This window comes from Vibrio sp. 1641, assembly GCF_033339995.1.
In the GTDB taxonomy this organism is placed as follows: domain Bacteria; phylum Pseudomonadota; class Gammaproteobacteria; order Enterobacterales; family Vibrionaceae; genus Vibrio; species Vibrio alginolyticus.
On sequence record NZ_JAWOVP010000004.1, the window covers coordinates 140,657 to 198,327 of the forward strand.

Genomic DNA, 57,671 nt, shown 5'->3' on the forward strand with positions numbered 1-57,671 from the left:
CTGCGCAAACCGGAAAAATCGGCGACGGTAAAATTTTTGTTTACGATCTGAACCAAGCGGTGCGTATCCGAACTGGCGAAATGGACGCAGAAGCACTTTAAGAATTCAAAGGATTGGAGATACTTATTATGGAATTAACAACAACAGTAACCGAGTTACGTTACGCACTTGACACCTTTTTCTTCCTCATTTCCGGTGCGTTGGTAATGTGGATGGCAGCAGGCTTTGCGATGCTAGAGGCTGGCCTTGTGCGCTCTAAAAACACAACAGAAATTCTTACGAAGAACATCTGTTTGTACGCCATCGCATGTACGATGTTTCTGATCGTCGGTTATAACATCATGTATGTCGATAATGGAGAAGGAGGCTGGTTACCTTCATTTGGTACGCTAATTGGTACTCAAGGTGAAGGGGCCGACCACTCTTTAGAATCTGACTTCTTCTTCCAAGTTGTCTTCGTTGCAACTGCCATGTCCGTCGTTTCTGGTGCGGTAGCTGAGCGCATGAAGCTTTGGTCTTTCTTGATTTTCTCTGCGATTTTAACTGCGTTTATCTATCCAATGGAAGGTTACTGGACATGGGGTGGAGGCTTCCTAGCAGAAGCTGGATTTAGTGACTTTGCGGGTTCTGGTATCGTACATATGGCAGGTGCTTCTGCTGCTCTTGCTGGTGTGTTACTGCTTGGCGCGCGTAAGGGTAAGTACGGTAAAAATGGTGAAATTTATCCGATTCCAGGTTCTAACATGCCTTTGGCAACGTTGGGTACTTTTATCCTTTGGTTTGGCTGGTTTGGATTTAACGGTGGTTCTCAGTTGATGGTTTCAGATTTTGAGAATGCTACAGCGGTAGGTCAGATCTTTCTAAACACTAACGCAGCTGCGGCTGCCGGTGCAATTGCGGCGCTATTCGTTTGTAAAACTACTTGGGGTAAAGCCGATTTAACGATGATTCTCAATGGCGCGCTAGCTGGCTTGGTTGCCATCACTGCAGACCCTCTATCGCCATCACCACTGTACGCGGTTGCGATTGGTGCAGTGTCGGGTGCACTAGTTGTATTCAGTATCATTGCTCTAGATAAACTTAAAATTGACGATCCAGTAGGTGCTATCTCAGTTCACGGTGTGTGTGGTTTCTTCGGCCTAATGGTAGTGCCACTGAGCAACGGTGATGCAACGTTTGGTGCACAGCTTTTAGGTGCCGTAGTTATCTTTGCTTGGGTATTTGGTGCCAGCCTAGTTGTGTGGGCAATCTTGAAAGCAACCGTTGGGATTCGCGTTACAGAAGATGAAGAAATGGAAGGTATGGACATGCATGATTGTGGTGTTGGTGCTTACCCAGAGTTTGTTACGGTGAAATAATCATTAGCTTGTAATAAATGGTTACACACTTAACACAATAAAACCTGCTCCGATGAGCAGGTTTTTTAATATTCGTCATTGTCTTCTTATTGAACATACATATAATAACGCAACTGATAAACGTTATCATTAGCATGGTAAAGGATTAAACAATGAAAAAACTGCTAACTCTTTCAGCACTAACTTGCGCTACTCTAGCTCCAACAGCAATGGCTGCTGAAGAAGTGAACGTCTACTCTTACCGTCAACCTTTCCTAGTTGAACCTATGTTCAATGAGTTCACTAAAGAAACTGGCATCAAAGTAAACGTAAAATTTGCTAAAAAAGGCTTAGCAGAAAAGCTAGCTCAAGAAGGTGAGTACAGCCCTGCTGACGTTATTCTTACGACAGACATCAGCCGTCTAGCTGAACTGACAAACAAAGGTTTAGTTCAGAAAGTCGATAGCAAAATCATTGAAGAAAACGTACCTGCTCAATACCAAGATAAAGAGAATGAGTGGTTTGCTCTAACTCTACGTTCTCGTAGCGTTTATTCATCACGTGATCGCGTAGGTAAACTAGGCGCAGATTTCAACTACGCAGACTTAGCTAAGCCAGAGTTCAAAGGTAAAATTTGTACTCGTAGCGGTAAGCACCCGTACAACGTTTCTCTAGTTTCAGCAATGATTGCTCACAATGGCGAAGCAGAAACCAAAGAGTGGTTGGAAGGCGTGAAAGCAAACCTTGCTCGCAAACCACAAGGCAACGACCGTGCACAAGTTAAAGCGATCAAAGAAGGCCTATGTGATGTTTCTCTGGGTAACAGCTACTACCTAGGTAAAATGGTTAACGACAAAGAGCAAAAGGCTTGGGCTGATGCAGTTTACATCAACTTCCCTAACCAAGAGACTACAGGCACTCACGTGAATATCTCTGGTATGGCGATGGCGAAGTACTCTCCAAACAAAGACAATGCTGTGAAGCTAATGGAATTCCTAACGGGTGACAAAGCGCAGCAAATGTACGCAGAAGTTAACTATGAGTACCCAGTTAAAGAAGGCGTGAAGCGTTCTGAGCTTGTGGAATCTTGGGGTGACTTTAAAGCAGACAAGCTTTCTCTAGACGATATTGCAGCCAACCACGAAGCGGCAATTAAGCTATTAGACGAAGTGAAATTTGACCTTTAATTCCTTGTGGGGGTATAACAGTACCCCCATTTGATTAAAGGATATGAGATGTATTTGCAACAGCATTTGTATTTCATACAGCCTTGCAGTAATTAGGCGATGAAAGATAAACACTCTTTATGGAAAACCAGTAGTGGGGTAATAACTCTGCTACTGGTTTTGCCGATCTTAGCGATCTTCTACACCGCAATTGGTGAAACGGATGATTTGTTTGCTCATTTAATGGCAACGGTCATGCCGACTTATATTTTTAACACGGTTGCGCTAACTGTTGGCGTAATGGTGCTGTCCTTAACTCTTGGTATTCCAAGCGCTTGGATAATGGCCATGTGTAAACTGCCGACCGAAAAATGGTTGCAGTGGGCATTGGTGCTACCTCTTGCAATGCCAGGTTATATCATTGGTTATATTTTTACTGATTGGTTTGATTTTGCAGGCCCGATTCAGATCTTTTTGCGTGATGTAACCGGATGGGGACCTGGCGAGTATTGGTTCCCTGACATTCGTACGCTGCCTGGTGCGACCTTTGTGTTGGCTTTGGTGTTGTATCCTTACGTGTATTTATTGTGCCGGGCTGCGTTTATGGAGCAAAATGTCTCTTTATTGCAAAGCGCGCGTTTGCTCAAGTGCTCTCCATGGGAAAGCTTTTGGCGCATCTCGATGCCGTTAGTAAGACCCTCTATCGCAGTGGGTTTATCATTGGTCGCAATGGAGACCATCGGTGACTTTGGTACGGTAAGTTACTTCGCGGTGAATACGTTAACCACAGCGGTCTACGATACTTGGTTGGGGTACTCTAATCTTAATGCGGCAGCCAAGATTTCTGCCATGATGCTCGTCATTGTAGTACTGCTTCTTAGTGCCGAACGATACAGCCGCCGTAAACAAAAGCTTTTTCAAAGCCAATTTAACAGTCACGAAGATTTTCGTTACGAGTTGACGGGCTGGAAAAAGTGGACCGCACTAGTTTGGTGCTGGGGCTTGGTTTCGGTCGCGTTTATTTTGCCGCTACTACAGCTGATTGATTATGCGATCACTTATTTTGCGCAGAGTTGGACCTCAGAGTTTCGTGAATACGCATGGAATAGCTTAGTTGTGTCTGTTATTGCTGCGATTATTGGTGTTGCTGTCGCACTGATCGTTAACTTTACCCATCGAGTCAATGGTAAACGAGAAAGCTTGGCATTTATGCGTCTTTCTTCTATGGGCTATGCAGTACCAGGAACGGTACTAGCCATCGGTGTGATGGTCGCTGTGCTGTTTATGGATCATCGTGTCAACGACGTTGCTAAAGCCATGGAGTGGGGAAGGCCGGGACTTATCTTTTCTGGTTCCATGTTCGCACTAGTATTTGCCATGGTTGTGCGCTTTTCCGCGGTAGCGATTGGTAGTATCGAAAGTAATTTAAATAAAATTTCTCCGTCGTTAGATATGGCATCGCGCACTATGGGTTGTAAGCCCAATGCCATGCTGTGGCGCGTGCACTTTCCGCTGGTTAAGCGCGGTGCACTGATTGCGGCTTTATTAGTGTTTATCGAGTCAATGAAAGAGCTCAATGCGGCTTTGTTACTTCGTCCGTTTAACTTTGAAACACTAGCCACATACGTTTATAACTTCGCCTCGGATGAGCATTTAGAATTGGCCGCTTTACCAGCGGTCCTGTTGGTTCTTGTTGGGTTGATCCCGCTTGTTGTTGTTAACCGTTCACTGGAGCAAAATCACTGATGAGCTGTGCATTATCAATTAAAAACCTAACGTGCCAATATGATGATCAAACCGTACTTGAATCATTGTCTCTTGAGGTAGAACAAGGGCAGATTGTCTGTTTGCTAGGAGCTAGTGGCTGTGGGAAAACAACACTATTAAAGGCCGTTGCGGGATTATTGCCGTTAACGTCAGGCGAAATGAGTCTAAATTGCGTCACAATTGATGATGGGGAAAACTGGTTGCCGCCAGAACAGCGTAACATAGGGATGATTTTCCAAGATTACGCACTTTTTCCTCACTTGACGGTGGCGCAAAACATTGCCTTTGGCTTAAAGCAGAGCTCGACAAAAGAGAAAAATGCTAAAGTTCAAGAAATGTTAGAACTCGTACACCTTCAAGGTTATGGCGATCGTTATCCTCACCAATTGTCTGGCGGACAGCAGCAGCGTGTTGCGATTGCTCGCTCATTGGCTTACAGCCCAGACTTATTGTTACTGGATGAACCGTTTTCTAATATTGATACGCAAGTTCGCCATGAGTTGATAAGTGAGATCCGTAAGATTTTTAAGGCCCAAGGTGTGACTGCCATTTTTGTTACGCATAGCCGTGAAGAGGCTTTTGCTTTCGCCGATAAAATGGCAGTGATGAACAATGGAGTCATCGAGCAATATGGCACAGCATCTGAGCTTTACTACCAGCCTTCAAGTAAATTTGTCGCTGATTTCTTAGGTGGTGGCAGCTACCTTGCTGCTAAACGGGTTTCGAATTCAGAATATGAAACCCACTTGGGCGTGGTTGAAGCCACGGCTCAACAAGATATTCCAGTACAGGCGGAGTGCTCTTTACTGCTAAGACCGCAGCATGTGCAAATTCAATCCGATGAAGATAGTTCGGTAACCGTATTGGAACAGCATTTTATGGGTGATCACTGCCGTTATGTGATTAACGCGAATGGTGACCGTTTGTTAGCTACAGCTTCGCAAGCATTAAATATAGGTGAGTCCGTCGCGGTGAAAATTGAAACGCAAGGCGTCCTGGCATTTGCTTAACGCTCCTGAGTATCTTTGCTATCTCGTTTACGACTTTCCAACATACAATAAAAAAGCCCGGCAGTGGAGCCGGGCAAGTGCTCTTCTCCTGTTGATGAGCGCCTTTTCAGACAGCGTTGACTCTCATCATAGTGCTCGAAGCGGGCACAAGGTTCAGTTATAAAGACAAGAAGTCTTTAAACTGTTGAAGAACACGTTCCGCAGTGTCCTTATCTTGCATCTCTGCAAAAATTCGTAGCAGTGGCTCAGTGCCAGAGAAGCGAGCGATGATCCAACCGCCGTTTTTGAAGTAGACTTTCGCGCCATCTTCATAGCTGACTTTTTCGATTTCAAACTCAAACTCAGGCAACTGTTTTTCAACATAAATTTTGTTGAACAGAACGTCCTTTTGCGCTGGTTTGAACTTACAATCGCCTTCTGCCATGTAGGCATAGCCGTACTTGCCGTAGATTTCATCCAGCAACTCAGACAGCTTCTTGCCGGTTACTGAAATCATTTCTACCAATAGGCTTGATGCGAATACGCCGTCTTTACCTTTGATGTGGCCGCGAATGGTTAGGCCGCCAGAACTTTCGCCGCCAATCAGCGAATCGTCAGCTTCCATTTGAGAACTGATGTGCTTAAATCCTACAGGAACCTCAAAGCATTTTTCACCATGATCTTCTGCGACTTTATCTAACAGATGAGTGGTTGCGATGTTACGTACTACTGACCCTGTCCAGCCTTTGTATTCAAGTAGGTAGTAGTAAAGCAGCAGTAGTACTTCATTTGGATGAATGAAGTTACCTTTCTCGTCGATAATACCAAGGCGGTCTGCGTCGCCATCGGTACCAATACCAATGTCGTAGCCTTCTTGTTCTACAAGGTGCATCAAGCGGTAAAGCGTTGCTGCACTTGGTGATGGCATTAAGCCACCGAAATCTGGGTTTTTGCCGTCGTTGATTACGTCGACTTCACAACGACCGTTGATCAATACGGTCTGTAGCGCGTTTTTCGCAACACCAAACATTGGGTCGATCAAAACACGTAAATTCGCCTTCTTGATCGCTTCGATGTCGATAAAGTCGATGATTGAGTCAACGAATTCGTTCATCGGATTGATGATTTCAATCAGCTTATCTTCAACCGCTTGTTCAAAGTCGACGCTTTTTACATCTTGCGCAGTGAGCGCGTCTATTTGTGATTCGATTTTTTGGGTGATGATTTCATCTGCGTCACGACCGCCTTCAATGAAGACTTTAATGCCGTTGTAATCGGCAGGGTTGTGTGATGCGGTAATACATGCCGAGTATGCGCAGCCCATTTCTTTCGCTTTAAACATTACGATAGGTGTTGGGACAAATTTGTCGATAAAGCTAACCACAATGCCGTTTGCTGCTAGAACTTCAGCGAACCAACGACCTGCTTTATCGGAAAGAAAACGACGGTCATAGCCAATCACAAAGCCGCGATCAGCAACCGATTCGTTATTCGTGATGTTTGCAACTGCTTGAGCGACCAAACGTACATTATCTTTGGTGAACTCCTCACCGATAAATGCACGCCAACCGCCTGTACCAAATTTGATCATGATTCGATCCTCGATAAGAGCGGCATCCCACCGCCTCTTAAATCTTTGCTAGCGAACCGATGCACTTGTAAAACATAAATGCACCGGATAAATCAAAAGGGGAGAAGGACTCCCCCAAAAGATGATTAACCTAGAGTAACGATAACTTCGTTTACTGAACCTTCCGCTTGAACTGGGACAGAGGCACCATTCACTGCTTCACCGTTCACAGTAATCGACTTAACGCCTTTGCTTACTGAGTCTGGGTTAACGACTTTGATGTTGTACGTTGCACCTAGCCATTGACGAGTCACTTCGAAACCAGGCCAGTTCGTTGGGATACATGGATCGATAGTTAGGCCATCGAAGCCTGTACGCACACCAAGGATAAAGTTGGTAACAGCGAAGTAAGCCCAGCCTGACGTACCTGTTAACCATGGGTGGTTTGCACGACCGTGGTCTTGGTGGTCACGACCCATGATGAACTGTACGTATGAGTAAGGTTCTGCAATACGTTTTTCGATGATGTCGTTCTGGTTGTATGGGTTAAGTGCATCGTAGAACTTCATTGCACGATCACCACGACCCAGTTTCGCTTCAGCTACCCAAGCCCATGGATTTGGATGCGAGAAGATCGCACCGTTCTCTTTTACGCCTTGGTAAACACGAGTTACGAAGCCGATATCATCATTCGGTGTTGCAAAAGATGGTGAGTTTAGGTGGAGGCCGTATTCAGAGAATAGGTTCTCATCGACAGCGTCCATCGCTTTTTCGCCGCGCTCTTGAGATACCGCTCCGGAAAGTACCGCAAGCGTGTTTGACTCGAGGTGTACTCGGCCTTCCGCTTGTTGCGCAGTACCGATCTTGTCGCCATTCTTCGTCAGACCACGGATGTACCAACCGCCTTCGTCATCCCAAAGGTGGGTTTCACAAGCTTCACGCACGTTTGCTGCCATTTCCGTGTATTTCTCTACGTCGGCTTCTTTGCCTAGGTATTTCGCTAGGTCGATGAACTCCTGCAGTGCCCAGAAATGTAGGAACGACACCATTGAAGATTCGCCACCACCTAGGTTCAGACAGTCGTTCCAGTCTGCACGCAGACCTTTACAGATACCGGTTTGACCGACGTACTCCGCCGAGAAGTCTAGCGCGGCTTTCATGTGGTCATAAACCGTTGCATCGCCACCGTCGGCGTAAGGGATCACTTCGTCGAAGAAGCTGTGCTCACCGGTTTCCATCACGTACTTACAGATGGTTGGAACTAGCCATAGATGGTCATCGGAACAAGTGTCTTCGATGCCGTGAATCTTGTCTTCATCAGACGGTGTTGGAACCACGGTTGGGGATTTCGATGGTTTAACATCCGCTTTTTCTGGATCAAACCAATCTGGATCGAATAGGTGTAGACCGTAGCCCGCTTTTACTTGGCCGCGCAGTAGGTCAACGATACGTTTGCGCGTCATTGCTGGGTTAGCGTGAGGAACTGAGATTGCATCTTGCGCTGTATCGCGGTAACCAAGACCAGTACGGCCTCCCACTTCGATGAATGAAGCAAAGCGAGACCACACCACACAAGTTTCTGCTTGGTACAGTGTCCAAGCGTTGATCATGGTATCTAGACCTTCGTTTGGTGATTTCACTTGGAACTTGCCACAGCGTTCATCCCAGTGTGCTTTGATACCCGCAAATGCATTGTCGACTTCTGCAAAGTCTTGGTACTTAGCACGTAGACGGTCACCATTGCCTTTACCGATACCTAGAATGTAAGCAAAGCGAACTTCTTCACCCGGCTGGATAGTGAATTGCTTGTGCAGAGAGCCACAGTGGTTGTAACACGTTTGTGCTGTGTTGAAACACTTACCTTGTTCTACCGCTAGCGGGTTTGCTTCGTCACGGTATAGGCCAAGGAAGCTGTCACGTTGACCGTCGTATGAATCTGGATCAAATGTTGAAGCTAGGTAGTAGAAACCTTCGAAATCATTCGTGTTGTAGTACAGGTCGTACTCAATCACGCCTTCATTGTAAGCCGTACCTGCTGAATACAGAGACATCTGATGGTTTTGGTTATCAGATTGAATGTGGCTGAATGAGAACTCAACAAATGAGAATGCGCTGATCGTGCGTGGTTTGTCAGAGGTGTTTTTAATCACTACATCCCAGATTTCAGCGTCTTCGCCTTTTGGCACGAACAGAGTTTTTGTTGCGGTAATACCGCTGTATTCACATTTGAACTTAGAGTAAGACAAGCCGTGACGAACTTCGTAGTTTGCTTCGTCTAGGCTCTTCGCAACTGGTTGCCAAGAGATTGACCAGTAATCACCTGTCTCATCATCACGCAAGTAAACGTAGTGTCCTGGGCGATCGAATGTCGCATTTGGACGGAATTTAGTAACACGGTTGTATTCTGGAGAGTTGTAGAACGAGTAGCCACCCGCGTTGTGCGAGATAACCGTACAGAACTTCTCAGTACCTAGGTAGTTGGTCCATGGTGCTGGTACGTCAGGGCGAGTGATGACGTATTCGCGATTCTCGTTATCGAAATAGCCGTATTTCATTTGTGTCTTTCCTTTTTACGAAGCTGCATCAGCAGCCAAAATTTAAAAACTGTTTAAGCGTGATGTTTCGACATCAGTTTTGTATTACTTCCACGGTTTACGGTAATTCACTCCCTGCAAATCAAGCAGAGGTAGATGGCCTTTCAAGCGTGATAAATAGTCGGTCCAATCTCGGTGTTGTTTGTCTGTCCAACATGCTTCTGCCATTGCAGTTAAACGAGGGAAGATCATGTAGTCCATGCGAGGTTGGTTATTGATAATTTCGCACCATAATGCTGTTTGAATGCCCCAAATGCGCTTACGTATTGGGTCGTCAGCAGGCACTTCAGCGAGCGGCTCGTAGTTGTAAGCTTTTTCTAGTGGCAGTGGGTTTGCCCAGTCCACGCCCGGTTCTTCAGGTGCGTAGTCTTGGGTCATATCTAGGTAAGTGGTTTGTGCTGGTTGCAGCACCACATCAAAGCCTTGGCGAGCACAGTTCAATGCCGCTTCTTCGCTTAGCCATGAGTAGATCACCGTATCTTTACTGACTTTGTCGCCGTGTTGAGCTTCTTCCCAGCCCAGCATGCGTTTGCCCAATTTACGAAGTTTGTCTTCGGCATAACGCAAGAAGTGTCCTTGCAAATCTTTGTAGTCGCTGTAACACAGTTGTTCCATTAGTGCTTGGCATGCTGGGCTTTTTGACCATACGCCGTTAGGTACTTCGTCGGCACCAATATGAACGTAAGGCGCAGGAAAAAGCGCAGAGACCTCTTCTAGCACTTTGTCGATAAATTCATAACTCCCCGGCAGAGCAGGGTTAATGACGTTGTCGTTGTAATGCTGAATACTGCGGTATTCGGTGGTATCTTCCGCTTCTACCAATAGGTGTGGTAACGACTTGATGGCGGCTCGGCAATGACCAGGTACATCAATTTCAGGAATGATGGTGATGCCGCGTTGCGATGCAAATTCGATAACGTCTTTGATGTCTTCTTGTGTGTAGAAGCCGCCGTAACGTTCATCAAAGTGCGTGTACTGTGGTTCATTGATCTCATCCAATCCGCGCCAAGCACCAATATCGGTCAGTTGAGGCAGTGATTTGATTTCAATTCGCCAACCCTCATCGTCGGTAAGATGCCAATGGAACGTATTGAACTTGTAATGAGCCAGTTGGTTGATCAAGCGTTTGACTTGCTCAACGGAGTGAAAATGACGAGCACAATCCAGCATCATACCGCGGTAACGAAAACGTGGCCTGTCTTTGATTGAACAGCAAACTACTTCCATTGAGTTAGGTTGATCGCCAACTTTGATTAGTTGTAATAACGTTGCACAAGCATGGGTAAAACCAGACGAAGATCCTGCTTCAATTTTGATTGACTCTTCGGCTACTTTCAGTTTGTAAGCGCCTTCATCCAAGGTTGGGTTGCCTTTGAAGATGATCTGACTGCCATTGTCTGATGCGAACTCAAATTGGTGAATGCGCTTAAGCTCTTCAAGTAGCCATTCTTTAGCTGAATTGGCCAGGCTTGAATAAACCGCGACGCCAGCATGATGATCAAAGCTAAAATAGTGATCGCTGACCTCAATATGGTTTGGTTTTGGCAGCAAGGGCTGTGCATGGATTAAACTTGCCGGAATCTCACTGCGTTCACGGTATGGTGAAGCTAATACGATAGGCGTGACATCCACTTGTGCGCGCTGTGGGTTTCCATCAACGACAAAGTTGATCATCGCTTCGTTAAAGCCATCCGAGTAATAACGGAATGGGTTCGAACCAATACTGAATTCACAGTAATAGTGATGGTTGGCAGCCAGTACCACCCCTTCTGGTTTAAGTGTGCAAAAACTACCAATTTGAGTCAGTTGACCATTTGAAACGCTGTTTGGAAGAATGTAACGATCGAAAGCGAAAGTTAAGCTCCAGCTGTTTAGGTCTTGGTCGCTCAAGTTATGAAAGGTGAGGCCAAAGCGGCAGTTTTGTTTCTGCTCAGAAAGGACTACGAGATCAACACGATATTCCATATCTACTCCTACGCCGCACTGAGCGAGTAAAGGTTATGTTCTGGTTTGCCAGCAAACATAATTGCGCCTTCAATCGCGTCAAACTGTGGCTCAACAATCCATTGCTGAACTGGTGGTGAAAGCCAACGTACAATGCGTTCAGCTATGCTGCCCATTAAACAAATACGTGTTGCGCCGCGCTTGTTTAATGCCACGAGAAACATTTCTATATCCGCTGCGGTTTGCTTCAGCATTTCAATGGCCAGTGCATCGCCTTGTTCCGCATGTTGGAAAATAGCCGGAGAAAACTGCCCATAATCACGAGGAAGCGCCTGTTTTGACCACGCCACCACGTTGTCGACCTCATTTTCGAAATGCGTCATAACGTGTTGTGCTAGGGGCGTTTTTTCTCTGATGCCATCTTCAGCTAACAAAACTTGCTGAACTAGGCGTAGCCCCATCACTGCGCCGCCACCTTGATCCGAAATAGGGAACTCACGACCACCGACAACATGTTGCTCCAATCCGTTAAGGTAGATGCCACAAGAACCGGTTCCCGCAATCATGATTGCGCCATCTTCGCCATTGTGCGCACCAACGCACGCACCGTAAGCATCGGTATTCAGAGTCATACTGGCAAATGGATGAGGAAGAGACATGAAGGCTTGCCAAGATGCTTTGTGCTCTGCGCCAGCAAGGGCTAAGCCGACGTGCATCGACGCGAAATCTTGTTGTGTCAGACCGCCTTGCTCGGTAGCCGAAGTGATGGATTCAAGAATCGAAGCCATTGCTATTTCAGCACCTAGCATGATGTTGGCACTGCCGCTTTTGGCCTCGCCAAGAAAATTACCTTGTGAATCTTTAATCCTGGCTCGACATGACGTGCCGCCACCATCGATACCGACAAAATACATTCCCATGATTATTCTTCCTTCATATTTTTAGAGGTCGCCAACTGAGAAACATGCTGAGCTTGACTCATTATCGCGAGTAAGTACCAAGCGCCATGCGGGATCCATTGTTCGCCCCAGCGCCAGTTTTGTAACACGTCTTCTTTTTGTGCTGGTGGGTTAAATGCAATGTCTTCCTCGTCTTCAAAGCCGCCAGTGATTCCGTTACACACGCCACCTTTTGCGTTGAAGAAACCATATTGAGGGAGGTAATCAGGGTTGTTACGACCATGGCCATCTAGCATGCACATGTCGTATGGGTTTAAGCCTACAACCCAGTTCAATGCATCTTGAGCAAACACAGAAAGTTGTTGCTGTACTTCTTGCGACGCTATATGCGGTTGAGCAAGGTACGCCATGGTCGCGAGTGAGCCCAGTCGAGCATTCTCGCCTTGCCACCAATAGCCAGATTCATTGTTGTGTGCGACAAAAAATGCCTCGCGTTTTGACTCATTTACGCCTTTAACATATTGGCGAGGGTAACCGAATGGGTTGATCACTTTATTCGATATTGTGATCTCAAACTCACACGCTAGGTTGACGATACGTTTTACCGATTCCGCTCGTGCTGAGTCGTCTTCAATTAATAGATATTCGCATAGGGCAATAACTGGTAGGCCAGCTTCGGCTGCGTGAAAATATGGACGGCTGCCGTCTTGGTTTGCTGACCAAAAGTGTTGAATCTGTTCGTCGCTCATTTGGCGTGCAACTAAACGTTGCGCCCAGAAACGGCTCTCTTCCAAGTAGCGAGTTTCTTTGGTTGCTTTAAACAGTTCTACACAAGCCAGTAGCGCACAGTATTCGTCGATAATGTTTTCTTCCCCATCATTGAGGTACTGCGTATTGTGCTCTTTTAAGTGCCAGTAACCATTTTCGGCAGCGTTGCGGTATTTTTGTTGATCGTATTCACCGTGAACACTTAAACGCGACGCTGCCGCTAGCGCTGCAATGGCGACACCGCCACCTTGTCGAAAGCCTGCTTGATAGTCGTCAAATTTGTGACCAAGTTGAGTTTCGTACGCGCAAATCTCGCGTTGCGCAGTATCTTTGCTCCACTTGTCAAAGACCGTCATGTAGAAAAAGCCTTTTTCGTTTTGCATACGCACAAGAAAGTCTGCACCGAACAGGGCTTCTTCAATCAGACGTGTACGTGTGAAAGCTGCAATGTCTTCGCTTCCTTCAAGCAATGAAACCCCTTTTAGGATGTTCCAAACCACCATTGGGGTTTGTTGAGGATTCAAATAATTCGCGTATGAAAGGTGACTTAAATACTTGCTAACGTCTCCTGATGCGTCGTACCAGCCGCCGTGTACATCAACCTTTTTATTGGAGTTTAGTACTGGAAGTTGTCGATCTTGTTGATCGAAGATCCCGCCGCAACGTTGCGATTTGAAGTAGTGGATCACATCTGACAAAGTTTGATCCAACAGAATGTGTTCGCCAACGATGAAAGAGGAAGAGCGCTTATCTTCTACTTGCAAGAAATAGTCACCTGACGTTGTGAAAGAGGAAAAGTCGATGAGGTAGAAATAGCCCTGATGCCAGTTCGCCACTTTACCTTGTTCTTCAACCGCAAAAGTTGCCACGGTTTGCTCGCTAGTGGCACAAATCAATTGAGCAGTGTAAGAAGACAAGTGTGGTTGTTCGGTCTGGATAATGGCTTTCTTTGGGCCCAGACGTTCATAACCAATGTGGTTAGTCAGTAGCAGCATTCAATGTCTCCGGGAAACGATAAAAACAGGAATGGGCCAGGCTGAACCTGACCCTCGTTATGATTAATCTTCAAATAAGTAACAGCGGACAAAGTGGTTGTCGGACAGTTGAGTGACGCCCGGTAGTCGTTCGCGACATTTGTCGGTAGCGTGTACACAACGTCCAGCAAATGGACAGCCGACAGATTCTGGTGTCCAAAGTGGGATTTCCCCTTTGTTGCCTTTCAGTTTCTCGTGAATAGACTTCGATGGATCTGGAACCGCAGATACCAACAGTTGCGTATATGGGTGTTGAGGATCGTGAATGATTTCTTCAGTATCGCCCCATTCAACCATGTGACCTACGTACATGACCGCGAGATCTTCAGCAATGTAACGCGCTGTTGCGATGTCGTGAGTGATGTAAAGCAGAGACATTTGTTTCTCGAACTTCATCTCTTCCATCAAGTTCAGAACACCGGCACGGATTGATACATCGAGCATCGATGTTGGCTCATCCGCCAATACCACTTCTGCACCAACTGCGATGTTACGAGCTAGGTTTACACGTTGACGCTGACCGCCAGATAGCTGGTGCGGGAACTTTTGCGCCGTTTCTTTTGGTGGAATAAGACCAACTTGTTCAAGTAGGTCGTACACACGCTCTTCCAGTTCTTTCTTGTTGCCCGGTGCTACTTTCTTATGAATCAGCAGCGGGCGCGCAATATGGTGGAAGATATTGTGCGTTGGGTTTAGCGAGCCAAACGGGTCTTGCCACACCATTTGTACACCTTCACGGTAGGTCATTAAATCGTGACGAGAGGTGATGTCTTGGATATCACGACCTTTGTATTCAATGATGCCATCGGTTGGTGCGTACATTTTTGCAATCATTTTTGCAGTAGTAGACTTACCTGAACCAGATTCACCTACCACTGACAAGCCGCGGCTCTTGTACATTTTGAAAGAGACGTCGTTGATTGCGCGCATCTTAGATTGTTTGATTGAGTTACTGTTTAAAGGGAAGTCCTTAACGACATTTTTACCCTCAATCAGCAGTTCGCCGAATTGTTTGCTCATAATTCTCTCCAGTGTAATTTTTGTTCTTAGCTAGCGTTTTTTTGTTGTTAAACCTTAGCTTGAGCAATGGTGTCGCCGTACAAATGGCAATTTGAGAGGCGACCTGGTTCAATTTGACGTAATTGGGTTGGTACACGTGTACATGCTTCATGTACGCGATCGCAACGAGCTTGGAAGCGGCAGCCCCGTGGTACTTCTAGCAAGTTCAACGGGTTACCTGGAATACCAGTCAATTTGGTCTTTGGTCCAGTTAGTGGAGGGAAAGAGCTACCCAAACCTTTGGTGTAAGGGTGGTAAGGACTTTCCAGAATTTGCTTAGAAGGCGCGACTTCAATCAACTCACCTGAGTACATGATGCCGATACGATCCGAGAACTCGACCATCAATGACAAGTCATGTGTGATGAACAGAATTGAGAAACCAAACTCTTCTTTAAGCGCGTAAATTTTTTGTAGAATTTCACGTTGAACCACTACATCCAATGCGGTAGTCGGTTCGTCCATGATGATCATTTTTGGGTTCAGAGCCAAAGCGATTGCGATTACTAGACGTTGACGCATACCACCAGAGAACTGGTGCGGGTAATCACTCAATCGGCTAGGGTGGATATCAACGATTTCCAGCAGACCTTCAGCGCGTGTTTTTGCTTGAGCGCGAGTCATATTGGTATGACGCATGATGACGTCACAGAACTGCTCTTCCATGGTTAGAACAGGGTTCAAAGCGTTCATCGCACTCTGGAATACCATCGACATTTCACTCCAGCGGAACGCTTGCATGCGATCATCGCTGTACTGAAGGATATCTTCACCGTTGAAGATAACCTCACCACCTGTGATAAACGCTGGTGGCTTATGAAGGCGCATTAGTGAGAAGGCAACAGTGGATTTGCCACAGCCAGATTCACCAGCCAGACCGAATACTTCACCTGGTGCAATGTCGAAGCTCACGTTGTTACAGGCGCGGACATCGCCCGCGTCTGTGATGTAGTCTACGCATAGGTTACGGATGGAAATTAGTGGTGCAGTCATGATTATTTATCTCCGCTCCATAGTGCATTTTGTGGTGCCAGTTCAGGCTCACGCTCTTTCTTGTCTTTTGCTGCTAGTTTTTTCCAGCGTTTCATGCCTTTGTGAGAACGAAGTTGAGGGTTCGCAATTTCGTCAACGGCAAAGTTCAACAGAGCAAGACCAGTAACCAGTAGTGTTAGGGCAATACAAGGTGCTAGTACTTCCCACCATGCGCCAATCAGCATGGCTGATGAGGTTTGCACGTTGTAAAGCATGATGCCCCAACTGATCGTGTTGGCATCACCCAAACCTAGGAACGAAATGACCGCTTCAGTGTTGATCGCCAGCATTACTGAGCCAATGAAGCTCGCACCGACAATTGGGATAAGGTTTGGTAAAATCTCAACGAAGATGATGCGGAATGAAGACTCTCCCAATACTTCGGCAGCTTTAACGAACTCTTTCTCGCGTAGTGCCATAGTTTGAGAGCGGACAACACGTGCACCCCATGCCCAAGAAGTACCAGCGATAATCAAGGCAATGGTGAGTGGGCCTGCTTCACCGATAAAGGCCGCCAACACGAATAGCAATGGATACTGCGGGATTACTAACATGATGTTCATCGCGGCACTCAATACGTCATCCACTTTGCCGCCGAAGTAACCTGCCGATATACCAATGACTGTTGCTAAGAAGCACACGATGATGCCAGCGCCAAAGCCTACACCCAGTGATACTCGTGCACCGTAAGCCACTTGCGACCAGATATCGCGACCCATTCGGCTAGTACCTAATACGTGGTCGGCCTTTTTAGACATAATCAGCGTACGACGATCGTCTGCTAGGTTTTTAGCGACCCAACCATCAGGATTGTTTTGTGCCTGTTTTACAACAAAGCTTGGGTATTCGTGCGGGTTACCGGTTCGCTTGTCTGGCGCATGCTTTGTAAGTAAAGGAGCGGCAATCGCAACGAACACGAACAGCGTAACAATGCCAAGACCAATGCGAGCGAATGCGTTACCTAAAATAAGTTTGAATAGTTCTTTCATGATTATTTGCCTCCCGTACGTAGGCGAGGGTCTAGAATCATGTACAGCATGTCAGCCATTAAGTTGAAGCACAGCATGAACATCGTCATGATAATTAACTGACCTTGAAGTACTTGGTAGTCACGAGCGTGAATTGCGTTCAATAGAACAGTACCTAGGCCTGGGTAGTTGAAAATCATCTCGATGATTAATTGACCACCGATGGCCATACCTAGAGACATAGACAGTGCGGTAACACTTGGAAGTAGTGCGTTACGTGCGGCGTAATTAAAGACGACGCGGTTTTCACTCAGCCCTTTACCTTTAGCCATCGTGATATAGTCTTCGGCGAGAAGGTTGATCATGTTGTTACGCATGTTAACTAGGAAGCCACCAATTTGAACGATGGTTGCACAGAATAGAGGTAGTACAGCGTGGTAACCCACGTTCTTGATGAACTCCCAGCTTGTCCAATCAGGAATAGTACCTGGCGTGTAAGCATAGCCAGATGGGAACCATTTCAGGCCAATCGCAAAGGTAAACAGCGCTAACATTGCGATAACCATTTGTGGAATAGCTTGAATGATCAATGTGCCAGGCGTTACGAATGCATCGTACTTACTACCGCGCTTCCAGGCGGCAAAAATACCAAGGACAGAAGCGATGGAGAAAGAAAGTACAACCGCAGTACCAGCTAGAAATAGTGACCAGCCAAATGCACTACCTAGTAAAGAATTAACTGAAAGTGGGTAGAACTGGATTGAGGTGCCCAATTCCCAACTTAGAATGTTTTTAATGTACGAGAAGTACTGAATGTAAATTGGCCCATCAACGAAACCGAGCAGTTCTTTCATTGCTGCGATTCGTTCTGGAGTCACCTGTACTGAAGCATTAGCAAACATCATGGTAACTGGGTCACCAGGCATTGCTCGCGGAATAATAAAGTTTAACGTCGCTGCAACTAAGAGCGCGACAAGATAGAACGACAAACGTCTTAAAAAATAACCCATAACTCACACCTTACTCACCCAGATTTTTTCCCTGTTTCTGGTTTCAGGTCGCTCCTAGCGAAATTTAGAGCGAAAAATCCCCTGACGACGAGCGCCACATATTGGTTTCGTTAACAAGGGATTTTTATAGGCGGCACACGGGATGTATGCCGCTTGAAATGAACTTCTACTTATTTAACTGGTTTTAGGTCCAGTACGTGAAGTAGACGCTCTGGGATACCTGCCCAAATGTTTGGACGGCCCTTAGGGTTTTCTTCGTTCCACCAACCAGTGAAGCGAGTTGTGTTGTATTGGTACATGTACGCGCCAGATAGCACAGGAATAGTTACTTGGTCCTGAGCAATGATCTTCTGAATGCCATGAGCGATCTCTAGTTGTTCTTGCTTATCTGCTGTCTTGTAGAAGCTGTTAAGAAGACCGTCTAGCTTATCGTTCTTGTAGAAGTGCATTGCAAAGCGAGGCATGCCGTCACCAGCTTGTAGCTTCGAGTTGTAGCCACTATCCCAGTACAAGTGTGGATCTGCACCGTGGAAGTAGTTGGTGTAAGCAACGTCGTAAGTACCTTCTAGCATAGCTTGGTTGTATACCGAGAAGTCCGGTGTACGAGCACGAGCTTTAATGCCCACTTCTGCTAGTTGCTCAACGGCTAGCTGTACCGTGTTGTTGAAGTCAGTCCAACCGTTTGGTGATTGAATTAGAAGCTCGAAAGACTTGCCAGATGGTGTATCCACAAAGCCATCTTTGTTTACATCTTTGAAGCCAGCTTTAGCTAGAAGCTTTTTCGCACCTTCCGCGTTGTATGTGTTGTAGCCTTTGTACTTGTTGTGCGTCTCTTCATCAGACCAAGCTTCGAATGCGTAGCCAAGACCAGATGCGAAGTCGTTCACTGTACCGCCGCCGTAGAAAGCGATATCAATGATAGTTTGACGGTCTAGCGCCATAGAGAACGCACGACGGAAGTCAACGTTAGTTAGTGCTTCGTTTTTCGCAGCGTCTGGGTTTTTGAAGTTCACTACAAATGCTTGAGTACCCGCTGGTGGGTACCAGTAGTGGTGATTCGGACTTGCTGCAGCGTACGTACGGTCGATGTCTGGTACGAATGAAGACGTCCAGTCCATTTCGCCGTTAACGATTTTGCCCAAGAATTGGTCGTTGTTCGCGATTTGTGGCACACGCAGACAATCTACATCTAGGTTGTCAGCATCCCAATAATTCGGGTTCTCACACTGGATATATAGCTGCGGTGTGAAAGTGTCGATTTCAGTAAATGGACCACTGCCTACTGGATTTTCGTTTGTGAATGTTGCTGGATCTTTTACTTTGCTCCATACGTGCTTAGGTACGACGGGTACTTTCGCAATTTCGTAAGGAACGTTTGAGTTTGCTTCGCTTAGACGGAATTTAACTTGGTAGTCGTTAACTTTTTCTACGCCAGTCACCCAAGAGTTGATACCAGATTGGTCTAGCTCTGGCTTCTCTTTAACTAGGTTGAAAGAGTAAACAACATCATCAGCGGTAAACGCTTTGCCATCAGACCATTTTACGCCCTTACGGATATCGAAGGTTACGCTCATCAGGTCATCAGCCATGGTAAAGTTTTCTGCTAGACGAAATACAGGCGTGTTACCGTGCATTTCGTTAAAAACAACGAGCGGCTCGTAAATAAAGTCGGTTGTTGTGTGCAGGTTAGTTGCACCCAAGAAAGGGTTAAAGTTACGAACGAAAGTTGTAAACTCTTTAGGGTGGATAGTCAGTTCACTGCGTTCAGCCGCAGTAGCTACCGATGCAAAACCTGTAGTAGCCGTTGCAATAATTGCTGTTGCTAGTGCTGTTTTTTTAATATTGGCAAGCATAGCTGTTCCTTACTATTTGCTTTCATTTCACTAAATGGAATTGAATGTCATCAATTGATAAACACTCTCTAAGACCTACCTCTTGTACATGCCTTACTCATTACAACATTGAGTTTCGCCAAGAGTGGCCTGTAGGCCTTAGGCAGGAGTAAGAAAACACCTTATCCATAAAATAATCAAACTTGATTCCCGTTAAAAACGTTAAAATCTCTGAGCTCTCCGTTATAAACGTTATTTTGGCTAATTTTAACCAGTAGAGGGACAAAAAATAAACGTTGATATGCGTCGCAGTTTATATCCTTGTTAATAATGAGTGTTGGTGATTACTAACCTGGTGATCCATTTAAAATATACGTTTCTTGCTTGGTTTCTAGGTTCGGAGATCTCGCTCACATACAGAAATGGTGTTAATTAATCAGCTAAAAATTAATCTGCCGTTCTGTTGTGATTAAGTTCGCAATCTCTATCAATAGTTCGTCAAAATCCGCTTGTTATCTGAAAAATGGCCTTTTTTATCGACAGTTTTCTTCCGTTTGTCGTCCTTTTTTTATTGTATGAATGAAGTTTTTTGGTTGCTCGAACTTACCTAATTAAGGCCAGTTAAATGGATAAGATCGTACGTTTTGAAGACCAACAATAGATAGCGATGTCTAACCGAATGTTCGTTATTGGAAATATGTTAATGGGGTAGGAAGAGGCGGTCTCTTTTATCTCTAGGAAGGGAATACTTGAATAACAAAAAAGCCCAGCATGCACGCTGGGCTAGTTTTTTTGATAAATATTAGCTGGTCAATAGTCGCTGTAGTTTATCTCGTTGTGCTTCTATGTATGCTCTCTCGGGGCTCTGTTCTTTGCAGTGTTCGAGAATGAACTCTATCGAGCTTAGCACCGTTCTCCAACGTGGTGTTTTGGGTAATGTTTCTATACGCATGTATTTATCTAAAGTGCGTGTTTGCAAAGTACTACGGTCTAGATAAACGCGCCACAAGCCACTTTGCTCTGCAAATGCGAACTTACTTTCACCCGTTACAGATTCCCAATACTCTAAAGCATGTGTCATTGCGTCTACTAGAACTTCTCGCATAAGTTCTTGCTTGTCTTTTTTATTACCGAGCGCTTTGTCTGCAAGGCGCGTAAATTCTCCGCCAAGCTCTTTTAGCTTTTGCAATTGGTCTTTGTCACCATCAAATGCATAACTTGAAAGCACTTCTACGGCGGTTTCTAGATTATGTATGCGAGCGGCACTGGCTCCACCGCCGACATTAAAGATGTACATGATATCTAACCCTGAACCTTCAGGGAGCTTAAGAATGTCTGCTTCGATGTTCTGACGAATATCTTCAATATAGATATCAATCTTACCACAGTAATGAGGTTGTTTGACGGTTAGATATTTAGGGGCAATCAGCTCATCAGCAGATGAGCGCTTTAGCTGTTCTAAGCTGCGCTTGAATAGCTTACAAGCAGCTTCGTTAGCAAAGCGAATACGCTTGTCTTCACGTAGACAGATGATTGCTTCAGGAGCCGATTCTAGCTGTTCCAACAAACGACCTTGAGTCTCAAGTAAGCTTGCTTCAACGACTGCTCGCTGTCTCAGTTCAGACTCTAGCACTTTGTTTTCCATATGGCGCATTTCTGCTTTACTTGCCGTTAAATGCGCTTGGATACGTGCCGCCAACTCTTGTTTATTAAATGGTTTCGATAAATAGTCGTTGGCTCCTGCTTCAAAACCTCTTACACGATCTTCTGTTTGACTGAGTGCGGTGAGCATAATGATTGGCAACTCGGCATGATCATAGGTTTCACGTAGTTCACTACAAACTTGGTAGCCGCTCATGCCTGGCATCATGATATCCAATAACAGAAGTTCCGGCTTCTCTTGCTCGACGAGCGCTAACGTTTCTGGCCCATCGGAGACGGTACGCACACGATAGCCCTCTAAACGTAAAAAGCTTTCAAGCACGCGTAAGTTTACTGGTTCATCGTCAGCAACATACAGTAACGGGCCGTCTGGGTTCTCTGGAAGTGATAAGTCTTCGCTGTTCTCTACATTAACTTCAGGAATTTGGAAGTGCCCGTGCGCAGCTAGAGTCTGGGTTGCTTGGATTTCTTCTTCACTGGCGAGCGGTAAAGTGAAACTGAAGGTAGTTCCGACCATTGGTTGGCTACTGACGTATAACGAGCCTCCCATTAATTCGATCAATTGCCGGCTAATGGAGAGCCCAAGCCCTGCACCTTGACGATAACGGCTCGCGTCTTGCCCTGCTTGGATGAGTGGTTCAAAAATATGTTCAAGTTGTTCTGCGGGAATTCCTTGTCCAGTATCCACGACTTGTACGCGTACATGATCATCTACCACATTAGCGGAGATAACAATTTTACCTTCTGAGGTGTATTTAATCGCATTGCCAATCAGGTTATATAGCACTTGTTCAAGGCGTTGCGGGTCAGCTGATACTGCTTTTAAATCCGCTGGGACTTGGTTGATGATGCGGATGGTTTTACTTCCGAGTAAATGGCTAGAAAGCTCTAAAACCAATCGTGTTGCACTGCCCAAACTCACTGCTGATTTCTGGATATCCATGCTTCCATAACGCATTTTATGATAATCCAACAAGTCATCGACTAGATTAGCGAGACGCTGACCACTTTTAATGATGATATCAAGCTGATATTTCTGGCTAGCGGGGATCGCACCATTGGCGCCGGACGCTAAGGTTTCAGCAATCCCGACCATGCCGTGTAACGGTGTACGAAGTTCATGAGAAGTCGTGGCTAAGAATTCATCTTTTAATTTATCGGCCAATTGCAGTTCTTCATTCTGTTTTTGAATGATCTGTATGTTGCTTTCTAGTTCTTCATTTTGCTTCTTAATGGTTTGAATCTTCTCTCGAATAGAGCGTTGCATTCGTTCAAAGCTTAACGCAAGCCGACCAATTTCATCTTTACGAACCGTATTAAAAGACGTGTCATCAAGATCCCCTGCAGAGACCTTTTCGGCAACCCAAGTCAATTTCAGCAACGGAGAAGTGATAAAGTTTGATAAATAGTGAGAAGCGATCACCACAAGGATAATGGCGATCAACATAGCGATAACGAATAGTTTTTCGAGTTGATGGATACGAGCGAAAGCTTCGTTTTCTGGTAACTGTACGACGAGCGCCCAAATCACACCACGAGTTTCAATCGGTGCATAAGCCGCGATGATCTCTTCACCTAAACCGTTTGTGTAAGTGCCGACACCAAATGCACCAGAGAGTGCTTTATCGATCACTTCTAAGCTGTTCTTAATGTCGTCTTGTTTCGTGTTAATTGTGCGAGGTTGGTGATCATTTCCAACCAGCAAGGTGTTAATGGATGACTCTCGATTAGCGTCTGCGGCTAACTTAGTGATGCCATTATTTGGCAAGCGGAACATGGCATAGCTGTGTAGATAACCTTGTTGAACAATTGGTGCACCTAGCCAAGCGACTGATTTACCCCCTTCCAGCTCGAAGTCAGACACAATCACAGGAGTGTAGTCTTCGTTTACTTTTCGACGTTCAGTCACATCATCGGCGAGACGCTTGAAAGTTTTGCCAAGTGCCGAGTCTTTGTAGGGGCCTGATAACAAGTTCGTTCCGTAGTTATCGTCTTTGTTGATCGAGTAGGTGACGTTACCATTGATGTCGACCAGCAAAATGTCATTAAAATCAGAGCGCTTGAGGAGCTCCAAGTAGGCCCAATGATAGCGTTTATGTAAAAGTCGGTAACGTTCACTTCCTACATAGTTGGATGACTCGGGTAACGTTGAGGTTTTGATTTGGTCTCCGCTGCCCGCGATGTAGCGCTGTTGGGCGTTTTTACGAGACTCTTCAATATCATTGCCTAAACGACTAAAAGCATTGACGAGACCGTAGAATCGGCCACCACTGGCGTAAGCCAACTCTGAGCGCACAAAGCCCATGACTTCGGTTTCTCGTGCCTCAAAGTAGTCGATGATTTGCTGCTGTTTTGTATCTCGAACAGACAGTAAGTGCGAGGTGCTTTGTTCTTGCAGATCTTTACTGTGGGACTGCAAGAAAAAGATCGCAGTAATGGTAAGAGGTGTGATACTGAGCACCAGAAATGCGGTCATCAGTGTACTCTGAAGGCGCTTAAATTTCTGTTTTTTGTAGAATTTAAACATGGATAAGATTACAACTCATAATGGGCAGTTCTAAAACATACTTCGCTGCCGAGGTTCTCGTTAAAAACGGATAAGATGTTCAACTAGATAGAATTAACAAAATTAACGAGTTTTTTTTCTTTGACAAGAAAGTTAGTTGTAAAGCGTGCAGGGTGACGCAGTTTTTCTTATGAGTGTTGAATTTATGAGAAAAAATCGCGCAGGTTTGTGCCTGCGCGGGGGGAAGTTATGATTTTTTCGCGTAGTAGATAGAAAATTTATTGGTCTTATTTAGCGTCTCGCAATTATTAAACGCCCGCTCGATAATTGGTGGGTATTTTAAGAAGCTATTCGCGACAATCACCATTTCGCCGTCTTTGGTTAGATATTGTGGTGCCTGGCCCAACAAGGTTTCCGCTGCGTTGTAATTTGTGTCTAAACCACTGTGGAATGGCGGGTTGCTGATAATAAAGCGGTAGTCTTTTGCGGTATCCGAGTATATATCTGATGCAAATACGCGTCCGGATAAACCATTCGCTTCTAATGTGGCTTGGCTAGAAGTGATCGCATAAGCATTAATGTCACACATCTCAATCGCGATCTCTGGATTCGCTTTCGCCATAAACGCACCGAGCACACCTGCACCACAACCAAAGTCGAGCACTTTGCCCGACAGCTTAGGTAAGGTTTCAAGCAGCAATCGGCTACCTAAGTCGAACTCGCCATGGCTGAATACGCCAGGTAGGCTCTTAACCGCTAGCGACTGCTCACCGAGTGTAACAGTGTAAGACTTAAACCAATCTGCTTGGTTGAAAGGTTTTGGTTCATTGAGGCAATTACCCCAGTAAAATGAGCAGCGACGAGCAGAGTCGTACTTGTTCACAGGGCCGTATTCTTGGAACATCTTCTCGATGCTCTTGATGCCGGAGCGGTTTTCACCAACGATGACGATTTCGGTGTTAATGCCCAGTTTCGCCATCAACATCGCCAGCAAGTATTCTGCTTCAGCTTTTGCTTTTGGCCAGTATAAAAGGACCATGTCTGCTTTTGTTTCAACATCAAACACAGAGCCAAAATGACTTTTCACTTTGTCAGAGGTTTGAATTTGGCGGTAGTAGCTATAGTTGGAAGTAAACACTTCAACAGACTCACAATGAGCCACTAACTCAAGAGGAAATAGGTCTTCAACTTCACCAGCGACTAAAACGTGTTTTCCGTTGAAGTATTCAAGTTGGCGCTGAGCTATTTGGCTAGGAGCGATATAAGCAGACATAAATTTGGTTCATCAGAAATAATTTGGGGCAGATTTTCGCACAATCTGCCCCAAGCTTGAAGTGATTAAGCGGTGACTAGCTGTTGTCTTGTTGGTTAAGGAAGTCTTTGAATTCTTCCTCGTAGATATTAAACAGTACCATGGTCACGGCAAAAATAAGTGGGCCGTAGATAAGACCAATCAAACCAAACAGATGCAGACCACCCAGTAATGAGAAGAAAATCATAAGGGTATTCATGCCGGCGCTGCCTTGCATTAGCAACGGACGTAATAGGTTATCTATAGAGCCAACGATAACTACACTCCACACCGTCAAGAAGATAGCCCAAGTCATATCGCCTGTTAAGAACAAGTACGCTGCTGCAGGAATCCAGATTAGCGCGGTTCCTACCACTGGAATGAATGATGCAAAGCCCATCATCGTTCCCCAAAATAGCCCAGGGAAGCCAGCTAGCCACATACCGATGCCGCCAGCCAAACCTTGAGCAATCGCTGTCATGAATGAGCCCATCACGGCTGATTTAGAAACTTGCTCTATCTCTGTCAATATGCGGTCTTCTTGGCTACGTGAGAGTGGCAGGATATGACGAATCGCAGAGATAATTTTGTCGTGGTCACGAAGCAGAAAAAACAGCACAAACAGCATCAGGAAGAAGTTCATTAGGAAGTTGGTTGCGTCTCCTAAAATCTTTGCGCTGATAGCAACTAAGTTAGAGCCAAACGATGTAGCAAATTGACCAATTTTCTCAGCAATGGCTTTGGGCTCGATTTTATCAAAAGGTAAGTACTCATTAACAATCGCTAAGCCTTTGATAACGAAAGGATGTTGGAATATATCTTGGATGCCACCATTGGTAACCCAATTATATGTATTTTGTGAGAAAACAGAGCCTTGCTGAACAATGGCTGCAAACACAAATAAAAGCGGGATAACAATAATAAACGTCAAGACGACACATGACAGCAGTGCTGCCATATTTGGGTGCTTGGGAATTTTCTGCTCAAACCATTCGTGTATCGGAAACATGAGCAAAGAAATGATAAAAGCCATCACAATGGAATTGATATATGGCTCAACCAATAAGTAGCAAGCAAAAGCAGCGGCGAGTAAAGCAACCATTAGTACTCGGTGACTCGACGTTATTTTTACATTATTTGGCATGGTATTAGTCCAACTTACAGGTGACGTTTACGGTTTATGCCTTCAATGATGGCGTGTAACCTTTATTACTTTGCACTCTTAACTCTTTCAAGCTTATGACAATGCCGAATTAGAGCAGGGCGATGTACCTTGCTATAATGACTACAAATCAGTCGGTTATCAATCAAGAGATGAGCTATGGGTTGTTGCAACGGTGATAAAAAGTGTCAAACCGAGAAAAAAGCTAAGCGAATACCGTGGTTTGGCATTGTCGTTGGGGTATTAGCGATATTGGTTATTTTGAATTGGCAATAAAAAAGGACCGTTACGGTCCTTTTCTAAATGCGTTATCGCCGTTTTTAGCGATTATTTCGCTTCTTCTGCAAGAACAGCAAAACAGCGGTCAGCAGCTTCTAGTGTGGCATCAATCTCTTTTGAACCATGAGCGAGTGAAGTAAAGCTCGCTTCAAACGCAGATGGCGCAAGGTAGACACCGTGTTTTAGCATTAAGTGGAAGAAACGCTTGAAGCGTTCTATATCGCACTTCGTTACGTCTTCGTAGCAAGTTACTTTTTCTTGGTCAGTGAAGAAGAAGCCGAACATACCGCCCACTTGGTTAACAACTAGCGGAATACCGTGTTTTTCTGCTAGAGACTTAAAACCTTCAGCAAGTTGTTTCGTTTTAGAAGCTAGGCGCTTTTCGTTGCCTTCTTCTTTTAGAAGGTTCAAACATGCGTAGCCTGCTGCCATTGCGACAGGGTTACCGGAAAGGGTACCAGCTTGGTAAACTGGGCCTGTAGGTGCAACGTATTGCATCACTTCTTTACGGCCACCGAAAGCACCTACTGGCATACCGCCACCAATCACTTTACCCAGTGTCGTTAGGTCGGGTTTGATGTTGTAGTGTGCTTGCGCGCCGCCTAGAGCAACACGGAAGCCTGTCATTACTTCATCAAAAATTAGTAGCGCGCCTTCTTGATCACAGATTTCACGTAGCCCTTCGTGGAAGCCTTCCACTGGTGGAATACAGTTCATGTTGCCTGCTACTGGCTCAACGATGATACAAGCAATTTCGCCTTTGTTAGCAGCAAATAGCTCGCGTACAGAATCTAGGTCGTTGAATGTTGCTGTTAGCGTGTGCTTAGCAAAATCTGCAGGAACGCCAGGAGAGCTTGGCTGACCTAGAGTTAGTGCACCAGAACCTGCTTTTACTAGCAAGCTGTCAGCGTGGCCGTGGTAACAACCTTCAAATTTCATGATCTTGTCGCGACCGGTGAAGCCACGTGCAAGGCGAATCGCGCTCATCGTAGCTTCAGTACCAGAACTTACCATGCGGATTTGCTCCATTGATGGAACAAGCTCAGAAACTAATTCTGCCATCGCGATTTCAAGTTCTGTTGGCGCACCGAAGCTAAGACCGCGTTGCGCTGCATCAATTACTGCTTCGCGGATAACCGCGTGGTTGTGACCAAGAATCATTGGACCCCAAGAGCCAACGTAATCAATATACGCTTTACCATCGGCATCAAAAATCAGTGGACCGTCTGCTCGTTCGATAAATAGCGGAGAGCCGCCAACGCCGTTGAATGCACGAACTGGTGAATTGACACCGCCAGGGATGGTTTGCTGAGCTTTTTGATACAGCTCTGATGATTTGGTCATGGGGTTATCCTCTTTTGATTGCTCGGACCAAGTGGAGCGCATTGTACCTAGCTATAATCAAGTTAGAAACGTTTTGCTTAATTTATGTGTTGTTTCGCAGTGTAATCTTATATATCCGCATCTGTTATAAAGAATCGGCGGCGAATACTTGAACGAGTTTGTCAGGTATTGGATAATCGTCTCAATTAGCACAAATTTGACGTCTTGCTTCAGGCTTGACGCATTACACGAGTGAGAGAGGTCTTCGTGAGCGAAGTAAACGTACCATTATCTTTTTCTGACGCAGCAGCATCTCGCGTTAAAGCATTGATTGCTGAAGAAGAAAACCCAGCATTGAAACTGCGCGTATACATTACTGGCGGCGGCTGCAGCGGCTTCCAATACGGCTTTACTTTTGATGAAAATGTAAACGAAGGCGATACGACAATCGTAAACAGTGGTGTAACACTGGTTGTAGACCCTATGAGTCTGCAATATCTCGTTGGCGGTATTGTTGACTACACAGAAGGGTTGGAAGGAGCGCGCTTCTTCGTAAATAATCCAAATGCAACGACAACATGTGGTTGTGGTGCATCGTTCAGTGTGTAATTAACACCTAACAGGCAGCTAATGGCTGCCTGTGCTTTATGTAGAAGGATGTCACGTAAAGCGCACGCTCGCAGATATGCAGAGAAATAATAAAAAGGACTTTATATGTCTGGACTTTCTTTTGGGCGCCGAATTGTCGAGCGCCCTTGGCTAGTATCTCTTATCCTCGTCTTACTTCTTGTTGCATGGCTAACCATCGGCCAACTCAAAGCACAAGATGATCATCCTAACTCTTCAACATCCACGAACACAACACCACTTGCAAAGGTGATGTTTGATACTTTTCTTGCCGAACCTACCAGTAAAACCATTGAATTGTATGGACGAACAGCGCCCAATCGTCAAGCGCGTCTTGGCGCCGAAGTTGCCGGTAAAATAGTCAGTCTTAACATAAAGAAAGGCCAAGCGGTCAAACAGGGACAAGTGATCGCAAACATCGATAAGCGCGACCTTGGCATTCAACTTAAACGGGCCCAGGCGATGCTGTTGGTTAAAGAGAAAGAGTTTAATGCAGCTAAATCGCTAAAAAGTCGCGGACTGCAAGGTGAGGTTGCATTTGCGACAGCGCAAGCAGCGTTGGTAGATGCACGTGCGAATTTGAGTAACGTGCAAACGGCTTTAAGAAATACTGAGGTTAAAGCGCCATTTGATGGCATCGTAGATCATCACTTTGTTGAGTTAGGTGATTTTGTCGGGATTGGCGATCCTATTGCGACGGTCATTGATTTGGATACTTTAGTGATTGAAGCCGATGTCAGTGAACGGCATATACAATATCTTAAGGAAGGCCTAGAAGCCGACGTAAGAACCATTAACCAACAGCATCATCAAGGTCGTGTGCGCTACATTGGACGTGTTTCTTCTGCTTCTACTAATACGTTTCCAATTGAAATCGAAATTGATAATCAAGACGCAAGAATTCCTGCTGGTATGAGCGCAGAAGTACAGCTGCCTTTGAGTGAAGTGTTGGCAGTAAAGATTACGGCTGCCATGTTAGCACTAGATGAAGAAGGTAACTTAGGTGTCAAGACACTGCGTAATGAGCATGTTGAGTTTGTTCCAATTCAACTCGTTAAGGCCGAGGATGATGGTGTGTGGCTCTCTGGGTTAGGAGAGCGTGTAGACATTATCGTGCTGGGACAAGGTTTTGTGCGAGATGGTGATCAAGTACTGGCCAATAAAGTTGATGACGTAGTTATTGAAGCGGCTAATGAGCAGTAAGGAGCACCTATGTACACTCTGATTGATGCTGCGTTATCTCGCGCTCGCACTATGCTGACATTGTTGGTGATGATATTAATTGCAGGTGTCATTACTTACGTCACAATCCCCAAGGAATCGAGCCCTGATATTACCATTCCTATTATCTACGTTTCTGTTGGGCATCAAGGCATTTCTCCTGTCGATGCCGAGCGTTTATTAGTTCGGCCAATAGAGCAAGAGTTGCGCTCTATTGAAGGCGTAAAAGAGATGACCTCTGTGGCATCAGAAGGTCATGCTTCGGTGACGCTGGAATTTAGTGTCGGAGTGGATCTTGATAAAGCGATGGCAGATGTGCGTGATGCGGTTGATCTTGCGAAGCCAAAGTTACCAGAGGACAGTGATGAGCCAACGGTAAACGAAGTCACGTTTGCATCTGAAGAGCCTGTTTTGACCGTTGTGCTCTATGGCACCGTACCAGAGCGAACCATTGTTCAGATTGCCAGAACGTTACGTGATCGTTTGGAAAGTTTCCGTCAGATTCTTGAGGTTGAAATCGCAGGAGATCGCGAAGACATCGTGGAGATAGTTGTCGATCCGCTATTGATGGAAAGCTACGGTCTCGATCAAGCGGATATCTATAATTTAATTGCCTTGAATAACCGAGTTGTGGCTGCGGGGTTTGTCGATACTGGGTATGGACGCTTTTCGGTAAAAGTCCCATCGGTTTTTGATTCACTGAAAGATGTGCTTGAACTACCTATCAAGGTGAATGGAAAAGAGGTGATCACTTTTGGCGATGTGGCGACAGTACGGCGTGCATTTCGCGATCCTGAAAGTTTTGCTCGTTTAGATGGCGAATCTGCCATCGTTTTGGACGTAAAAAAACGGGCAGGGGAAAACATCATTGAAACGGTTGAGCTGGTAAAAGAAGTACTGGCTCAGGGACAGAAGCGCGCCGAGTGGCCCGACAATTTGCAAGTTAAATACACTTGGGATCAATCCGACGATGTCAAATTGATGCTCAGTGATCTACAAAACAATATCTTATCCGCAATTATCCTCGTAGTTATCGTCATTATTGCCATATTGGGGGTTAGGACCGCGCTTCTCGTGGGGATTTCTATTCCAGGATCGTTCTTGACTGGGTTGTTGGTGTTATCGGTATTTGGGCTGACGGTCAATATCGTCGTACTGTTTGCTTTAATTATGGCAGTAGGCATGTTGGTGGATGGTGCCATTGTGGTGACAGAGTTTGCAGATCGGCGCATGCAAGAAGGAACGCCACGTAAAGAAGCCTATCGAGATGCCGCAAAGCGAATGGCCTGGCCTATTACCGCATCCACAGCAACCACATTGGCTGCGTTTGCTCCGTTACTTTTCTGGCCAGACATCACTGGTGAGTTCATGAAGTACTTACCACTTACTTTAATTGCTACTTTGGCCGCTTCTCTGATGATGGCTTTATTGTTCGTTCCTGTCATCGGTGGGATCATTGGCAAGCCTCAAGTAGTCAATCAGAAAGCTCAGCGAGAAATGGTTGAGCTGCATAACGGCAACTTTGAAAAAGCGACAGGCATTACCAAGCTTTATTACCAGACTCTGTCGGTAGCGATTCGTCATCCATGGAAGGTCTTACTCAGCGCGATACTGCTAGCGGCAGGTGTCGGCTTCACTTACAACAAAGCTGGCTTGGGTGCAGAGTTTTTCCCTGAGGTGGACCCTGCCTTTTTTACCGTTAAAGTTCGTTCTTATGGTGACCTGTCTATTCACGAAAAAGATGTTGTTATGCGCGAAATCGAGAAGGTGATGCTCGGTCATGACGAGTTTGAAAGTGTCTACACGCGCACAGGATCGAGCGATAATGGGGACGAGATTGGCCAGATTCAAATAACGCCTGTGGATTGGCAGTATCGACGCAAAGTGAAAACCATTATTGAGGAACTAAAAGAGACGACAGACCGCTTTTATGGTGTTGAACTTGAGTATAAATTCCCGGACGCAGGACCGCCTGTCGAGCATGATCTCGTGATTGAAGTGTCATCACGAAATTTGAGTGTTAGTGCGTTAGATGAAGCAGCCAAAAAAGTACGACATTGGGCTGATGGTAATCCTGCACTGACCAACTTGAGTGATACCACTAATAAGGAAGGGATTGATTGGCAAATTGATATCCAGCGAGATGACGCCTCTCGCTTTGCAGCGGATGCTACTTTAGTCGGGAATACCGTCCAGTTTGTTACGAACGGCTTGAAAATAGGCGATTATTTGCCCGATGATGCGGATGAAGAAGTCGATATTTTGGTGCGCTATCCGCAAGATAAGCGCGACATAGGTCGATTTGATCAACTGAGAGTGAAAACGGCAGCTGGTCTGGTACCGATTACGAATTTTGCTCAAATCAAACCAGATCATAAGCAAGACACTATTCGTCGGGTCGACAGTCATCGAGTTATCAATATTAAAGCGGATATGGTGGAAGGTTACAATTTGGCGCTTGAGTTACCTAAGATTGCCGCTGGAATGGAACAGCTCGACTTACCGGAAGGCATTGAATATAAGATTCGGGGTCAAAATGAAGAGCAGGAAAACTCATCAGCATTCTTGCAAAATGCTTTTATTGTCGCGCTTGGTGTGATGGCTTTGATTTTAATTACGCAGTTTAATAGCTTTTATCAAGCTTTCTTAATCCTTAGTGCAGTGCTGTTTTCTACCGTTGGTGTCTTCGCCGGGTTACTTATTTTCCAAAAGCCATTTGGCATCATTATGTCGGGAATTGGAGTGATTGCGTTGGCTGGTATCGTGGTAAACAACAATATTGTTTTAATCGATACTTATAATCAGATGCGTAAACGTGGCTTAGAAAAATCTGAGGCTATTTTGCGTACGGGTGTGCAGCGTTTAAGACCCGTTTTACTTACGACGGTGACCACCATATTAGGCTTATTGCCAATGGTGTTAGAAATGAACATCGACTTAGTTAATCAGAAAGTGGAGTTTGGCGCACCAAGCACTCAATGGTGGTCTCAGCTTGCGACCGCTGTCGCGGGTGGTTTGGCGTTTGCGACTTTGCTAACGTTAGTTCTGACACCGTGTTTGCTTATGCTCGGGAGAGAGCATCACTCCGAACAGTAAGCTTTATCGTGATGATATCGACAAAACAAAAAGGGCAGCTTCGCTGCCCTTTTCAATACCTGGCTTACTTCATTGCTAGCAGTTTGCTGTAGCGTTCAAGCTTGTCCATGCTAATTTTCGCGTTTGCCATGAAAGTTTGTCTCGCTTTGCCTGTCAGGGATTTAGATTGTGGCAAATTCACCGTGCGCGGGTTTTTATGGACACCATTCACAAGGAACTCATAGTGCAGGTGAGGGCCAGTTACACGGCCAGTTCCGCCAAGCGTACCAATGGTTTGGCCTTGCTTAACGCGTTGACCAGCTCGTACAGTACGTTTGGTTAAGTGCAGGTACTTGGTAATGTAAGTATTGCTATGTTTAATGAAAACGTAGTTACCATTAAATTTGTTGTAAGACGATTTTTGAACAACGCCATCACCAGCCGCCCAAATCGGGGTGCCCACTGGTGCCGCATAGTCCGTGCCTCTATGAGGACGAACGCGTCCCGTCACTGGATGTAAGCGGCGTGGGTTGAAATTAGACGAAACTCGACGGAAGTCCAACGGCGCGCGTAAGAATGCTTTTTTCATTGCACGCCCATTTTCGTCGTAATACTTGCCACTTTTCTGATCCAATATTGCGGTAAAGGTATCGCCTTGGTTTTTAAAGATCGCAGCAATGATTTTTCCACGGCCGATTACTTCACCTTCTACCACTTCCTCTTGGTAAAGTACTCGGAAGCTGTCGTTTTTACGAATATCTAAAGCAAAGTCGATGTCCCAACCAAATATGCCAGCCAGTTCCATGATTTGGTTACCATTTAATCCAGAAGATATTCCTGCATTCCAAAAGTTTGATTTGATGGTGGCTTCAGCGTAGTTGTACTGGAAGTCGACTTCTTTTTTATCAACTTCAGAAACGTACTTGCCGTCTTTTAATGTGATACGAAAAGTCTCGAACGCGCTTAGTGTTCTTCTTAGCTGCACCAAGTCGTTATTTTCGTCAAAACCAAATTGCAATCGGTCACCAGGTCGAAGCCGAGTTAACTGTTTTTCCACTTCTTTGTCTGATGACACCAGTTCATGTAATAGACGAGCAGAAAGCCCTACGCGACTAAATAAGATGGCAGCACTCTCGCCATTTTTTACTTTGTATGTTTCCCAGCGCAGCACGGCAGGAACCGCAGGCGATGAACTATTTAGTGCACTGAGTTCGAGGGAAACTGGCACAGGATAATGTTGACCAACTTTTAATCGGCTCTGCTGCGGGTCTAGGTCTTGCGGATCAGGTAAAAAGAAGAGCGCGAAGATAATCAGCGCACTAAAAAAACCGATCAATACTTTGTGCAAGAGTGGAAGTCGGACAAAAATCGAATGCATGAGGTACTTGATTGCTAAATTAAACGGAAAAAGTGACAACTACCTAGTCTAACGTGTTTCAAAATGCATCGCTATTCAAGTAATATGTTCAGCTATTATATTTTTGCCAAATCTGTGGGAGTGAACAAGAATGGCGAGCATTGAAGCTGCACTAGCCGAGATTAAGCGCGGTGTTGAAGAGCTGATTCCAGAAGAAGAGCTAATCGCAAAACTAAAAGAAGACCGTCCTCTACGTATTAAATTGGGCGCTGATCCAACAGCACCTGACATTCACCTAGGCCATACGGTTATTTTCAATAAGCTTCGCTTGTTCCAAGAACTAGGTCATGAAGTGACGTTCCTAATCGGTGACTTCACTGCAATGGTTGGTGACCCAACAGGTAAAAACACAACTCGTCCGCCGCTAAGTCGCGAAGACGTATTGCGTAACGCTGAAACGTACAAAGAGCAAGTGTTCAAAATTCTCGATCCTGCAAAGACTAAAATTCAGTTTAACTCTGAGTGGCTGTCTGAACTGGGCGCAGAAGGTATGATTCGCCTTGCGGCAAACCAAACCGTTGCTCGTATGCTAGAGCGTGACGACTTTAAAAAGCGTTACGCGGGTGGTCAGCCAATTGCTATTCATGAGTTCATGTACCCACTTCTACAAGGCTGGGACTCAGTAGCAATGGAAACGGATGTTGAATTAGGTGGTACAGACCAGAAGTTCAACCTTCTAATGGGTCGTGAACTGCAAAAGTCTCACGGTCAAAAACCTCAGGTTGTACTGATGATGCCGCTTCTAGTGGGCCTTGATGGCGAGAAGAAGATGTCTAAGTCAGCAAACAACTACATCGGTATCAGCGAAGCGCCAAGCGAAATGTTTGGTAAAATCATGTCTATTTCTGATGACCTAATGTGGAGCTACTACGAGCTGCTCTCTTTCCGTCCTCTGGAAGAGATTGCTCAATTCAAAGCTGATGTAGAAGCGGGCAAAAACCCTCGTGACATCAAAGTATTGCTAGCAAAAGAAATTATTGCTCGTTTCCACAGTGAAGCCGATGCCGATGCAGCAGAGCAAGAATTCGTAAACCGTTTTGCGAAGAACCAAATTCCTGATGAAATGCCAGAGTTTGACTTTGACGCAGGTCGCCCAGTGAGTAATCTGTTGAAAGAAGCAGGCTTATGTCCATCATCGTCAGATGCGATGCGCATGGTCAAGCAGGGCGCTGTGAAGATTGATGGTGAAAAAATTGCGGACAGCAAATTTGCTCCAGAAGCGGGTACTTACGTGTTCCAAGTAGGCAAACGTAAATTTGCTCGTATTACTATTCAGTAATTCATAATGACTGCAAATGAAAGCGTCCGAAGGGCGCTTTTTTTGTATGAAAATTTAGCAAAAACGGCAAAGTAAAACTTCCATACCTGATGAACTTTGCTACTATACTTGCGCTGCCAATAATGGCAGCGCTATCGGAGATTTACATGAACAATACCGACCATCCTCCCAGTCGTTGGGTGAGTAAGATTAAGGGAGCGAAATAACCCGCTTCGGTATTGGCGATCTCCGCCTTACCTAAGTGGTGAGGCATCTTTTCTAATTTTCTTCTCGTTATTTCCTTCATACATTCTGAATAGACAGTGCATTCGCATTGGTTTTCTCTGTGCATCTTAATTGTTGTCTGACTTTTAGCGTGCAAGAGTGGCTTTTCATGCTTTGTCGATGGTCGTTACCAATGCCAATCGGGAGATTCGCCATGACGGTAATGAACAACACTTTTATTGAAACAACACCAAACTTTTCTGAAGTAGAAATTGGTGCAGCTCGCAATGCATTCTTGCAGTACGAGCAAGAGCAACAAGTCCATTTGCTTACGGTTATGCCGATTGATGAGGCTGTAGGTATTTTACAGCATTGCTCTGTCGGCTATGTGAATAGTCTTATTGCTCAACTTGAGCAAGCAGGTCATGACAAACGCGCACGTCATTATGCTCACCAACTGGGTCTGCATATGTCTGAAGTTGATACACCCGATGGTTATTTATCAACTAGTGTTTTAGGGCATGTAAAACAGCGTATTGGATGGATCATTGCGCTGGCTCTTTTAGGGATAGTGTCAGGCTTGATCATCGCTCAGTATGAGGACACCCTTAGTCAGCTTGTTTTACTTGCAGTGTACATGCCAGTGATTGCAGCTGCTGGTGGTAACACAGGAACACAAGCAGCAACTTTGGTGATTCGTGCTCTTGCTACTGGAGAGTTAAAAAAACGCCAATGGTTAGAAGTTTTGTGGAAAGAGAGCCGAGTCGCTCTATTTATTGCGCTAGCGATCGCTATCGTGATGATTGGACGCATTATGTTATTTAGTGCAGGACAATCAACAGGAGGCTTTGAACTAACCGATATCGCACTGGCAATAGCAGTTGCGCTGTTCATTCAAGTCACCATTTCTACAACATTGGGCGGGCTGTTGCCAATTATTGCACGAGCTTGCAAGTTGGACCCAGCCGTATTGGTGAGTCCAGTTCTTGCGTCTATCGTCGATATTTCAGGAATGTGGATTTACTTTAACGTGGTGAACTATTTCTTAGGTATTGCCTGACTAAAGTTCACAATGTCATTGTAAAAAAGCTGCTCAAAATGTGTAATCGGGGCGATGACAGGTGTGTTGTCGTCCCGTTTTTCTGGGAAGTAGTCTGAAACAAACTGAACAAAAATGGTGTTAGGTTGACCATTTTTGTCCAAGCCATATCCAGCCATATTGTAAGTCCCGTAGATAGAGCCACTTTTCGCGATCAGCTGTCCTTTAATTGGAAGTTTTCGCATACTTTGTCGGTACTTTAATGTGCCGGATTCACCTGATTTCGGCATGATGGCAATCAATTTGAGTTCGTTTTCATGCTTCCAAATATAGCGCAGCATTTCAGCCATCTTGGTCGCGGAGATCCGGTTATTTCGCGAAAGTCCTGAGCCGTCTTCTAGGCGCGCATTACGAATATCAATACCAGTGTTGGCGAAAATGATCTGCTTGATCGCTTCTGTACCGTTAGTAAAACTGCCTGGCTGAACGAAAAATTTAGCACCAAGTGTTTTGGTTAATGTGTCGGCAATCAAGTTGTCAGAGTTTTTGAGCATATCTTCGAGAATGTCTGGTAAGGCTTTTGATTGATGCATTGCGATGAGTTTTCGCTGCTTTTCTGGCGCCGTACCGACCCTAATCTGTCCTGATACCCCAATGTTGAGCTCCTTGAGCAAAGCCGCCAACCTTTGACTGGTGTAACGCTCAGGGTCTTGAACCGCAAATTTCAGTGGCAATGGTTTGTCTCTTTCAACCAAGCACCCTGTTAGCTTGTAGTTGTTATCGGGATTTGCAACTAAACCTAAGTCACAATGACGACTTTTCTTAATGGTTTTAGAAACTGTTTCTACGGTACTTGTGACACGAATAGGTTGATGCTCTGGTACGTAGACCCGCGTTCCACCATCTTTTTGTGTATAGATAGAGGCTTGTACACAGTTGTTATTGAGTGTGATGGTCGATGCCGGAGCGCTGTAGCAAACTCCCAAGATATCCCATGGCCAGCCCACCGCACGGTTATAACCAGTGAATGCGCTGTTATCGAGCCATAGGTCACCGTTAATCCGTTTTAAGCCATTTTTCTTAGCTAGAGTGAGGAGTGATTTTAAGTCGTTGGTTTGGAGTGTTGGGTCGCCGACAAAGTAAATCACTGCATCTGAGTTCGACGTTTCCAGCTTGGTTCGAAACCGGAAATTATCACCCAGTTCTAGCTTTGCGGCTAATGCGGTGACGATTTTTAATGTACTCGCTGGTGGGAACAGTTGTTCGGTAGGATGAACACCGTCAAGCTCAGCATTTTCACTGAGTTTTTCCGCAACTAAACTGATGCGGGCGCCTTCAGGCAGCACTTCTTGATGAGGGTACGCTTGTGAAAAAGCAGAAAGTAATGAAGAGAATATGAGCAAGGGCCAACGTAAACGCATAATGATACTTTCTAAGGTGAGTTATGTGATTGAGTATACGCAAGTCCTTTCAATATGCTAGGTAACTAAAGAAATGCTTCAAATGTCTTCATGAATGAGACACGAGAGAAAGGCGCGCTGCTTAAAATTAAGTATAAAAAATGCCCGCTTAAAGCGGGCATTCGATATTCTAGTCAAAGACCGGAATTAGAAGTCGTAACGTAGACCTAGAGCTAGCTCGTCTTCAGCATCGATCTTAGTTGCAACTGTTTTGCTCGTGTCAGTTGAACCAAACTTGTCACCTGCATCAATCAGGTTGAAGTTGTAAGAAATGTAACCACGGAAGTTAGGCTTGAAGTAGTAAGAAGCATCAACAGCGAAGTTGTTTGCAGAAGTTTCGTTGTTAGTTTCTGCATTGTTGTATGATGTTGTAAATACTGTTTGGCCTAGAGTGTAAGCACCCGCTAGCTCGTAACCAGTGTAATCAACTGTGTTACTGTTGTTTGAATCTTCCATTTTCTCGCCGTCAGTGAATACACCAGCGAAGTAAAGATCAGACATTGTGTAAGATGCAGCTAGCATGTACTCGTTAGCTTTGTCTTGATCTGCGTAACCAGCACCTAGCTCAAGACCAGTGTCAGCTAGAGCGTAGATTGCAGATAGAGAGTAACCGTCTTGTTTGTTGTCGTAGTACTCACCAGTGTTTTTGTTTTCCATACGATCAGCGAAGCGGTAGCTTGCTTTTACGCTTAGGTTTTCAAACTGGCCTTTGTAAGCCATCATGTTGTCTGTACGGTCTGATACAGCTAGTTTGTCTGCTGCAGAGTTACCGTGGTAAGCCATGATATCTGTGAAGTCAGTGATAACGCCTAGTGCACCTTCAGTTTTACCGTATGCGAACTCACCGTAAGCACCGCCAAGACCAGCGTAAGCAAGACGAGTTTCTAGATCGCTCTTGTCGTCGCCGTCTACAGTACCGTTTTGAGCAGTCTCAAATTCACCTTCCCAGAAACCAACACCGTATAGGTTGTCATTGATTTCTTGTTTACCAAGGAAGTTTAGACGGATGCGAGATTTGTCTTGAGCGTCGCCATCTTTCATAGATAGACGTGCTTCAGCACGGCCGCCCATTTCTAGAGAAGTACCGTCTTGGTTGTAAAGTTCAGCTGCGTTTACGCCAGTTGCCATAGCTGCTGCAGATACAGAAAGAGCAATTAGAGTCTTTTTCATCTTATTTGTCCTAGTTAGCTGTCCATAATCATTGTTGTATGGGGGAGAGGTGATCTCTCACAAGTTGTTGGTCCAAAATTGGCTAATTGAGCGATATAGTTCGCACTTGTAAGCCATTGATCTAACAACTCGCTGGACATGTTTTACTGCTAAAGTTTCCGTATGAGTTAGTAAAATGATATAAATCCCACTGATGAACACTGTTCAATTGTGCGTTGTTTTTATTTAAATTACTGTTTTTGATTGAAATTATTGGCAATGACATTGGCCTGACATTGATTAGTTTTTATCTTTTTTGAGGTTTTTGGTGTAATGAACAGTGTTGTTTTTCAATAAATTGAGAAGGTGATTCGCCCTAGAACCGCTCTAAAAGTGAGTTATATCATTATGCCGAAAAGGCATAGTCTTGCTGTCTTTCGAATTAAGATGATTTCGTCCGGGAGTTTGTTTACACTAAACGAAATACATCTTTAAGCGCACTACCCAGTCCTATGACAGGGTGGGCTTTTTTTGTCCAAAGACCCATTTGGGCTTGAGGTTATAAAATGGAAAAAGTTCCAATGACACTACGTGGCGAGCAAAAGCTACGTGCAGAACTCGATCGTCTACTTAAACTACGTCCTCAGATCTCAGAGGCAATTGCTGAAGCTCGTGAGCTAGGTGATTTAAAAGAGAATGCTGAATATCACGCCGCTCGTGAAGAGCAGGGCATTTGTGAAGCACAAATCCGTGACATTGAATACAAACTGTCAGTTGCTCAAGTTATTGATGTAACGAAGATGGAGAACACGGGTAAAGTTATTTTTGGTTCAACCGTAACCTTGATTGATATCGACACCGAAGAAGAAAAAACGTACCAAATCGTTGGTGATGACGAAGCCGATATCAAAGCAGGTCGCATTTCAGTGAGCTCACCTATTGCTCGTGGCCTGATTGGTAAGATGGAAGGCGATGAAGTTGCTATTCAAACTCCGGGTGGCGCGAAAGACTTCGAAATTGACCGAGTAGAATATATCTAAGTCGTTTGGAGTAGCATTACTACTCTGATAAAACGCAAAAAGGTCGCCTCAGGCGACCTTTTTTCTTCAGCAACGTAAGTAGAGTTACTTACGAGGGATTTCGATTTTACGCTCTTCAGACTGGCGATATAGCACAAGCACTTTACCAATAGTCTGAACTTTTTCAGCGCCCGTCTCACGTACGATAGCGTCGATGATTAGCTGTTTTGTTTCACGATCTTCCGAAGCAACTTTTACTTTGATAAGTTCGTGATGGTTAAGAGCGATTTCAATTTCTGCTAGCACGGCTTCTGTAAGTCCATTTGCGCCCATTAGCACAACAGGTTTTAAACTGTGAGCTAGGCCTTTAAGGTGCTGCTTTTGTTTGGTGCTTAGGTTCATTACGCGGCCAATTTTCTTTAAAATAAGGGTTGAAAAAAGCTATTTTAACGCCATCTATTGCTGAAGACTATAATTTATTGAGTAATAGGTAGCGCCTATTAAAACAATAGCTCCAATTTGTGCCTTGTTGGGATTAAAATGAGTAAACAAAAACATTCGGCTAGTTCTGGTCGTTGGTTGAAAGAACACTTTGATGATAAATACGCGAATGAAGCCCGAAAAAAAGGCTACCGCTCACGTGCTTATTTCAAGATCGATGAGATTCAAACGAAAGATAAATTGTTAAAGCCTGGAATGACAGTCGTCGACTTGGGGGCTGCGCCGGGCGGATGGTCTCAATATGCTGCTAAGATAGTAGGGGACAGTGGTCAGATCATCGCGTGTGACTTGCTTCCTATGGACCCGATTGCTGGCGTTAGCTTTTTACAAGGCGACTTTCGTGATGATGCGGTATTGGAAGCTTTGCTAGAAAGGATCCAACCTTCCATGGTAGACGTAGTAATGTCTGATATGGCGCCTAACATCGCGGGAAACAATTCTGTTGATCAACCTCGCGCTATGTATTTAGTTGAATTAGCTTTAGATATGTGTCGACAAGTTCTAGCGCCTAATGGTAGCTTTGTCGTAAAGGTTTTCCAAGGGGAAGGCTTCGATCAGTATGTGAAAGAAGTCCGAGACATGTTTAAAGCCGTAAAAATTAGAAAACCAGACTCATCGCGAGCTCGCTCTCGAGAGGTCTTCGTCGTAGCCACTGGTTACAAAGGTTAACCATTTTGCTCTCTTGAGAGCGTGTTAACACTATAGCTACAGTTAATGAACTGTAGTACCCTACCTTTAATTACAATTAGTTATCGAGAGGCTTACACCTTGAGTGACATGGCAAAAAATTTAATTCTGTGGCTTGTTATCGCCGTCGTATTGATGTCGGTATTCCAGAGCTTTGGCCCTGGAGAAAGCAATGGCAGAACCGTGGATTACACCACGTTTGTACAGGAAGTTGGCCAAGGCCAGATTCAAGAAGCAACTTTTAAAGACGGTGAAATTAGCTTTGTTCGTCGTGGCGGCGGTGCCAAAATGGTCACTTACATGCCAGTGTATGACCAAAAGCTTCTAGATGACCTAATTAACCAAAACGTGAAAGTACAAGGCACGCCTCCAGAAGAGCAAAGCTTGCTGGGTACTATCTTCATCTCTTGGTTCCCAATGATCTTACTAATTGGTGTATGGATTTTCTTCATGCGTCAAATGCAAGGCGGCGGTGGTAAAGGCGCCATGTCTTTTGGTAAGAGCAAAGCTCGAATGATGAGCGAAGAACAAATCAAGACAACTTTTGCTGACGTTGCAGGTTGTGACGAAGCAAAAGAAGACGTGAAAGAGCTGGTGGACTACCTACGCGATCCAAGCCGCTTCCAAAAGCTGGGCGGTAAGATTCCAACGGGTGTTCTAATGGTTGGTCCTCCTGGTACGGGTAAAACGCTTCTAGCGAAAGCCATTGCCGGTGAGGCGAAAGTACCATTCTTTACTATCTCTGGTTCTGATTTCGTAGAAATGTTCGTTGGTGTTGGTGCATCTCGTGTGCGTGACATGTTTGAACAAGCAAAGAAAGCCGCACCTTGTATCATCTTTATCGATGAGATCGATGCGGTAGGTCGTCAACGTGGCGCAGGTGTTGGTGGTGGTCATGATGAACGTGAACAAACACTAAACCAAATGCTCGTTGAGATGGATGGTTTCGAAGGTAACGAAGGTATTATCGTTATAGCTGCGACTAACCGTCCGGATGTGCTGGACCCTGCGTTACTGCGTCCTGGTCGTTTTGACCGCCAAGTAGTAGTTGGTCTTCCAGATGTACGTGGCCGTGAACAGATCCTAAAAGTTCACATGCGTAAGGTCCCTCTAGCGGGTGATGTAGAGCCTTCTCTCATCGCACGTGGTACACCAGGCTTCTCTGGTGCTGACCTAGCAAACTTAGTTAACGAAGCAGCCTTGTTTGCTGCGCGAGGTAACAAGCGCAACGTTTCTATGGTTGAGTTTGAACTGGCGAAAGACAAAATCATGATGGGTGCTGAGCGCCGTTCAATGGTGATGTCTGAGGAAGTGAAAGAGTCAACCGCATACCACGAAGCGGGTCACGCGATTGTTGGTCGCTTGGTTCCTGAACACGATCCAGTGTACAAAGTGTCTATCATTCCACGTGGTCGTGCGTTGGGTGTAACAATGTACCTTCCAGAGCAGGACCGCGTGAGTATGTCTCGCCAACACCTAGAATCAATGATTTCTAGCTTGTACGGTGGTCGTTTAGCAGAAGAACTTATCTACGGTGCTGACAAAGTATCAACCGGTGCTTCTAATGATATCGAGCGCGCAACAGATATTGCTCGTAAGATGGTTACTCAATGGGGTTTCTCTGAAAAGCTTGGCCCTCTGCTGTATGCAGAAGATGAAGGCGAAGTGTTCTTAGGGCGTAGTGTAACTCAGACTAAACATGTGTCTGACGATACAGCGAAGTTGATTGATGACGAAGTTCGTCAGATCATTGACCGCAACTACGATCGTGCGAAGAAGATTCTTCAAGAGAACATGGATATCATGCATGCGATGAAAGATGCGCTGATGAAGTATGAAACCATTGATGCTCGCCAGATTGATGACTTAATGGAGCGCAAAGCTGAAATTCGTGAGCCTGCGGGCTGGAGTGATAACTCAGCAAGCAAACCAGAAGACAGCGACAAGCCTCAAGCAAAGCAAGAAGTTAAAGAAGAAGCAACGGAGACTGCGAAAGATGCAGAACAGCCTAGCTCTTCTGAAACAACTTCTAACGAAGCGCCTGAAAAGAAAGACTCTGAATAAAGAGTATCGATAATATTAAACCCCGAGTTATCTCGGGGTTTTTGTGTTTATGATGATGATTACAGCAAATAACAAATCTTTGGACCTTTCGCGTCCACATGTCATGGCCATTCTAAATGTGACACCGGATTCTTTTTCGGATGGCGGTAAATACAACTCAATTGAACTTGCTCTTGCTCAAGTTGATAAAATGATAAAGGCTGGTGTAAGTATTGTTGATGTTGGTGGTGAATCAACAAGACCTGGTGCACCGGATGTGTCTTTGGAAGAAGAGCTTAGGCGTGTTGTCCCAGTAATCAAAGCCATTCGTGAAAAATATGATGTATGGATTTCCGTTGACACCAGTAAAGCAGAAGTGATGCGTCAAGCAATTGATGCTGGGGCTGATTTGATCAATGACATCCGCTCGCTGCAAGAGCCAGGTGCTCTGGAAGTCGCAGCAGAAGCAAACCTTCCAATTTGTCTGATGCATATGAAAGGTCAGCCTAGGACCATGCAAGTTGACCCTCATTATGATGATTTAATGGGGGACGTGTCGGCTTTTCTAGAAGAACGTATCGCGGCGTGTGAAGCAGCAGGGATTGATAAATCTCAACTGATTCTCGATCCTGGGTTTGGCTTTGGCAAAACAATCGAACACAATTATCATATGCTTGCTCATCTTGAAAAGTTTCATGAATTCGGCCTGCCTATTTTGGCTGGCATGTCTCGTAAATCCATGATCTTCAAACTGTTAGACAAGCCAGCGGCAGAGTGTACGAACGCAAGTGTCGTTTGTGCTACGATTGCCGCGATGAAAGGCGCGCAGATCATTCGCGTGCATGACTTTGAAGAGACAATCGAAGCGATGAAAGTTGTTGAGATGACGAAAAACAATATTTAAAAATAATAAAGGAAAGTTTATGTCGAATGAAAGACGTTACTTTGGTACTGACGGTGTGCGCGGTAAAGTAGGACAATACCCAATCACTCCAGACTTCGTACTTAAGCTTGGCTGGGCTGCTGGTCGTGTACTAGCGAAACAAGGCACAAAGAAAGTTATCATAGGTAAAGATACACGTATTTCAGGTTATATGCTTGAATCTGCACTAGAGGCTGGCCTTGCAGCTGCGGGACTTAAAGCAACATTTACTGGTCCCATGCCAACTCCAGCTGTGGCATATTTAACTCAGACTTTCCGTGCCGAGGCTGGTATTGTGATTTCTGCATCACATAACCCATATTACGACAACGGCATTAAATTCTTTTCTTCTGAGGGTACTAAGCTACCTGACGATATCGAATTGGCGATCGAAGCTGAGTTAGATAAAGAAATTGAATGTGTGGAGTCTGCTGAGCTTGGTAAAGCAACCCGCCTAAATGATGCAGCTGGTCGTTACATCGAATTCTGTAAGAGTACTTTCCCATCTGAGTTGAGCCTTGCGAACTTTAAGATCGTAGTAGACTGTGCGCACGGTGCAACGTACCACATCGCTCCAAATGTTTTCAAAGAACTTGGGGCAGAAGTTATCGCTATGGGCGTAGAGCCTAACGGCATCAACATTAATGAAAAAGTGGGCGCAACAGACGTACGAGCTCTTCAACAGCGTGTTGTTGAAGAGCAAGCGCATCTTGGTCTCGCATTTGATGGTGATGGTGACCGCATCATTATGGTCGACCACCTAGGTAACAAAGTTGATGGTGACCAAATTGCTTATATCATCGCTCGTGATGCACTTCGTCGTGGTGAGCTAAAGGGTGGTGTTGTTGGTACACTAATGACTAACTTGGGTATGGAAAATGGTTTAAAGCAGCTAGGCATTCCGTTTGTACGTGCTGCTGTTGGTGACCGTTATGTCATGGAGCAACTGCTAGAAAAAGGTTGGAAAATTGGTGCTGAAAACTCAGGCCATGTGATCTTATTAGATAAAGTCACAACCGGCGATGCGATTGTTGCTGCACTTCAAGTACTTGCTTCTGTAATTGGCAGCGATATGTCTTTATATGAACTATCGCAAGGAATGACATTATATCCTCAGGTTTTAGAAAATGTCCGTTTCTCAGGAGAAAGTAACCCTCTTGAAGCTACAGCTGTATTAAACGCTGTCGCTGAAGTAGAGGCGACACTTGGTGATAAAGGGCGTGTACTGCTGCGTAAGTCTGGCACTGAGCCTTTGATCCGCGTTATGGTGGAAGGCGAAGATGGTGAACTAGTTCAACACTCAGCATTGAAAATCGCTGAGGCTGTTAAAGCAAGTTGTTAATCATTGCGTTAAAGCATGTCTTGAATGAAAAGGGCATCTTTTGCCCTTTTTTTGAGCGCTTAACGCATTGGCATTGATTTTTTACTAATTTTCCCTTGTCAGCGTTACTGGCTTTCGCTAGTATTGCTCCGCCTCCCGTTAGGAGGTCGCTAGCCTTGTTCATAATGATTTATTCTTTTGAACGGCGCTGGCTCAACAATTTGGAACATAGGTGGAAAAAATGTTTTCAGTTCTACTTGTGATTTACCTGTTGGCAGCGCTTGGTGTGATTGGCCTTGTGTTGATTCAACAAGGTAAAGGCGCAGATATGGGAGCCTCGTTCGGTGCTGGTGCTTCAAACACAGTGTTTGGTGCTGGCGGCTCAGGTAATTTCTTAACCCGAACAACTGCTATTTTAGCAACCGTATTCTTTATCGTTAGCTTGTTACTTGGTCGTATGTCTACGCACCAGACTGAATCACAATGGGTAGACCCAACGTTAGGTCAACCAGTTGTTGAACAAGTTAAGGATGCAGCGAGTGAAGTTCCTGCCCCTGCGGGTGATGAAATTCCTCAATAAGCTGTAAGGTTTTGATGCCGAGATGGTGAAATTGGTAGACACGCTAGCATGAGGTGCTAGTGCCTTAGGTGTGAGGGTTCGAGTCCCTCTCTCGGCACCATGTATTTACAAACTTGTAAATCACTTGTTTGCGAGTATAATGCTCAGCAAGTCGGACGCGGGGTGGAGCAGCTTGGTAGCTCGTCGGGCTCATAACCCGAAGGTCGTCGGTTCAAATCCGGCCCCCGCAACCAATCTCTTTCTTTAAAAGGAAATCGTAGATTGGCAAGTTTGCGTAGTGCTAACCACACTACGAGTTAAGAAAAGCAATTGTTGGCTATTCTTAACGTATCAGGGTCCAGCAGCATAAAACCCCGACTATCGGGGTTTTTTGTTATCTGAGCTTTTTGAAATAGCTCAGATACTGCTTGGTTTTTTGATTGGGCTCTGAGCCCTTTTTTTGTTTCTGGAGTGGTTAAATGACTGGTTTAGAAAGACAACTTACTGAAATGCTTGACGCGCCAGTAGCGGCATCAGGTTATGAGTTAGTTGGATTAGAATTCATTCGTGCAGGCGCGCACTCAACGTTACGTATCTACATTGACCATGAAAATGGTATTAACGTAGACGACTGTGCAGAAGTTAGCCACCAAGTTAGTGCAGTTTTAGACGTTGAAGATCCAATTTCTGTTGCTTACAGCCTAGAAGTGTCTTCTCCAGGTTTAGAAAGACCACTTTTTAAAGCAGCACATTACGAGCAATTTATTGGTCACGAGGTCAGCATCGTATTGAAAATGGCTGTAGCAAACCGTCGTAAGTGGAAAGGTATTATCCACGGTGTTGATGGCGAAACAGTGACAATTACTGTAGACGGTCAGCAAGAAGAGTTTGCTCTAAGTAACATTTCCAAAGCTAACCTGATCCCTAAATTTTAGTTCCCTAAAAAAGTTTAAGCTTAGAGGCTAAATACAATGAGTAAAGAAATTTTAGCGGTAGCAGAAGCGGTATCGAACGAAAAAGCGGTACCTCGTGAGCGTATCTTTGAGGCTCTTGAGATTGCTCTAGCAACTTCTACAAAGAAAAAATACGAAATCGAAATCGACGTACGTGTTGCCATTGACCGTAAAACCGGTGAGTTTGTAACTTACCGCCGTTGGTTAGTTGTTGATGACGTTGAGAACCCTACAAAAGAGATCTCACTAGAAGCAGCGCAATACGAAGATGACTCAATCGAGCTTGGCGACTACGTAGAAGACGAAATCGAATCAGTAACGTTTGACCGTATTACGACTCAAACTGCTAAGCAAGTTATCGTTCAAAAAGTTCGTGAAGCTGAGCGCGCACAAATCGTTGAACAGTTCATCGACAATGAAGGTGATCTAATCACTGGTGTCGTGAAAAAAGTAAACCGTGACACAATCGTGCTTGATCTTGGTAATAACGCTGAAGCGGTAATCCTGCGTGATGACCAACTTCCTCGTGAAAACTTCCGTCCAGGCGACCGCGTACGTGGTCTTCTTTACAAAGTCGCGCCTGAAGCACGTGGTTTCCAATTGTTCATCACTCGTTCTAAGCCAGAAATGTTGGCAGAACTGTTCCGTGTTGAAGTGCCTGAAATCGCAGAAGATATTATCGAGCTTAAAGGCGCAGCACGTGATCCTGGTTCTCGCGCTAAGATCGCTGTCAAAACAAATGACAAACGTATCGACCCTGTAGGTGCGTGTGTTGGTATGCGTGGTGCACGTGTACAAGCTGTTTCTGGCGAACTTGGTGGTGAGCGTATCGATATCGTTCTTTGGGATGATAACCCAGCTCAATTCGTTATCAACGCAATGGCGCCAGCTGATGTTGCTTCTATCATCGTTGATGAGGATGCACACTCAATGGACATCGCAGTTGAAGCTGACAACCTAGCGCAAGCTATTGGTCGTAACGGTCAAAACGTGCGTCTAGCATCTCAACTAACCGGTTGGGAACTGAATGTTATGACAGTTGCTGATCTTCAGAAGAAACACGCTGAAGAATCACAAGCATCTATTGAAAACTTCATGAAGTACCTAGATATTGAAGAAGACTTCGCTCAACTTCTTGTTGAAGAAGGTTTCTCAACGCTAGAAGAAATCGCATACGTGCCAGTTAACGAGCTACTAGAAATCGATGGTTTGAATGAAGAACTAATCGAAGAGCTTCGTGGACGTGCAAAAGATGCACTAACGACGATCGCACTAGCACAAGAAGAGTCTTTTGAAGGTCTAGAACCAGCTGAGGACCTACTTGCACTTGAAGGTCTTGAGCGTGAGATGGCATTTAAATTGGCAGCGAAAGGTGTAGCGACACTGGAAGATCTTGCTGACCAAGGTATTGACGATTTAGAAGGTATCGAAGGCCTGACCGAAGAACGTGCAGGTGAGCTAATTATGGCCGCACGTAACATCTGTTGGTTCGGCGAAGAAGCATAATTTTCGGCAAGGAGGAAGCGGCATGACACAATTAACAGTTAAAGCACTGAGTGATGAGATTGGTACGCCAGTCGACCGCTTGATTGAACAACTTGCTGACGCTGGCATTAAAAAGGCGAGCTCTGACAATGTTACTGATGAAGAGAAGCAGAAGCTTCTCTCTCATTTAAAGAAAGAACACGGTGATAAATCAGGTGATTCAGAGCCGACTCGCCTTACGCTTCAGCGTAAAACTCGTAGTACACTTAGTGTGAACGCGGGTGGTGGTAAGAGTAAGAATGTTCAGGTTGAGGTGCGCAAAAAACGTACATACGTGAAGCGCAGCACAATTGAAGATGAAGCGAAACGTGAAGCTGAAGAAGCAGCACAACGTGAAGCAGAAGAAGCAGCAAAACGTGCAGCAGAAGAAGCTGCAAAACGTGAAGCTGAAGAAGCTGCGAAACGTGAAGCTGAAGAAGCTGCAAAACGTGAAGCGGAAGAAAAAGCGAAACGTGAAGCTGAAGAAAAAGCGAAGCGAGACGTAGATACGAATGCACAACGTAATGCTGAAGAAAAAGCAAAGCGTGATGCTGAAGAGAAAATTAAGCAAGAAGCAGCGCGAAAAGAGGCCGACGAGCTTAAACGTCGTCAGGAAGAAGAAGCTAAGCGTAAGGCTGAAGAGGAAAGTCAGCGCAAGCTTGAAGAAGCTCGCGAATTGGCTGAAAAGAATAAAGAGCGTTGGTCTGCTGCAGAAGAGAAAAAGGGTGATATGGAAGATACAGATTACCATGTAACGACTTCACAATACGCACGTGAAGCCGAAGATGAAGCAGATCGCAAAGTAGAAGGCGGTCGTCGTAAGAAGAAAAAAGCAGCTTCGGGTAAAGACGACCAAGCTCGCGGTGGCCGTAACAACCAACGTGGCGGTAGAGGTCGTAAGGGCAAACTTGCTAAGCCGACTTCAATGCAGCACGGGTTTGATAAGTCAGCAACGGTTGCTAAGCAAGACGTTGTAATTGGCGAAACGATCGTTCTATCAGAACTTGCTAACAAGATGTCGGTTAAAGCGACAGAAGTTATCAAAGTAATGATGAAGATGGGCGCTATGGCGACTATCAACCAAGTGATCGACCAAGAAACAGCACAACTTGTTGCTGAAGAAATGGGCCATAAAGTAGTTCTTCGTAAAGAGAACGAACTGGAAGAAGCGGTACTATCTGACCGTGACACTAACGCGGAAGCAGTTCCACGTGCTCCAGTTGTTACTATCATGGGTCACGTTGACCACGGTAAAACGTCAACACTTGACTACATCCGTCGCACACACGTTGCTTCTGGCGAAGCGGGTGGTATTACTCAGCACATTGGTGCGTACCACGTTGAAACAGACAACGGCATGATCACGTTCCTTGATACTCCTGGACACGCAGCGTTTACTGCAATGCGTGCTCGTGGTGCTCAAGCGACAGATATCGTTGTTCTTGTAGTTGCAGCAGACGATGGCGTAATGCCACAAACAGTAGAAGCGATTCAGCACGCGAAAGCGGCAGGCGTTCCTCTAATTGTTGCTGTGAACAAGATCGATAAAGAAGACGCGAACCCAGATAACGTTAAGAACGAGCTTGCTCAATACGACGTTATTCCTGAAGAGTGGGGCGGTGAGAACATGTTCGTTCACATCTCTGCTAAACAGGGTACAAACATCGATGGTCTTCTAGAAGCAATCCTTCTTCAGTCTGAGGTTCTTGAACTTACAGCTGTAGCTGAAGGCATGGCATCTGGTGTTGTTGTTGAATCTCGCCTAGATAAAGGTCGTGGTCCAGTTGCAACAGTACTTGTTCAATCAGGTACACTAAACAAAGGCGACATCGTTCTTTGTGGTCAAGAATACGGACGCGTTCGTGCAATGCGTGATGAGCTAGGTAAAGAAATTACTTCGGCTGGCCCATCTATCCCTGTAGAGATCCTAGGTCTTTCAGGTGTACCATCTTCAGGTGATGAAGCAACAGTAGTTCGTGACGAGCGTAAAGCGCGTGAAGTAGCTAACTACCGTGCTGGTAAGTTCCGTGAAGTGAAACTTGCTCGTCAGCAGAAATCTAAACTAGAGAACATGTTCTCTAACATGACTGCTGGTGAAGTTGCTGAACTTAACGTTGTACTTAAAGCAGACGTTCAAGGTTCTGTAGAAGCAATCGCAGACTCACTAGTTAAGCTATCTACTGACGAAGTTAAAGTGAACATCGTTGGTTCTGGTGTTGGTGGTATTACGGAAACTGACGTAGTACTAGCGGAAGCTTCAAACGCAATCATCCTTGGCTTTAACGTTCGTGCAGATGCTTCTGCTCGCCGTGCTGTTGAAGCCGCAGCTGTTGACTTACGTTACTACTCAATCATTTACCAATTGATTGACGAAGTGAAACAAGCAATGGGCGGTATGCTTGCTCCAGAATTCAAGCAAGAGATCATTGGTCTTGCTGAAGTTCGTGACGTGTTTAAGTCACCGAAACTGGGCGCTATCGCTGGTTGTATGGTTACAGAAGGTGTGATCAAGCGTAACAACCCAATCCGTGTACTACGTGATAACGTTGTTATTTACGAAGGTGAACTAGAGTCACTGCGTCGTTTCAAAGATGACGTTCAAGAAGTTAAGAATGGCTACGAATGTGGTATCGGCGTTAAGAACTACAATGATGTTCGCGTTGGTGACCAAATCGAAGTCTTCGAAATCGTTGAAATTAAACGTACTCTAGACTAATTGACTAAAATTACTAATATTGTCTTTGAAAGATAAGTAGTAATTGGTTGTTGAATACACCATGGGGGGCTGGCTTTGACCAACCCCCCATTCTTTCTATATAAGAGTAAAGATATGTCAAAAGAATTTAGCCGCACGCAGCGCGTTGCACAGCAGCTGCAAAAAGAACTAGCGATGATCCTTCAACGTGAAGTTCGTGACTCTCGCCTTGGCATGGTGACGATCTCAGACGTAGAAGTCTCTCGTGACCTAGCTTACGCAAAAGTATTTGTGACCTTCCTATGTGTGGGTGAGCAAACACCTGAATCATGTCTAGCAGCGCTACGTGAGCACGAAGTGCACATTCGCATGATGTTAGGTAAGCGTATTCGTCTACGTTTAACGCCAGAAATCCGCTTCCACTATGACAATACGCTTGTTGAAGGTATGCGTATGTCTAACCTAGTGTCTGAAGTCGTTAGTTCAGACAAACAAAAGCAAAAAGATTCTGGTCGTGAGGACGAAGAATAATGGCTCGTCGTCGTAAAGGTCGTCCAATTAATGGCGTTATACTGTTGGACAAACCAACAGGTATCTCTTCCAATGATGCACTGCAAAAAGTAAAGCGAATCTACTTTGCCGAGAAAGCAGGCCACACTGGAGCCTTGGACCCATTAGCGACAGGCATGCTGCCAATTTGCTTGGGTGAAGCGACAAAATTTTCTCAGTTTCTTCTTGATTCTGATAAACGCTACCGCGTGATCGCAAAGCTGGGTGAACGTACTAATACGTCTGACTCGGATGGTGAAGTTGTAGAGACGCGTCCAGTCGATGTTACGTTAGACAAACTAAAAGCGTGCATCGATCAGTTCCGTGGCGAATCTGATCAAGTACCTTCCATGTTTTCAGCGTTGAAATATCAAGGGAAACCCTTGTATGAATACGCTCGTAAAGGCATCGAAGTTCCGCGCGAATCTCGTAAGATCACGGTATATGAGATTGTTCTTCACCGTTTTGAAGGCGATGAAGTAGAGATGGAAGTGCACTGCTCTAAAGGTACCTATATTCGTACTATCGTTGATGATCTGGGCGAAATGTTAGGTTGTGGTGCGCACGTAACTATGCTTCGTCGTACTGGTGTTGCTAAATACCCTTACGAGAATATGGTAACACTTGAGCAACTAAATGAGTTGCTAGAGCAAGCTCACCGCGAGGAACGAGCGCCTCGAGAACTACTGGACCCGCTACTTTTGCCAATGGATACAGCGGTAGAAGACTTACCAGAAGTCAACTTGGTGCCTGAACTGGCGGATATGGTCCAACATGGGCAGCCCGTTCAAGTATTTGGTGCTCCGACAGAGGGCTCACTTCGCCTTACTATGGGTGAAGAACGCTTATTTATTGGCGTTGGCGAAATGAACGAAGATGGCAAAATCGCTCCTAAGCGATTGGTCGTGTTCCGAGATGACGTTGCATCCAAGTAAATGATTGAAAATACCGACCTGAGTGTCGGTATTTTTATATTGCACGAGATAGGAAATTTCCCTATAATCCGCGCTTCGCGTAGCGGCTGAATCAGAGATTGGCTGCTACAACTTTAAACCTACTCTTATTAGGAGAGAATTATGTCTCTGAATGCAGAAACTAAAGCAGCAATCGTTGCAGAATACGCACAAGGCGAAGGCGACACTGGTTCACCAGAAGTTCAAGTAGCTCTACTTACAGCTTCTATCAACCACCTACAAGGTCACTTCAAAGCGCACAAAGGCGATCACCACAGCCGTCGTGGTCTTCTACGCATGGTTTCTCGTCGTCGTAAGCTTCTAGATTACCTAAAAGGTAAAAACCTAGCTCGCTACCAAGACCTAATCAAACGTCTAGGCCTACGTCGCTAATCAGCGACTGCATAGCAGTTTGTCTAAAAAGGGGCTTTATGCCCCTTTTTTGTTGCCTAAATTTAGCCAAATTAGACTTATGCCGTTATAATACTGGCGGCTAAACCTTGTAAGAGGTTTTCTCAAAAGCTCATAGCATTACAGTCAACCACGTCGACCAAAAGGTCGCGACTATTCAAAAGGAACTTCCGAGTTTCTTTTTACTAGTCGCGATTCGTAATGCCTTGAGTGTCAATTAACACATCTAAGATTTCTTTAAGCACTAAAGGAAGATTAGAAACAAGGAATAACAATGTTCGAAAAACCAGTTGTTAAAACGTTCCAGTACGGTAACCACACAGTTACTTTAGAAACTGGCGTTATTGCACGTCAAGCTACAGCAGCAGTTATGGTCACAATGGATGATACGTCTGTATTCGTATCTGTTGTAGGTAAAAAAGAAGCCGTTGCAGGTCAAGACTTCTTCCCACTAACGGTTAACTACCAAGAGCGTACTTACGCTGCGGGTAAAATCCCAGGCGGCTTCTTCAAACGTGAAGGTCGTCCTTCTGAAGGCGAAACGCTAACAGCTCGTCTAATCGACCGTCCAATCCGTCCGCTATTCCCAGACGCGTTTAAAAACGAAGTTCAGGTTATCGCGACAGTAATGTCTGTAAACCCAGATGTTCAGCCAGATATCGTTACAATGATCGGTACTTCTGCTGCTCTTGCTATCTCTGGCATTCCATTCAACGGCCCTATCGGTGCGGCGCGTGTTGGTCATATCGATGGTCAGCTTGTACTTAACCCTAGCCAAACTGAACTAGAAACTTCTAAGCTTGACCTTGTTGTTGCAGGTACAGAGTCAGCAGTACTGATGGTTGAGTCAGAAGCGGACAACCTAACTGAAGAAGAAATGCTAGCGGCGGTTGTTTATGGTCATGACCAACAACAAGTTGCTATTCAAGCTATCAACGAATTCAAAGCAGAAGTTGCAACTCCTGCTTGGGATTGGGTTGCTCCTGAAGAGAACACAGCGCTTAAAAATAAGATTGCTGATCTAGCAGAAGCTAAACTTGTTGAAGCTTACCAAATTACTGAGAAAATGGCTCGTTACGACCGCATCCATGAGATCGCTGCGGAAGTAAATGAAGTTCTTCTTGCTGAAGATCCTGAAGCAGACACAAAAGAAATCCACACTATCTTCCATGATCTAGAGAAGACAGTAGTACGTAGCCGTATTATTGCTGGTAACCCTCGTATCGATGGCCGTGAAAAAGACATGGTTCGTGCACTAGATGTACGTACTGGTGTTCTTCCTCGTACTCACGGTAGCGCGCTATTCACTCGTGGTGAAACTCAGGCGATCGTTACTGCAACGCTAGGTACTCAGCGTGATGCTCAAATCATCGATGAGCTAACTGGTGAGCGTAAAGATCACTTCCTACTGCACTACAACTTCCCTCCATACTGTGTAGGTGAAACTGGTTTTGTAGGTTCTCCTAAGCGTCGTGAAATCGGCCACGGTAAACTGGCGAAGCGTGGTATTGCTGCAGTAATGCCTTCTGTTGATGAGTTCCCATACACAGTACGTGTTGTATCGGAAATCACTGAATCTAACGGTTCATCTTCAATGGCTTCAGTATGTGGTACTTCTCTTGCGCTTATGGACGCAGGTGTACCAATCAAAGCATCTGTTGCTGGTATTGCAATGGGTCTTGTTAAAGAAGGTGACGATTTCGTTGTACTTTCTGACATCCTTGGCGATGAAGACCACCTAGGTGACATGGACTTTAAAGTAGCAGGTACTAACACTGGTATCACTGCACTTCAAATGGACATCAAGATCGAAGGCATCACTAAAGAAATCATGCAAATTGCGCTTAACCAAGCTCAAGGCGCACGTAAGCACATCCTATCTGTAATGGATGAAGCAATCTCTGGTGCTCGTGAAGACATCTCTGAATTTGCTCCTCGTATTCACACGATGAAGATCAGCGCAGAGAAGATCAAAGACGTTATCGGTAAAGGTGGTGCAGTTATCCGTGCTTTAACTGAAGAGACTGGTACAACTATCGAAATCGAAGACGACGGTACTATCAAGATTGCGGCAACTGAAGGCACTGCTGCGAAAGAAGCTATCCGCCGTATCGAAGAGATCACTGCTGAAGTTGAAGTGGGCCGTATCTACACAGGTAAAGTTGCACGTCTAGCGGACTTCGGTGCATTCGTAACGGTTCTTCCAGGCAAAGATGGTCTTGTACACATCTCTCAAATCGCCGAAAAACGTGTTGAGAAAGTGTCTGACTACCTAGCTGAAGGTCAAGAAGTTCAAGTTAAAGTTCTTGAAATCGACCGCCAAGGCCGTGTACGTCTAAGCATGAAAGAAGCGGTAGAAAAGCCAGCTGAAGAAGCTGCTGCTGAAGCACCGGCTGCTAAAGACGAGTAAGACAAAATGAGACTTTCAGCCTTTTATTAGATTAAGGGCCTGAAAGCATGTTATAAAAGGGGAGCATTTTCGCTCCCCTTTTTTGGTTTGTTTCGATGTATTAACCTCAAACGAGGTTATCGCCTATATTGCATTAAGAGAAACAAATCTTGAGCGGTCCAAACAGGAGTATCAATTAGTGAAATGGTTTCAAACCGCAATTTTATGTGTTGCTATCGCGCTGGCCGGTTGTGCAAATACTTCTCAACAATCAGCACAAAAGTGGTTATATCCACCGATGGCGGTGCCACTTCAGCCTAGTGTTCAACAAGAAGTACAAATCGCGCGTCTATCGCAGTTGCTACAACGTCCCGACCTTAGTGATGAAGTGCGCGCTAAAATGCATTATGAGCGCGGTAGCTACTACGACAGCGTTGGTTTGCGTGATCTTGCCCGTTTGGACTTTAACCAGTCTTTGCAGTTGAATCCTGCTCAGCCGGACATCTTCAATCTTTTGGGAGTATACTTTACCCAAGTAGGAGAGTTTGATGCGGCATATGAAGCGTTTGACTCGACCATAGAGTTGGCTCCTGATAATACCTATGCTGAGCGCAACCGTGCGATTGCACTGTATTATGGTGGCCGAATCGATCTCGCTTTAGAAGATATGACCAAGCATTATCAAGAAATGCCTACGGATCCTTTTCGTTCATTATGGCTGTACATCATCGAAGCTGAGCAAAATCCAGAGCAAGCAAAAGCCAATCTTCAACAGCGTTATTTACGAGATCGTAGTGAAGAGTGGGGATGGGTTCTTGTTGCCATCATGCTACGAGACGTCTCGGACGAAGACGCGCTTAAAGCAATTATGGATGGAACGAGAGAGAACTATCGCCTAGCTGAACGATTGACGGAAACGTATTTCTACCTTGGAAAGCGTAATCAGCTTGAAGGTGATATCGCAAGTGCCATCTCACTTTATAAGCTCGCGATTTCGTTCAACGTTTACGATTATGTTGAGCATCGCTATTCTTTCTTGGAGCTGGCGCAAATTTACGATCAATTACAGCAAGATAGATTGGCCAAGTTAAAGGCTGCCAAGAAGCTGGAAATTGAATGATTTAGAGCCGCTCGATGAGAGCGGCTTTTTTTATGATTGAACTTGATGAGTGACTCATTTAAAATAGTTAGTCTTGCTAACTAAGTGGTGGTGGCTTTTATGGCATTAGAAGAAAGCTTGATTGATTTAGAGCGTTTTTGCGCCAAAGCTTGGCGTGTCTATGCCAAAGAAGATCCATTATCACATCTAAGCTTTAATGAGTTCGATTATTTACGTGTGATTCAGGTTTACCCTGAGGGTGTGCGAATAACCGATCTTGCAGAAGAGCTGCAAGTGACTAAGCCTTCCGCATCGACAATGGTTGTGCGTTTGGAAAAAAAGGGTTTGGTGAAACGCATCGCATGTAATGAGGATGCTCGTGCT

43 protein-coding genes and 2 tRNA genes (2 of these 45 running past the window's edge) are annotated in these 57,671 nt (G+C 45.2%); 27 read left to right on the plus strand and 18 right to left on the minus strand.

Going from position 1 to position 57,671, the window contains the following annotated elements:
• The 5 genes from R7Z47_RS11170 to R7Z47_RS11190 form a co-directional block, all read left to right on the plus strand.
• Positions 1 to 101: the 3' portion of a P-II family nitrogen regulator gene (locus R7Z47_RS11170; protein WP_005386570.1), read on the plus strand. Its footprint begins 238 nt before the window's first position; 101 of the gene's 339 nt are visible here — the last part of the coding sequence; its start codon lies off the left edge, out of view; its stop codon occupies positions 99 to 101.
• A 27-nt stretch (positions 102 to 128) separates the two neighbouring features.
• Positions 129 to 1,358, plus strand: a complete 1,230-nt coding sequence (locus tag R7Z47_RS11175) for an ammonium transporter (RefSeq protein WP_005386568.1) — start codon at positions 129 to 131, stop codon at positions 1,356 to 1,358.
• Positions 1,359 to 1,510: 152 nt separating this feature from the next.
• On the plus strand, positions 1,511 to 2,524 hold the full coding sequence (locus tag R7Z47_RS11180) for a Fe(3+) ABC transporter substrate-binding protein (protein WP_005386566.1): 1,014 nt from the start codon (positions 1,511 to 1,513) through the stop codon (positions 2,522 to 2,524).
• 99 nt (positions 2,525 to 2,623) lie between these two features.
• Positions 2,624 to 4,249 (plus strand): ABC transporter permease, encoded by a 1,626-nt coding sequence (locus R7Z47_RS11185; RefSeq protein WP_132936919.1) that lies wholly within the window; start codon positions 2,624 to 2,626, stop codon positions 4,247 to 4,249.
• On the plus strand, positions 4,249 to 5,280 hold the full coding sequence (locus tag R7Z47_RS11190; RefSeq protein ID WP_017820405.1) for an ABC transporter ATP-binding protein: 1,032 nt from the start codon (positions 4,249 to 4,251) through the stop codon (positions 5,278 to 5,280). The genes R7Z47_RS11185 and R7Z47_RS11190 overlap by 1 nt, the downstream gene beginning before the upstream one ends.
• Before the next feature lie 157 nt (positions 5,281 to 5,437).
• On the opposite strand, the gene R7Z47_RS11195 is transcribed toward R7Z47_RS11190, so the two are convergent.
• From R7Z47_RS11195 to hemL, 14 genes are all read right to left on the minus strand, one after another.
• Positions 5,438 to 6,850, minus strand: a complete 1,413-nt coding sequence (locus tag R7Z47_RS11195) for a phosphoglucomutase/phosphomannomutase family protein (protein ID WP_213917219.1) — start codon at positions 6,848 to 6,850, stop codon at positions 5,438 to 5,440.
• A gap of 125 nt (positions 6,851 to 6,975) precedes the next feature.
• Positions 6,976 to 9,384 (minus strand): GH36-type glycosyl hydrolase domain-containing protein, encoded by a 2,409-nt coding sequence (locus tag R7Z47_RS11200; RefSeq protein WP_158174148.1) that lies wholly within the window; start codon positions 9,382 to 9,384, stop codon positions 6,976 to 6,978.
• A gap of 84 nt (positions 9,385 to 9,468) precedes the next feature.
• Positions 9,469 to 11,388: a beta-N-acetylhexosaminidase gene (locus R7Z47_RS11205; RefSeq protein WP_318130068.1), complete on the minus strand. Its 1,920-nt coding sequence runs from the start codon at positions 11,386 to 11,388 to the stop codon at positions 9,469 to 9,471.
• Between the two features lie 8 nt (positions 11,389 to 11,396).
• Positions 11,397 to 12,287, minus strand: coding sequence for an N-acetylglucosamine kinase (locus tag R7Z47_RS11210; protein WP_005380046.1), 891 nt, complete (start codon positions 12,285 to 12,287; stop codon positions 11,397 to 11,399).
• Positions 12,288 to 12,289: 2 nt separating this feature from the next.
• Positions 12,290 to 14,029: a glycoside hydrolase family 9 protein gene (locus R7Z47_RS11215; RefSeq protein WP_158174146.1), complete on the minus strand. Its 1,740-nt coding sequence runs from the start codon at positions 14,027 to 14,029 to the stop codon at positions 12,290 to 12,292.
• Between the two features lie 63 nt (positions 14,030 to 14,092).
• Positions 14,093 to 15,088, minus strand: coding sequence for an ABC transporter ATP-binding protein (locus R7Z47_RS11220; RefSeq protein WP_005380041.1), 996 nt, complete (start codon positions 15,086 to 15,088; stop codon positions 14,093 to 14,095).
• Between the two features lie 47 nt (positions 15,089 to 15,135).
• Positions 15,136 to 16,119, minus strand: a complete 984-nt coding sequence (locus tag R7Z47_RS11225) for an ABC transporter ATP-binding protein (protein WP_005380040.1) — start codon at positions 16,117 to 16,119, stop codon at positions 15,136 to 15,138.
• A 2-nt stretch (positions 16,120 to 16,121) separates the two neighbouring features.
• On the minus strand, positions 16,122 to 17,147 hold the full coding sequence (locus R7Z47_RS11230) for an ABC transporter permease (RefSeq protein WP_025768199.1): 1,026 nt from the start codon (positions 17,145 to 17,147) through the stop codon (positions 16,122 to 16,124).
• A gap of 2 nt (positions 17,148 to 17,149) precedes the next feature.
• Positions 17,150 to 18,136: an ABC transporter permease gene (locus tag R7Z47_RS11235; RefSeq protein WP_005380038.1), complete on the minus strand. Its 987-nt coding sequence runs from the start codon at positions 18,134 to 18,136 to the stop codon at positions 17,150 to 17,152.
• Positions 18,137 to 18,306: 170 nt separating this feature from the next.
• On the minus strand, positions 18,307 to 19,989 hold the full coding sequence (locus R7Z47_RS11240) for an ABC transporter substrate-binding protein (RefSeq protein ID WP_005380037.1): 1,683 nt from the start codon (positions 19,987 to 19,989) through the stop codon (positions 18,307 to 18,309).
• 781 nt (positions 19,990 to 20,770) lie between these two features.
• Positions 20,771 to 24,157 (minus strand): response regulator, encoded by a 3,387-nt coding sequence (locus R7Z47_RS11245; protein ID WP_062730455.1) that lies wholly within the window; start codon positions 24,155 to 24,157, stop codon positions 20,771 to 20,773.
• A 226-nt stretch (positions 24,158 to 24,383) separates the two neighbouring features.
• Positions 24,384 to 25,409 (minus strand): 16S rRNA (guanine(1207)-N(2))-methyltransferase RsmC, encoded by a 1,026-nt coding sequence (rsmC, locus tag R7Z47_RS11250; protein WP_025768200.1) that lies wholly within the window; start codon positions 25,407 to 25,409, stop codon positions 24,384 to 24,386.
• 76 nt (positions 25,410 to 25,485) lie between these two features.
• Positions 25,486 to 26,571: an AI-2E family transporter gene (locus R7Z47_RS11255; protein WP_031779035.1), complete on the minus strand. Its 1,086-nt coding sequence runs from the start codon at positions 26,569 to 26,571 to the stop codon at positions 25,486 to 25,488.
• Positions 26,572 to 26,916: 345 nt separating this feature from the next.
• Positions 26,917 to 28,212 (minus strand): glutamate-1-semialdehyde 2,1-aminomutase, encoded by a 1,296-nt coding sequence (hemL, locus tag R7Z47_RS11260; protein WP_054576317.1) that lies wholly within the window; start codon positions 28,210 to 28,212, stop codon positions 26,917 to 26,919.
• A gap of 246 nt (positions 28,213 to 28,458) precedes the next feature.
• On the opposite strand from hemL, the gene erpA reads away from it, so the two are divergent.
• From erpA to vmeK, 3 genes are all read left to right on the plus strand, one after another.
• A complete protein-coding gene (erpA, locus tag R7Z47_RS11265) occupies positions 28,459 to 28,800 on the plus strand; it encodes an iron-sulfur cluster insertion protein ErpA (RefSeq protein WP_005380031.1) in 342 nt (113 codons plus the stop codon).
• A 105-nt stretch (positions 28,801 to 28,905) separates the two neighbouring features.
• Entirely contained in the window at positions 28,906 to 30,021 is a 1,116-nt protein-coding gene (locus R7Z47_RS11270; RefSeq protein WP_005380030.1) for an efflux RND transporter periplasmic adaptor subunit, read from the plus strand.
• Positions 30,022 to 30,030: 9 nt separating this feature from the next.
• Positions 30,031 to 33,135: a multidrug efflux RND transporter permease subunit VmeK gene (gene vmeK / locus R7Z47_RS11275; RefSeq protein WP_054576316.1), complete on the plus strand. Its 3,105-nt coding sequence runs from the start codon at positions 30,031 to 30,033 to the stop codon at positions 33,133 to 33,135.
• A gap of 64 nt (positions 33,136 to 33,199) precedes the next feature.
• Here vmeK and R7Z47_RS11280 read toward each other — a convergent pair whose 3' ends face one another.
• Positions 33,200 to 34,492, minus strand: coding sequence for a peptidoglycan DD-metalloendopeptidase family protein (locus tag R7Z47_RS11280; protein ID WP_005386530.1), 1,293 nt, complete (start codon positions 34,490 to 34,492; stop codon positions 33,200 to 33,202).
• A gap of 130 nt (positions 34,493 to 34,622) precedes the next feature.
• On the opposite strand from R7Z47_RS11280, the gene tyrS reads away from it, so the two are divergent.
• Positions 34,623 to 35,810 carry a tyrosine--tRNA ligase gene (gene tyrS / locus R7Z47_RS11285; protein WP_017820416.1) on the plus strand — a complete coding sequence of 396 codons (1,188 nt, stop codon included), beginning with the start codon at positions 34,623 to 34,625 and terminating at the stop codon, positions 35,808 to 35,810.
• A gap of 418 nt (positions 35,811 to 36,228) precedes the next feature.
• Positions 36,229 to 37,074, plus strand: a complete 846-nt coding sequence (locus tag R7Z47_RS11290) for a magnesium transporter (RefSeq protein ID WP_005380062.1) — start codon at positions 36,229 to 36,231, stop codon at positions 37,072 to 37,074.
• On the opposite strand, the gene dacB is transcribed toward R7Z47_RS11290, so the two are convergent.
• Together dacB and R7Z47_RS11300 are read right to left on the minus strand one after the other, a co-directional pair.
• Entirely contained in the window at positions 37,053 to 38,474 is a 1,422-nt protein-coding gene (gene dacB / locus R7Z47_RS11295; RefSeq protein WP_005380063.1) for a serine-type D-Ala-D-Ala carboxypeptidase, read from the minus strand. The genes R7Z47_RS11290 and dacB overlap by 22 nt on opposite strands.
• A 186-nt stretch (positions 38,475 to 38,660) precedes the next feature.
• On the minus strand, positions 38,661 to 39,683 hold the full coding sequence (locus R7Z47_RS11300; RefSeq protein ID WP_005380064.1) for a porin: 1,023 nt from the start codon (positions 39,681 to 39,683) through the stop codon (positions 38,661 to 38,663).
• 545 nt (positions 39,684 to 40,228) lie between these two features.
• Between R7Z47_RS11300 and greA the strand changes: the two genes are divergently transcribed.
• Entirely contained in the window at positions 40,229 to 40,702 is a 474-nt protein-coding gene (gene greA, locus R7Z47_RS11305; RefSeq protein WP_005380065.1) for a transcription elongation factor GreA, read from the plus strand.
• 84 nt (positions 40,703 to 40,786) lie between these two features.
• On the opposite strand, the gene yhbY is transcribed toward greA, so the two are convergent.
• Positions 40,787 to 41,083 carry a ribosome assembly RNA-binding protein YhbY gene (gene yhbY / locus R7Z47_RS11310; RefSeq protein WP_005380066.1) on the minus strand — a complete coding sequence of 99 codons (297 nt, stop codon included), beginning with the start codon at positions 41,081 to 41,083 and terminating at the stop codon, positions 40,787 to 40,789.
• Between the two features lie 138 nt (positions 41,084 to 41,221).
• On the opposite strand from yhbY, the gene rlmE reads away from it, so the two are divergent.
• The 16 genes from rlmE to R7Z47_RS11390 all read left to right on the plus strand — a co-directional run.
• A complete protein-coding gene (gene rlmE / locus R7Z47_RS11315; protein WP_005388985.1) occupies positions 41,222 to 41,851 on the plus strand; it encodes a 23S rRNA (uridine(2552)-2'-O)-methyltransferase RlmE in 630 nt (209 codons plus the stop codon).
• A 108-nt stretch (positions 41,852 to 41,959) separates the two neighbouring features.
• Positions 41,960 to 43,933 carry an ATP-dependent zinc metalloprotease FtsH gene (ftsH, locus tag R7Z47_RS11320; protein WP_017635895.1) on the plus strand — a complete coding sequence of 658 codons (1,974 nt, stop codon included), beginning with the start codon at positions 41,960 to 41,962 and terminating at the stop codon, positions 43,931 to 43,933.
• A 52-nt stretch (positions 43,934 to 43,985) separates the two neighbouring features.
• Positions 43,986 to 44,816: a dihydropteroate synthase gene (gene folP, locus R7Z47_RS11325; RefSeq protein WP_017820419.1), complete on the plus strand. Its 831-nt coding sequence runs from the start codon at positions 43,986 to 43,988 to the stop codon at positions 44,814 to 44,816.
• A gap of 19 nt (positions 44,817 to 44,835) precedes the next feature.
• Complete coding sequence (gene glmM, locus R7Z47_RS11330) at positions 44,836 to 46,176, plus strand: phosphoglucosamine mutase (RefSeq protein WP_005388992.1); 1,341 nt, start codon at positions 44,836 to 44,838, stop codon at positions 46,174 to 46,176.
• Positions 46,177 to 46,396: 220 nt separating this feature from the next.
• Positions 46,397 to 46,735 carry a preprotein translocase subunit SecG gene (secG, locus tag R7Z47_RS11335; RefSeq protein ID WP_005380080.1) on the plus strand — a complete coding sequence of 113 codons (339 nt, stop codon included), beginning with the start codon at positions 46,397 to 46,399 and terminating at the stop codon, positions 46,733 to 46,735.
• 16 nt (positions 46,736 to 46,751) lie between these two features.
• Positions 46,752 to 46,835 (plus strand) — tRNA-Leu (locus R7Z47_RS11340).
• 56 nt (positions 46,836 to 46,891) lie between these two features.
• Positions 46,892 to 46,968, plus strand: a tRNA-Met gene (locus R7Z47_RS11345).
• 225 nt (positions 46,969 to 47,193) lie between these two features.
• A complete protein-coding gene (gene rimP / locus R7Z47_RS11350; protein ID WP_005386424.1) occupies positions 47,194 to 47,649 on the plus strand; it encodes a ribosome maturation factor RimP in 456 nt (151 codons plus the stop codon).
• 36 nt (positions 47,650 to 47,685) lie between these two features.
• Positions 47,686 to 49,173, plus strand: coding sequence for a transcription termination factor NusA (gene nusA / locus R7Z47_RS11355; RefSeq protein ID WP_005380084.1), 1,488 nt, complete (start codon positions 47,686 to 47,688; stop codon positions 49,171 to 49,173).
• A 22-nt stretch (positions 49,174 to 49,195) separates the two neighbouring features.
• A complete protein-coding gene (gene infB / locus R7Z47_RS11360; protein ID WP_005380086.1) occupies positions 49,196 to 51,907 on the plus strand; it encodes a translation initiation factor IF-2 in 2,712 nt (903 codons plus the stop codon).
• A 114-nt stretch (positions 51,908 to 52,021) separates the two neighbouring features.
• The gene (gene rbfA / locus R7Z47_RS11365; protein WP_005380087.1) at positions 52,022 to 52,417 is read left to right on the plus strand and encodes a 30S ribosome-binding factor RbfA; all 396 of its coding nucleotides are present in this window, start codon (positions 52,022 to 52,024) and stop codon (positions 52,415 to 52,417) included.
• Entirely contained in the window at positions 52,417 to 53,370 is a 954-nt protein-coding gene (truB, locus tag R7Z47_RS11370; protein WP_025768208.1) for a tRNA pseudouridine(55) synthase TruB, read from the plus strand. The genes rbfA and truB overlap by 1 nt, the downstream gene beginning before the upstream one ends.
• 141 nt (positions 53,371 to 53,511) lie before the next feature.
• Complete coding sequence (gene rpsO, locus R7Z47_RS11375) at positions 53,512 to 53,781, plus strand: 30S ribosomal protein S15 (protein ID WP_005380094.1); 270 nt, start codon at positions 53,512 to 53,514, stop codon at positions 53,779 to 53,781.
• A 292-nt stretch (positions 53,782 to 54,073) separates the two neighbouring features.
• Positions 54,074 to 56,209 carry a polyribonucleotide nucleotidyltransferase gene (gene pnp / locus R7Z47_RS11380; protein ID WP_005380098.1) on the plus strand — a complete coding sequence of 712 codons (2,136 nt, stop codon included), beginning with the start codon at positions 54,074 to 54,076 and terminating at the stop codon, positions 56,207 to 56,209.
• 178 nt (positions 56,210 to 56,387) lie between these two features.
• Positions 56,388 to 57,308 carry a lipoprotein NlpI gene (gene nlpI / locus R7Z47_RS11385; protein WP_062730456.1) on the plus strand — a complete coding sequence of 307 codons (921 nt, stop codon included), beginning with the start codon at positions 56,388 to 56,390 and terminating at the stop codon, positions 57,306 to 57,308.
• A gap of 99 nt (positions 57,309 to 57,407) precedes the next feature.
• On the plus strand, positions 57,408 to 57,671 hold the 5' portion of the coding sequence (locus tag R7Z47_RS11390; RefSeq protein WP_005380103.1) for a MarR family winged helix-turn-helix transcriptional regulator. The gene runs 159 nt beyond the window's last position; 264 of the gene's 423 nt are visible here — the first part of the coding sequence; it begins with the start codon at positions 57,408 to 57,410; the stop codon falls past the right edge of the window.

What these genes read in the sequence shown, in the direction of transcription:
- folP (WP_017820419.1), top strand. Translation starts at nt 43,986, where the DNA reads ATGATGATTACAGCAAATAACAAATCTTTGGACCTTTCGCGTCCACAT.
- rbfA (WP_005380087.1), top strand. Translation starts at nt 52,022, where the DNA reads ATGTCAAAAGAATTTAGCCGCACGCAGCGCGTTGCACAGCAGCTGCAA.
- R7Z47_RS11175 (WP_005386568.1), top strand. Translation starts at nt 129, where the DNA reads ATGGAATTAACAACAACAGTAACCGAGTTACGTTACGCACTTGACACC.
- R7Z47_RS11205 (WP_318130068.1), bottom strand. Translation starts at nt 11,388, where the DNA reads ATGGAATATCGTGTTGATCTCGTAGTCCTTTCTGAGCAGAAACAAAAC.
- R7Z47_RS11235 (WP_005380038.1), bottom strand. Translation starts at nt 18,136, where the DNA reads ATGGGTTATTTTTTAAGACGTTTGTCGTTCTATCTTGTCGCGCTCTTA.
- R7Z47_RS11270 (WP_005380030.1), top strand. Translation starts at nt 28,906, where the DNA reads ATGTCTGGACTTTCTTTTGGGCGCCGAATTGTCGAGCGCCCTTGGCTA.
- vmeK (WP_054576316.1), top strand. Translation starts at nt 30,031, where the DNA reads ATGTACACTCTGATTGATGCTGCGTTATCTCGCGCTCGCACTATGCTG.
- R7Z47_RS11300 (WP_005380064.1), bottom strand. Translation starts at nt 39,683, where the DNA reads ATGAAAAAGACTCTAATTGCTCTTTCTGTATCTGCAGCAGCTATGGCA.
- R7Z47_RS11200 (WP_158174148.1), bottom strand. Translation starts at nt 9,384, where the DNA reads ATGAAATACGGCTATTTCGATAACGAGAATCGCGAATACGTCATCACT.
- R7Z47_RS11290 (WP_005380062.1), top strand. Translation starts at nt 36,229, where the DNA reads ATGACGGTAATGAACAACACTTTTATTGAAACAACACCAAACTTTTCT.
- R7Z47_RS11225 (WP_005380040.1), bottom strand. Translation starts at nt 16,119, where the DNA reads ATGACTGCACCACTAATTTCCATCCGTAACCTATGCGTAGACTACATC.
- infB (WP_005380086.1), top strand. Translation starts at nt 49,196, where the DNA reads ATGACACAATTAACAGTTAAAGCACTGAGTGATGAGATTGGTACGCCA.
- greA (WP_005380065.1), top strand. Translation starts at nt 40,229, where the DNA reads ATGGAAAAAGTTCCAATGACACTACGTGGCGAGCAAAAGCTACGTGCA.
- R7Z47_RS11195 (WP_213917219.1), bottom strand. Translation starts at nt 6,850, where the DNA reads ATGATCAAATTTGGTACAGGCGGTTGGCGTGCATTTATCGGTGAGGAG.
- R7Z47_RS11280 (WP_005386530.1), bottom strand. Translation starts at nt 34,492, where the DNA reads ATGCATTCGATTTTTGTCCGACTTCCACTCTTGCACAAAGTATTGATC.
- R7Z47_RS11220 (WP_005380041.1), bottom strand. Translation starts at nt 15,088, where the DNA reads ATGAGCAAACAATTCGGCGAACTGCTGATTGAGGGTAAAAATGTCGTT.
- R7Z47_RS11185 (WP_132936919.1), top strand. Translation starts at nt 2,624, where the DNA reads ATGAAAGATAAACACTCTTTATGGAAAACCAGTAGTGGGGTAATAACT.
- R7Z47_RS11255 (WP_031779035.1), bottom strand. Translation starts at nt 26,571, where the DNA reads ATGCCAAATAATGTAAAAATAACGTCGAGTCACCGAGTACTAATGGTT.
- R7Z47_RS11215 (WP_158174146.1), bottom strand. Translation starts at nt 14,029, where the DNA reads ATGCTGCTACTGACTAACCACATTGGTTATGAACGTCTGGGCCCAAAG.
- R7Z47_RS11230 (WP_025768199.1), bottom strand. Translation starts at nt 17,147, where the DNA reads ATGAAAGAACTATTCAAACTTATTTTAGGTAACGCATTCGCTCGCATT.
- rimP (WP_005386424.1), top strand. Translation starts at nt 47,194, where the DNA reads ATGACTGGTTTAGAAAGACAACTTACTGAAATGCTTGACGCGCCAGTA.
- tyrS (WP_017820416.1), top strand. Translation starts at nt 34,623, where the DNA reads ATGGCGAGCATTGAAGCTGCACTAGCCGAGATTAAGCGCGGTGTTGAA.
- rlmE (WP_005388985.1), top strand. Translation starts at nt 41,222, where the DNA reads ATGAGTAAACAAAAACATTCGGCTAGTTCTGGTCGTTGGTTGAAAGAA.
- yhbY (WP_005380066.1), bottom strand. Translation starts at nt 41,083, where the DNA reads ATGAACCTAAGCACCAAACAAAAGCAGCACCTTAAAGGCCTAGCTCAC.
- R7Z47_RS11245 (WP_062730455.1), bottom strand. Translation starts at nt 24,157, where the DNA reads ATGTTTAAATTCTACAAAAAACAGAAATTTAAGCGCCTTCAGAGTACA.
- pnp (WP_005380098.1), top strand. Translation starts at nt 54,074, where the DNA reads ATGTTCGAAAAACCAGTTGTTAAAACGTTCCAGTACGGTAACCACACA.
- rpsO (WP_005380094.1), top strand. Translation starts at nt 53,512, where the DNA reads ATGTCTCTGAATGCAGAAACTAAAGCAGCAATCGTTGCAGAATACGCA.
- truB (WP_025768208.1), top strand. Translation starts at nt 52,417, where the DNA reads ATGGCTCGTCGTCGTAAAGGTCGTCCAATTAATGGCGTTATACTGTTG.
- secG (WP_005380080.1), top strand. Translation starts at nt 46,397, where the DNA reads ATGTTTTCAGTTCTACTTGTGATTTACCTGTTGGCAGCGCTTGGTGTG.
- nusA (WP_005380084.1), top strand. Translation starts at nt 47,686, where the DNA reads ATGAGTAAAGAAATTTTAGCGGTAGCAGAAGCGGTATCGAACGAAAAA.
- dacB (WP_005380063.1), bottom strand. Translation starts at nt 38,474, where the DNA reads ATGCGTTTACGTTGGCCCTTGCTCATATTCTCTTCATTACTTTCTGCT.
- hemL (WP_054576317.1), bottom strand. Translation starts at nt 28,212, where the DNA reads ATGACCAAATCATCAGAGCTGTATCAAAAAGCTCAGCAAACCATCCCT.
- R7Z47_RS11240 (WP_005380037.1), bottom strand. Translation starts at nt 19,989, where the DNA reads ATGCTTGCCAATATTAAAAAAACAGCACTAGCAACAGCAATTATTGCA.
- rsmC (WP_025768200.1), bottom strand. Translation starts at nt 25,409, where the DNA reads ATGTCTGCTTATATCGCTCCTAGCCAAATAGCTCAGCGCCAACTTGAA.
- R7Z47_RS11190 (WP_017820405.1), top strand. Translation starts at nt 4,249, where the DNA reads ATGAGCTGTGCATTATCAATTAAAAACCTAACGTGCCAATATGATGAT.
- R7Z47_RS11180 (WP_005386566.1), top strand. Translation starts at nt 1,511, where the DNA reads ATGAAAAAACTGCTAACTCTTTCAGCACTAACTTGCGCTACTCTAGCT.
- glmM (WP_005388992.1), top strand. Translation starts at nt 44,836, where the DNA reads ATGTCGAATGAAAGACGTTACTTTGGTACTGACGGTGTGCGCGGTAAA.
- ftsH (WP_017635895.1), top strand. Translation starts at nt 41,960, where the DNA reads ATGGCAAAAAATTTAATTCTGTGGCTTGTTATCGCCGTCGTATTGATG.
- R7Z47_RS11210 (WP_005380046.1), bottom strand. Translation starts at nt 12,287, where the DNA reads ATGGGAATGTATTTTGTCGGTATCGATGGTGGCGGCACGTCATGTCGA.